Annotated in this window: 55 protein-coding genes (2 of these 55 running past the window's edge); 22 read left to right on the forward strand and 33 right to left on the reverse strand. The window is 63.5% G+C overall.

All coding sequences use genetic code 11. The annotated features are described in order from the left end of the window. The 4 genes from AC3WVQ_RS15970 to AC3WVQ_RS15985 form a co-directional block, all read right to left on the reverse strand. A protein-coding gene (locus AC3WVQ_RS15970; protein ID WP_090298086.1) for a Re/Si-specific NAD(P)(+) transhydrogenase subunit alpha crosses the window boundary here: on the reverse strand, positions 1-562 show its start. It extends 584 nt beyond the left edge of the window; only the first 562 of its 1,146 coding nucleotides appear in the window; its start codon is at positions 560-562; its stop codon lies beyond the left edge, outside the window. A 387-nt stretch (positions 563-949) separates the two neighbouring features. Further along, complete coding sequence (locus tag AC3WVQ_RS15975; protein WP_034786900.1) at positions 950-1,174, reverse strand: aa3-type cytochrome c oxidase subunit IV; 225 nt, start codon at positions 1,172-1,174, stop codon at positions 950-952. Between the two features lie 234 nt (positions 1,175-1,408). Beyond that, complete coding sequence (locus AC3WVQ_RS15980) at positions 1,409-2,182, reverse strand: N-acyl amino acid synthase FeeM domain-containing protein (protein ID WP_090297938.1); 774 nt, start codon at positions 2,180-2,182, stop codon at positions 1,409-1,411. 232 nt (positions 2,183-2,414) lie between these two features. Next, a complete protein-coding gene (locus AC3WVQ_RS15985) occupies positions 2,415-4,724 on the reverse strand; it encodes a putative bifunctional diguanylate cyclase/phosphodiesterase (protein WP_090297941.1) in 2,310 nt (769 codons plus the stop codon). A gap of 429 nt (positions 4,725-5,153) precedes the next feature. Here AC3WVQ_RS15985 and AC3WVQ_RS15990 point away from each other — a divergent pair, with 429 nt between their 5' ends. Beyond that, positions 5,154-5,912 (forward strand): gamma-glutamyl-gamma-aminobutyrate hydrolase family protein, encoded by a 759-nt coding sequence (locus AC3WVQ_RS15990; RefSeq protein WP_090298089.1) that lies wholly within the window; start codon positions 5,154-5,156, stop codon positions 5,910-5,912. A 42-nt stretch (positions 5,913-5,954) separates the two neighbouring features. Here AC3WVQ_RS15990 and AC3WVQ_RS15995 read toward each other — a convergent pair whose 3' ends face one another. From AC3WVQ_RS15995 to AC3WVQ_RS16005, 3 genes are all read right to left on the reverse strand, one after another. After that, positions 5,955-6,920 (reverse strand): 2-hydroxyacid dehydrogenase, encoded by a 966-nt coding sequence (locus AC3WVQ_RS15995; RefSeq protein ID WP_090297945.1) that lies wholly within the window; start codon positions 6,918-6,920, stop codon positions 5,955-5,957. A gap of 27 nt (positions 6,921-6,947) precedes the next feature. Continuing rightward, positions 6,948-7,970 (reverse strand): LacI family DNA-binding transcriptional regulator, encoded by a 1,023-nt coding sequence (locus tag AC3WVQ_RS16000; protein WP_034786913.1) that lies wholly within the window; start codon positions 7,968-7,970, stop codon positions 6,948-6,950. 168 nt (positions 7,971-8,138) lie between these two features. Then, positions 8,139-8,636, reverse strand: coding sequence for a MarR family winged helix-turn-helix transcriptional regulator (locus tag AC3WVQ_RS16005; RefSeq protein ID WP_034786917.1), 498 nt, complete (start codon positions 8,634-8,636; stop codon positions 8,139-8,141). Between the two features lie 113 nt (positions 8,637-8,749). Here AC3WVQ_RS16005 and AC3WVQ_RS16010 point away from each other — a divergent pair, with 113 nt between their 5' ends. From AC3WVQ_RS16010 to AC3WVQ_RS16020, 3 genes are all read left to right on the forward strand, one after another. Continuing rightward, positions 8,750-9,541: a creatininase family protein gene (locus AC3WVQ_RS16010; RefSeq protein WP_090297948.1), complete on the forward strand. Its 792-nt coding sequence runs from the start codon at positions 8,750-8,752 to the stop codon at positions 9,539-9,541. Positions 9,542-9,620: 79 nt separating this feature from the next. Beyond that, positions 9,621-11,015, forward strand: coding sequence for a hypothetical protein (locus AC3WVQ_RS16015; RefSeq protein WP_090297953.1), 1,395 nt, complete (start codon positions 9,621-9,623; stop codon positions 11,013-11,015). A 77-nt stretch (positions 11,016-11,092) separates the two neighbouring features. Continuing rightward, on the forward strand, positions 11,093-11,971 hold the full coding sequence (locus tag AC3WVQ_RS16020) for a glycosyltransferase family 2 protein (RefSeq protein ID WP_060517551.1): 879 nt from the start codon (positions 11,093-11,095) through the stop codon (positions 11,969-11,971). A gap of 15 nt (positions 11,972-11,986) precedes the next feature. Here the strand turns inward: AC3WVQ_RS16020 and AC3WVQ_RS16025 are convergent, their stop codons facing one another. After that, complete coding sequence (locus AC3WVQ_RS16025) at positions 11,987-13,078, reverse strand: glycosyltransferase family 4 protein (protein WP_090297956.1); 1,092 nt, start codon at positions 13,076-13,078, stop codon at positions 11,987-11,989. 187 nt (positions 13,079-13,265) lie between these two features. Here AC3WVQ_RS16025 and AC3WVQ_RS16030 point away from each other — a divergent pair, with 187 nt between their 5' ends. From AC3WVQ_RS16030 to cysE, 3 genes are read left to right on the forward strand one after another with little or no spacing between them, the layout of a single operon-like run. Then, positions 13,266-14,381: a CobW family GTP-binding protein gene (locus AC3WVQ_RS16030; RefSeq protein ID WP_090297959.1), complete on the forward strand. Its 1,116-nt coding sequence runs from the start codon at positions 13,266-13,268 to the stop codon at positions 14,379-14,381. Then, positions 14,381-15,370: a WD40 repeat domain-containing protein gene (locus tag AC3WVQ_RS16035; protein WP_090297962.1), complete on the forward strand. Its 990-nt coding sequence runs from the start codon at positions 14,381-14,383 to the stop codon at positions 15,368-15,370. The genes AC3WVQ_RS16030 and AC3WVQ_RS16035 overlap by 1 nt, the downstream gene beginning before the upstream one ends. A gap of 10 nt (positions 15,371-15,380) precedes the next feature. Further along, complete coding sequence (gene cysE / locus AC3WVQ_RS16040) at positions 15,381-16,208, forward strand: serine O-acetyltransferase (protein ID WP_090297965.1); 828 nt, start codon at positions 15,381-15,383, stop codon at positions 16,206-16,208. 17 nt (positions 16,209-16,225) lie between these two features. Here cysE and AC3WVQ_RS16045 read toward each other — a convergent pair whose 3' ends face one another. The 3 genes from AC3WVQ_RS16045 to AC3WVQ_RS16055 form a co-directional block, all read right to left on the reverse strand. Next, positions 16,226-17,410 (reverse strand): ZIP family metal transporter, encoded by a 1,185-nt coding sequence (locus tag AC3WVQ_RS16045; RefSeq protein ID WP_492382868.1) that lies wholly within the window; start codon positions 17,408-17,410, stop codon positions 16,226-16,228. Continuing rightward, the gene (locus tag AC3WVQ_RS16050) at positions 17,407-18,534 is read right to left on the reverse strand and encodes a multicopper oxidase domain-containing protein (protein WP_090297968.1); all 1,128 of its coding nucleotides are present in this window, start codon (positions 18,532-18,534) and stop codon (positions 17,407-17,409) included. The genes AC3WVQ_RS16045 and AC3WVQ_RS16050 overlap by 4 nt, the downstream gene beginning before the upstream one ends. 310 nt (positions 18,535-18,844) lie before the next feature. Further along, positions 18,845-19,291, reverse strand: a complete 447-nt coding sequence (locus AC3WVQ_RS16055; RefSeq protein WP_060517538.1) for a glyoxalase superfamily protein — start codon at positions 19,289-19,291, stop codon at positions 18,845-18,847. Positions 19,292-19,565: 274 nt separating this feature from the next. Here AC3WVQ_RS16055 and AC3WVQ_RS16060 point away from each other — a divergent pair, with 274 nt between their 5' ends. From AC3WVQ_RS16060 to AC3WVQ_RS16070, 3 genes are all read left to right on the forward strand, one after another. Continuing rightward, the gene (locus tag AC3WVQ_RS16060; protein WP_090297970.1) at positions 19,566-20,198 is read left to right on the forward strand and encodes a LysE family translocator; all 633 of its coding nucleotides are present in this window, start codon (positions 19,566-19,568) and stop codon (positions 20,196-20,198) included. Position 20,199: 1 nt separating this feature from the next. Beyond that, positions 20,200-20,772 (forward strand): ASCH domain-containing protein, encoded by a 573-nt coding sequence (locus AC3WVQ_RS16065; protein ID WP_090297973.1) that lies wholly within the window; start codon positions 20,200-20,202, stop codon positions 20,770-20,772. 144 nt (positions 20,773-20,916) lie between these two features. Further along, on the forward strand, positions 20,917-21,324 hold the full coding sequence (locus tag AC3WVQ_RS16070; RefSeq protein ID WP_110819344.1) for a VOC family protein: 408 nt from the start codon (positions 20,917-20,919) through the stop codon (positions 21,322-21,324). A 6-nt stretch (positions 21,325-21,330) separates the two neighbouring features. Here AC3WVQ_RS16070 and AC3WVQ_RS16075 read toward each other — a convergent pair whose 3' ends face one another. From AC3WVQ_RS16075 to odc2, 3 genes are all read right to left on the reverse strand, one after another. Further along, positions 21,331-21,957, reverse strand: coding sequence for a LysE family translocator (locus AC3WVQ_RS16075; protein WP_034786964.1), 627 nt, complete (start codon positions 21,955-21,957; stop codon positions 21,331-21,333). Between the two features lie 197 nt (positions 21,958-22,154). Continuing rightward, on the reverse strand, positions 22,155-22,745 hold the full coding sequence (locus tag AC3WVQ_RS16080) for a GNAT family N-acetyltransferase (RefSeq protein WP_034786966.1): 591 nt from the start codon (positions 22,743-22,745) through the stop codon (positions 22,155-22,157). Positions 22,746-22,833: 88 nt separating this feature from the next. Continuing rightward, positions 22,834-23,973: an ornithine/lysine decarboxylase gene (odc2, locus tag AC3WVQ_RS16085; protein ID WP_218686560.1), complete on the reverse strand. Its 1,140-nt coding sequence runs from the start codon at positions 23,971-23,973 to the stop codon at positions 22,834-22,836. Between the two features lie 695 nt (positions 23,974-24,668). On the opposite strand from odc2, the gene AC3WVQ_RS16090 reads away from it, so the two are divergent. The 3 genes from AC3WVQ_RS16090 to AC3WVQ_RS16100 all read left to right on the forward strand — a co-directional run bounded on the left by AC3WVQ_RS16090 (position 24,669) and on the right by AC3WVQ_RS16100 (position 27,354). Next, positions 24,669-25,562: a LysR family transcriptional regulator gene (locus AC3WVQ_RS16090; protein ID WP_060517532.1), complete on the forward strand. Its 894-nt coding sequence runs from the start codon at positions 24,669-24,671 to the stop codon at positions 25,560-25,562. A gap of 101 nt (positions 25,563-25,663) precedes the next feature. Next, on the forward strand, positions 25,664-26,308 hold the full coding sequence (locus AC3WVQ_RS16095) for a DUF1007 family protein (RefSeq protein ID WP_034786971.1): 645 nt from the start codon (positions 25,664-25,666) through the stop codon (positions 26,306-26,308). Beyond that, positions 26,302-27,354: a nickel/cobalt transporter gene (locus tag AC3WVQ_RS16100; protein ID WP_090297979.1), complete on the forward strand. Its 1,053-nt coding sequence runs from the start codon at positions 26,302-26,304 to the stop codon at positions 27,352-27,354. The genes AC3WVQ_RS16095 and AC3WVQ_RS16100 overlap by 7 nt, the downstream gene beginning before the upstream one ends. A gap of 22 nt (positions 27,355-27,376) precedes the next feature. On the opposite strand, the gene AC3WVQ_RS16105 is transcribed toward AC3WVQ_RS16100, so the two are convergent. The 4 genes from AC3WVQ_RS16105 to AC3WVQ_RS16120 form a co-directional block, all read right to left on the reverse strand. Next, on the reverse strand, positions 27,377-27,583 hold the full coding sequence (locus tag AC3WVQ_RS16105; protein ID WP_034786975.1) for a hypothetical protein: 207 nt from the start codon (positions 27,581-27,583) through the stop codon (positions 27,377-27,379). Between the two features lie 42 nt (positions 27,584-27,625). Continuing rightward, positions 27,626-28,321 (reverse strand): GNAT family N-acetyltransferase, encoded by a 696-nt coding sequence (locus AC3WVQ_RS16110; RefSeq protein WP_060517647.1) that lies wholly within the window; start codon positions 28,319-28,321, stop codon positions 27,626-27,628. A gap of 120 nt (positions 28,322-28,441) precedes the next feature. Beyond that, positions 28,442-29,155 carry a tellurite resistance TerB family protein gene (locus tag AC3WVQ_RS16115; RefSeq protein WP_034786977.1) on the reverse strand — a complete coding sequence of 238 codons (714 nt, stop codon included), beginning with the start codon at positions 29,153-29,155 and terminating at the stop codon, positions 28,442-28,444. Positions 29,156-29,361: 206 nt separating this feature from the next. After that, positions 29,362-30,000, reverse strand: coding sequence for a 2-dehydro-3-deoxy-phosphogluconate aldolase (locus AC3WVQ_RS16120; protein WP_034786978.1), 639 nt, complete (start codon positions 29,998-30,000; stop codon positions 29,362-29,364). A gap of 201 nt (positions 30,001-30,201) precedes the next feature. Between AC3WVQ_RS16120 and AC3WVQ_RS16125 the strand changes: the two genes are divergently transcribed. From AC3WVQ_RS16125 to trhO, 3 genes are all read left to right on the forward strand, one after another. Beyond that, positions 30,202-30,675: a CYTH domain-containing protein gene (locus AC3WVQ_RS16125; RefSeq protein ID WP_034786982.1), complete on the forward strand. Its 474-nt coding sequence runs from the start codon at positions 30,202-30,204 to the stop codon at positions 30,673-30,675. Beyond that, positions 30,672-31,580 (forward strand): CHAD domain-containing protein, encoded by a 909-nt coding sequence (locus AC3WVQ_RS16130; RefSeq protein ID WP_034786985.1) that lies wholly within the window; start codon positions 30,672-30,674, stop codon positions 31,578-31,580. The genes AC3WVQ_RS16125 and AC3WVQ_RS16130 overlap by 4 nt, the downstream gene beginning before the upstream one ends. Before the next feature lie 109 nt (positions 31,581-31,689). Continuing rightward, complete coding sequence (gene trhO, locus AC3WVQ_RS16135) at positions 31,690-32,646, forward strand: oxygen-dependent tRNA uridine(34) hydroxylase TrhO (RefSeq protein ID WP_110819343.1); 957 nt, start codon at positions 31,690-31,692, stop codon at positions 32,644-32,646. Between the two features lie 263 nt (positions 32,647-32,909). On the opposite strand, the gene AC3WVQ_RS16140 is transcribed toward trhO, so the two are convergent. The 4 genes from AC3WVQ_RS16140 to AC3WVQ_RS16155 form a co-directional block, all read right to left on the reverse strand. Further along, positions 32,910-33,317, reverse strand: a complete 408-nt coding sequence (locus AC3WVQ_RS16140; protein ID WP_244546796.1) for a GFA family protein — start codon at positions 33,315-33,317, stop codon at positions 32,910-32,912. Positions 33,318-33,430: 113 nt separating this feature from the next. After that, on the reverse strand, positions 33,431-34,207 hold the full coding sequence (locus AC3WVQ_RS16145; protein ID WP_034786995.1) for a MetQ/NlpA family ABC transporter substrate-binding protein: 777 nt from the start codon (positions 34,205-34,207) through the stop codon (positions 33,431-33,433). Positions 34,208-34,244: 37 nt separating this feature from the next. Continuing rightward, positions 34,245-34,910, reverse strand: coding sequence for a methionine ABC transporter permease (locus AC3WVQ_RS16150; RefSeq protein WP_060604648.1), 666 nt, complete (start codon positions 34,908-34,910; stop codon positions 34,245-34,247). Further along, entirely contained in the window at positions 34,900-35,982 is a 1,083-nt protein-coding gene (locus AC3WVQ_RS16155) for a methionine ABC transporter ATP-binding protein (protein WP_089044929.1), read from the reverse strand. The genes AC3WVQ_RS16150 and AC3WVQ_RS16155 overlap by 11 nt, the downstream gene beginning before the upstream one ends. A gap of 414 nt (positions 35,983-36,396) precedes the next feature. Between AC3WVQ_RS16155 and AC3WVQ_RS16160 the strand changes: the two genes are divergently transcribed. Beyond that, the gene (locus tag AC3WVQ_RS16160) at positions 36,397-37,269 is read left to right on the forward strand and encodes an NAD-dependent epimerase/dehydratase family protein (RefSeq protein WP_090297985.1); all 873 of its coding nucleotides are present in this window, start codon (positions 36,397-36,399) and stop codon (positions 37,267-37,269) included. A gap of 54 nt (positions 37,270-37,323) precedes the next feature. Here AC3WVQ_RS16160 and AC3WVQ_RS16165 read toward each other — a convergent pair whose 3' ends face one another. The 4 genes from AC3WVQ_RS16165 to xylA form a co-directional block, all read right to left on the reverse strand. Continuing rightward, a complete protein-coding gene (locus tag AC3WVQ_RS16165; protein WP_034787007.1) occupies positions 37,324-38,691 on the reverse strand; it encodes a GH1 family beta-glucosidase in 1,368 nt (455 codons plus the stop codon). Positions 38,692-38,837: 146 nt separating this feature from the next. After that, positions 38,838-40,019 carry a Gfo/Idh/MocA family protein gene (locus AC3WVQ_RS16170; RefSeq protein ID WP_090297988.1) on the reverse strand — a complete coding sequence of 394 codons (1,182 nt, stop codon included), beginning with the start codon at positions 40,017-40,019 and terminating at the stop codon, positions 38,838-38,840. Positions 40,020-40,279: 260 nt separating this feature from the next. After that, on the reverse strand, positions 40,280-41,332 hold the full coding sequence (locus AC3WVQ_RS16175; protein WP_034787015.1) for a sugar phosphate isomerase/epimerase family protein: 1,053 nt from the start codon (positions 41,330-41,332) through the stop codon (positions 40,280-40,282). 326 nt (positions 41,333-41,658) lie between these two features. After that, positions 41,659-42,969 (reverse strand): xylose isomerase, encoded by a 1,311-nt coding sequence (gene xylA / locus AC3WVQ_RS16180; RefSeq protein WP_110819341.1) that lies wholly within the window; start codon positions 42,967-42,969, stop codon positions 41,659-41,661. Positions 42,970-43,111: 142 nt separating this feature from the next. Between xylA and AC3WVQ_RS16185 the strand changes: the two genes are divergently transcribed. Beyond that, positions 43,112-43,474, forward strand: coding sequence for a nuclear transport factor 2 family protein (locus AC3WVQ_RS16185; protein WP_090298098.1), 363 nt, complete (start codon positions 43,112-43,114; stop codon positions 43,472-43,474). A gap of 35 nt (positions 43,475-43,509) precedes the next feature. On the opposite strand, the gene xylB is transcribed toward AC3WVQ_RS16185, so the two are convergent. The 5 genes from xylB to AC3WVQ_RS16210 all read right to left on the reverse strand — a co-directional run bounded on the left by xylB (position 43,510) and on the right by AC3WVQ_RS16210 (position 50,352). After that, positions 43,510-44,964 carry a xylulokinase gene (xylB, locus tag AC3WVQ_RS16190; protein ID WP_110819340.1) on the reverse strand — a complete coding sequence of 485 codons (1,455 nt, stop codon included), beginning with the start codon at positions 44,962-44,964 and terminating at the stop codon, positions 43,510-43,512. A 50-nt stretch (positions 44,965-45,014) separates the two neighbouring features. Then, a complete protein-coding gene (locus AC3WVQ_RS16195; RefSeq protein WP_090297996.1) occupies positions 45,015-46,052 on the reverse strand; it encodes a LacI family DNA-binding transcriptional regulator in 1,038 nt (345 codons plus the stop codon). A gap of 145 nt (positions 46,053-46,197) precedes the next feature. Then, positions 46,198-47,313 (reverse strand): metallophosphoesterase, encoded by a 1,116-nt coding sequence (locus tag AC3WVQ_RS16200; RefSeq protein WP_060530583.1) that lies wholly within the window; start codon positions 47,311-47,313, stop codon positions 46,198-46,200. 89 nt (positions 47,314-47,402) lie between these two features. Continuing rightward, on the reverse strand, positions 47,403-48,992 hold the full coding sequence (locus AC3WVQ_RS16205; RefSeq protein WP_089044924.1) for a DHA2 family efflux MFS transporter permease subunit: 1,590 nt from the start codon (positions 48,990-48,992) through the stop codon (positions 47,403-47,405). A 148-nt stretch (positions 48,993-49,140) separates the two neighbouring features. Continuing rightward, positions 49,141-50,352 (reverse strand): HlyD family secretion protein, encoded by a 1,212-nt coding sequence (locus tag AC3WVQ_RS16210; RefSeq protein WP_034787034.1) that lies wholly within the window; start codon positions 50,350-50,352, stop codon positions 49,141-49,143. 191 nt (positions 50,353-50,543) lie between these two features. On the opposite strand from AC3WVQ_RS16210, the gene AC3WVQ_RS16215 reads away from it, so the two are divergent. From AC3WVQ_RS16215 to AC3WVQ_RS16225, 3 genes are all read left to right on the forward strand, one after another. Further along, positions 50,544-51,215 (forward strand): TetR/AcrR family transcriptional regulator, encoded by a 672-nt coding sequence (locus AC3WVQ_RS16215; RefSeq protein WP_226020723.1) that lies wholly within the window; start codon positions 50,544-50,546, stop codon positions 51,213-51,215. A gap of 111 nt (positions 51,216-51,326) precedes the next feature. Next, positions 51,327-52,166, forward strand: coding sequence for an AraC family transcriptional regulator (locus AC3WVQ_RS16220; protein ID WP_034787039.1), 840 nt, complete (start codon positions 51,327-51,329; stop codon positions 52,164-52,166). 169 nt (positions 52,167-52,335) lie between these two features. Then, positions 52,336-53,085, forward strand: a complete 750-nt coding sequence (locus AC3WVQ_RS16225) for a TerC family protein (RefSeq protein ID WP_034787044.1) — start codon at positions 52,336-52,338, stop codon at positions 53,083-53,085. A 239-nt stretch (positions 53,086-53,324) separates the two neighbouring features. On the opposite strand, the gene AC3WVQ_RS16230 is transcribed toward AC3WVQ_RS16225, so the two are convergent. Beyond that, positions 53,325-53,705: a VOC family protein gene (locus tag AC3WVQ_RS16230; protein ID WP_060581256.1), complete on the reverse strand. Its 381-nt coding sequence runs from the start codon at positions 53,703-53,705 to the stop codon at positions 53,325-53,327. 226 nt (positions 53,706-53,931) lie between these two features. Beyond that, positions 53,932-54,279 carry an ArsR/SmtB family transcription factor gene (locus tag AC3WVQ_RS16235; protein ID WP_043618487.1) on the reverse strand — a complete coding sequence of 116 codons (348 nt, stop codon included), beginning with the start codon at positions 54,277-54,279 and terminating at the stop codon, positions 53,932-53,934. Between the two features lie 257 nt (positions 54,280-54,536). On the opposite strand from AC3WVQ_RS16235, the gene gltX reads away from it, so the two are divergent. Next, positions 54,537-55,177 carry the start of a glutamate--tRNA ligase gene (gltX, locus tag AC3WVQ_RS16240; protein ID WP_090298001.1) on the forward strand. 817 nt of this gene lie beyond the right edge of the window, so only the first 641 of its 1,458 coding nucleotides appear in the window; the start codon lies at positions 54,537-54,539; its stop codon lies beyond the right edge, outside the window.

A 55,177-nucleotide genomic window follows, 5' to 3' on the forward strand; every position in this document is an offset into this window, starting at 1 on the left:
GGCGGGCCGTCGCGATCGCCTGCAGACCGGCAACGCCGGCGCCCATGACGAAGACCTTGGCGGCAGGAACCGTGCCGGCCGCCGTCATCATCATCGGCAGCGCCCGGTCATATTCGTAGGCCGCGTCGATGACCGCCTGATAGCCGGCGAGGTTGGCCTGGCTGGACAGCACGTCCATCGACTGCGCGCGCGTGATGCGCGGCATCAGCTCCATCGCAAAAGCGGTCAATCCGGCATTCGCCATCTCGGCGATCGCCGCCTCGTTGCCGTAGGGATCCATGATGGCGATGACGATGGCGCCGGACCTGTAGCCGGCAATCTCGACACTCGTCGGCCGACGGACCTTGAGCACGACATCCGCCGCCCTGGCGTCTGCCGTCGTGCCGATCCGGGCGCCGGACTTTTCGAACTCGGCATCCGGAATGCGCGACAGAAACCCGGCGCCCGCCTCGACGACGACGTCGAAGCCGAGACCTTTCAGTTTCTTCACAGTATCCGGTGATGCGGCAACGCGACCCTCGTTCGGATCCGTTTCCTTGGCGACGAAGACGATCTCGCTCACAAGTCCCCCCTCCTGGCCGCAATCGAGCCAGGGCCGGAATGCGGGCATTCTCTCCGACTGCAAAGCGGGTGGCCTACCGGGCCGACACGCCCTCATGTGCGCGGCACACCTGTGCCCGGCGCAATCGTCTGGAGCAAGCCATCGCCTGGATGCGGGACCTTTGGCGATCCACCGGCATCGAGCCGCAACCGGGCTCTGCGGGCCTGCTGTCCACTCCTCCCTCACTCGGGTGAGGATTATCCGCCCCTGCCCTCCGACGGGCATCCGGGCCTCAAGCCATATGCGTCGGCACCTCCAGCCGGCGACATGCAACTTCTTCCGGGCAAACGCCCGGTCGCCGAGGAAGCACGGTCTGCGCTCCCTCAACGGTCGGTTTGGTCGCGCCGATTAGCGAAGGAAGAAGAAACCGGCGACGTTGATCAGAATGAAAAGCACGATCGAGGAGATCAGGCCCATCGTCGTGAAGAAGCCGGCAGCCATCGCGATCAGCAGGGCGACGCAGAAAAGCGTGCCGTACTTCGAGGCACTCAGGAACATGAGGTAGGTCTTCTCGTGTTCCGGATAGTCCATCGGAGCGCCCACATCGACCGGTCCAGAATGATGCTCAGCCATCGTTCAAAATTCTCCCTGAATGCCGCGGCGCCACCTTGGGGTCATCGCCGCCCTATCGAAGCACGGTCTCGCGAAAAGCCGCGAAACCCTTATAGCTGCCCTTACACAATGCGCACGGCTGGCGCAACGAAAACCCGTTCTTTAGCCATACCTGATGGGGCGAAATGTCACGCCACACAGCAAGGTGCGGCGCGCCTCGACGCGCCCCGAATTCGCATTCGCAATCGAGGCCGCTTACCGGAAGACGGACGTCCGGTAGGAGCGGCCGTAGCCGGTCTGCGCCATGCGCGCGGTCGGCAGGATCGTCAGCGGCGCAAACGGCACCTCGCTGCGGTCGGCAAACATCATGCGGCGTTCGAACGGTTCGGAATCGAAGACCGGGTAGCGGTCGAGGATCGACGGCCGCTGCCCCCGCACCTGTGCCACCAGAAGCGCGCCGTCGGCATTGTAGACACCGAGGTTCTCGCGCTTGGCGACAACCGTCTCCGACGCAAAGATGCGTTTGTAGAAAGCCGCGTGTCGCGGACGGCAGGCCGTCAGGCAGCGGTCGGCAGCGAAATACTCGCACGCCATCGCGACCGGTCGCAGCGTCAGATAGGGAAGCGCCCGCATCTCGTCGCCGATCACGTCAGGATCGACCGCCAACCGGCCGGGATCGACCAGCACCATGCCGGCGTCGAGGAACGCGTCGATCTCGGGAGCGAAGATCATGCCCGACGTGCTGGCGCGATGATCCGACGTCACATGATGAACGCGCACGGTGCTGACAAGCACTTCGTCGAGATAGAGACCGAAGACATAGGCGTGACTGTCGAAATCGAGATCGTCGATCAGCGTCGAGCCGGTCAACTCCATCAGATTGACGGACTTGTAGGACTTGTAGCGCAGCCGCGCGATGTCCTCCATGTCCTCGCCGGTTTCGACCCGCCGGTATTCGACGCGATCGAGCAATTGCATCAGTTTTTCAGAAAAGCGCCCAGGCTCAGCCTGGTGAACCTTCTCACCCATACTCAACACCTCATGGTTAACAAATCGTTAACCTATTGACGGGTGATGAGGCGGCAACCGCAAATCGAAACAGTTCACCGTTAACTTTTCGTTAACCATAAAAATTCGTGAACTTATTTGCTCGATTTGAAATCAAGCGCACCAAAGCGGGATCAATTTGGCGCACCTAATCAATGACTTGCTACCGGAAAACCAGCAGCAAAACAGGACAGTTTTAAGAAGATTTCAGGGGTTAGGCGATGCGCTTGCTGGTGGTTTTTGTGCCTCGTTTTGGCACACCATTCTTGCAAAGCGTAGCAATGGCCGAAGCCGGCATGGGCGCGGCAAAGACGAAGCCCTGTATCAGATCGGCACAATTGTGCTCGTTGATAAGTTGTAGCTGGTCCGCCGTCTCGACACCTTCGACGACGATGCGCAGGCCGAGCGCGCGGGCAAGGTTGGCGGTCCCGCGCAGAAGCTTGAAGCGCCGAGAATCCTCGCGGATGTTGCGCACGAAGGAACGGTCGATCTTGATGATGTCGACCGGCAGGGCATCGAGATAGCTGAGGCTCGAGTAGCCGGTGCCGAAATCGTCGATGGCGATGGTGATGCCCAGTCCGCGCAGTTCGCGCAGGATCGCCTGCACCTTCAGCGGCTCGTCCATCAGGCAGCTTTCCGTCACTTCCAGATGCAGCCGCGCGGCATCGAGACCGGTTCCGCGAAGTGCGTCCGTGACCATGACCACGATTTCGCTGCTGCGAAGGTCGAGCACCGACAGGTTGACCGACACCGATACGTCGCCCGGCCAGTTCATGCAGTCCCGGCACGCCTGATCGAGAACAAAGCGGGTGATTTCCGTGACCAGCCCGAGCTCTTCGGCAAGCTGGATGAATACGTTCGGCGGCACCGGCCCGCGTTCCGGATGGGTCCACCGCGCCAACGCCTCGCAGCACTCCACGCGCCCGCCGTTCGGGGCGAACATCGGCTGGTAGGAGAGCGTCAGGCAGCGGGCGTTGATCGCCTCGCGCAGGTCCGCCTTCAGCTTCTGGCGATCGACGTAGCGCGCATCCATCTCGGCCTCGAAGGCCGTGCAGCCGCCGCGGTTGCGCAGCTTTGTTTCCGAAAGCGCAAGATCCGCCTTGATCTGCAAGTCCTCGAGCTTGAGGTCGAGGCTCGAAGCGATGACGATGCCAGCGCTCATCGTCATGCTGAAGGTGAAGCCGCCGGCTTCGTAAGTGTCGCGCAGATCGGCATGAAGTCCGCGCATCCGCTCTTCGAGTGCAATAGCGTCACTGCCATCGGGAATGAACACGACGAACTCGTCGCCCATCAGCCGCGCGACGATCGCATCGTCACCGGCAAGCACCCTTAGCCGGCCGGCAATCGCATGAAGCAGTCTGTCGCCGACGATATGGCCGCGCATGTCATTGACGTGCTTGAATTCCGTTACGTCGAGAACCATCAACCCGACCAACCGTTCGGCCGTGTCGTCCGCGCTCACCGTCGCCTGCACCAGCTCCCCGAAATAGTCGCGGCTCGGCAGCTGCGTCAGCTTGTCGAACCGCACCATATGCAGGATCTGCTTTTCCGCCTGGACGCGCGCGGTCACGTCTTCAAAAATCAGCACCGTGTCGCCGTTATCGCGGCGGCTCGCCGAAAATTCCAGATGCAGCTCTTCGCTGACGGGGATCAGCACCTGCGGCCGCTTGCCCTTGAGCAGAAGGTCGAGCTGGCGCGAAATGGCCTTGGTCTTGTCCGGATCGAGCCGCATGCGCCGGGCGCCGCGCCGGATCACATCATCGAGCAGCCAGCCCTTGAGTTCGGTGCGGTCGCCGAGGGCCAGCAGTTCGCAGGCCCGCTCGTTGGCGACGACCACCCGGCCATCGGCATCAAGCATGAACAGCCCATGCGTCATGTTGTTGAGCGCCGTGTCGAACTGGCCGGCGATCGTGGCGATCTCGCGCGCTGCCATCACGTTTTCATAGAGGAAGGCGCGCACATTGTTGGCCATCATCCAGGTGGACAGGATGAAGGGCAGGATCAGCACGGCAAGCGCCAGCATGAACACGTCCTGCAGCGTGATCAGGCCGATGACGATCGGCAGGCAGGCCGAGGAAGACAAGAGGAGCACGGCCCGCTCGGAGCCGTAATTGCGACCGACGAGCGAAATCATCGACGCAAGCGTCACCGAAATGGTGGCGAGCTCGGAAAAGGAGTCCTGGCTGATGGCGATGGCGTAGCCACAGGCAATACCGCAGGTGAGCGTGACGCTGACGCCGCCGACGATGTAGCGGTTCTCCCACTTGCGGACCATCGCCCGATCAGCATTGGAGAAATCCTGCCGGTCGAACCGCGCCATGTCGAGATTGCGCAGCGCCCAGAGGACGAAGATCACACCGGAGCAGGCGAGATAGAGCGGATCACTGGTTTTCAGATAGACGAGCAGGAACGTCACGACATGCGACAGCATGCCGATCACCAGCGTTTTGCGATGTTCGTAGAGCGAGCTCACGGATGACAGATACACGTCAGTCGGAAGAGCGCTCTGTCCAAGTCGCATCATGAACCAAGCTCCGGTTTACCGGATTGTTAGGGGTGATCACTTAACGAAAGATTTCGTCTAACGCCCCGAAAAATGTACCGAATCCCAGCAAAACCACGGGTCTTCGCCGGCATCGCCCAAGAGTTCAACTCAGTAGTGCGAACCGCACGGGACAATACTCGGTTTCTACAACCAAACATAGGCATTCACACAATGAAACGGCTTGATCGCAACTTCGACAATTCTGCGACGCCCGTAGATGATCCCAAACTTGCGCCTGTGATGGTTACTCGTTCTTGAAGAAATACCTGCGATTTCCTGCCGTTTCGGATCGCTCCTCCTGTCTCGCTGCCCGGGATCGGCGCGACGATCGCGCTCACCACCTTCTCAGTTGACTTTCATCTGCAACTGAAGGCAAGGCTTTTCTCAAGCATCCAACGGAGCCTGATGATGTCGAAACCTGTCGTTGCCATCCCGTGCGATTTCCGCGAATTCGACGGCAATGTCTGGCATGTCGTTGCCCATCAATATGTCCGCGCCGCCGTCGAAGGCGCCGGCGTCATGCCCTTCCTCATCCCGGCACTCGAGACCGGCAACGACATCGACGAGATCCTCGACCGGGTCGACGGCGTGCTGGCAAGTGGCGCCCGCTCGAACGTCCATCCCTCGCTCTATGGAGCCGAGGCCAAGGAGAGCGACGGCCCCTTCGATCCCGGCCGCGACGCGACCAGCCTGCCGCTCATCACCCGCGCGCTGGAGCGCGGCGTGCCGCTTCTCGCCATCTGTCGCGGCATTCAGGAACTCAACGTCGCGCTCGGCGGCACGCTCGCATCCGAAATTCAGGACCTGCCGGGCATCTGGGATCACCGCAAGCCCGACGTGAAGGAACTCGACGTCGCCTACGGCATCCGCCAGGACGTGATCGTCAAGGAAGGAAGCTGCCTCGCGCCGGTGCTCGGCGCCGGCCGCATCCGCGTCAACTCGCTCCATCGCCAGGCGATCGGCGCTGCCGCGCCCCGTCTTGCGGTCGAAGCGGTTGCCGACGACGGCACGATCGAGGCCGTCTCGGTGATCGGCTCCAAGGCCTTTGCCGTCGGCGTGCAATGGCATCCGGAATATTGGGTGCGCACGGACACGCCGTCCGCGAGCCTGTTCAAGGCGTTCGGCGATGCGGTCAGAACCTACGCCGCCGCTCGTCTGGCCGCCTGAGCTATCTGTTTGACCTTGCGCCTGGCGCGTCGACGTCGGGCCTTAGTCCGCGCGTCGCGTGAACGGTGTTTCCGGCACGGGCGTCAGCGCTTTGCCGGTCGAGAACCACGCCACGACGTTGTCGGCGACGAGGTCGGCCATGGCGTTGCGCGTCACCACCGAGGCAGAGGCCACGTGCGGCAGGAGCGAAACATTCGGCAGCGCCACAAGCGCCTCCGGCACCTGCGGCTCGTTCTCGAAGACATCGAGACCGGCACCGGCGATCACGCCCGCCTGAAGCGCCGCGATCAAGGCCTGTTCGTCGACCGTCGAGCCGCGTCCGACATTGATCAGCACCCCATTGCCGCCAAGCGCGGCAAGCACCTCGGCATTGACCGTCCGCCGCGTCGCCTCGGTGCCGGGTACGATGACAACAAGCGTATCGACCGCAGCTGCGAGCCCCGTCAGCGTCGAATGGTAGGCATAGACAAGGCCTTCGCGCGGGCTGCGCGTATGATAGGCGATCGATACGCCGAAGGCTTCGAGCCGCTTGGCAATCGCAAGACCGATGCGCCCGAGACCGTAAAGACCGACGCTTCGACCCCGCAGCGACAGCGGCGATAGCGGGAAGGCGCCCTCGCGGCTCCAGCGACCTTGGCGCAGCCATTGCTCCGCCTGCGGCAATTGACGGAGCGTGTTGAGCAGCAGCCCGACCGCGGTATCGGCCACTTCTTCCGTCAGGACGTCGGGCGTGTTGCTGACGGCAATTCCCTTGGCCGCGGCATGCCCGACCTCCACCCCGTCGTAGCCGACGCCGAAATTGGCGATGATCTCAAGCTGCGGCAGGGCGTCCATCAGTGCAGCCGGCACGCGCCCGGAAACGGCGATCGCCTTGACGTCCTGCATCTGCGGCGTCACCAGCGTCGCATCGGCACCTTCGATCCGCACCACTTCGAACCGTTCCGCCAGACGATCGATCACCCGCGGATTGATTTTTCCGGGCACGAGAACGCGAATGCAGGCAGACATGGCAATTTTCCTTGCGGGTGATGGACCTCAGGCGATGACCCGCAAGGGGCCGGTCGACTGCCGGATGCGCATCTCCGGCTTGATCAGGTGAATTCCATCCGGCTCATGGCTGCCGGAGAGCTTGTCGAGTAGTGCGCGGGCAGCACTGCGGCCGACATCGGCCTGCCCATTCCAGACGGTGGTGAGCGCCGGCGTCGCGATCGACGCCTCTTCCAGGTCGTCGTAGCCGGTCACGGAGATGTCGACGCCTGGCACGAGACCGGCGCGCGCGATGCCGTTCATCATGCCGATCGCCACGAGGTCGTTCCAACAGACGACCGCGGTCGGCTTCTGCGGCAGCGAAAGCAGGTGCACTGCGGCCTCGAAGCCGCCCTGCTTCGTGCGGGGCCCGGGAATGCGCAGTTCCGGATCGACCTCGATGTTGGCCTTGCGCAGCGCGTTGACGTAGCCCTGGTAGCGGTCGCGTCCGGTGGAGGTCTCGTCCGTGCCGCCGACCATGGCGATGCAGCGGTGGCCAAGGCCGATCAGGTGGTTGGCGGCAAGCGAGATGCCGTAGGCGTCGTCGCCGCGGAAGATCGGCACGTCCACGCCCTCGATCGAGCGGGCGATCAGGATCGCCGGCATGCCGTTGTCCTCGGCGAGCTGGATGTCCTCCAGCGGCGTGCCGATCGCCGGCGACATGATGACGCCGTCACCGCCGAGCTGCAGCAGCGTCTCGATAAAATCGCGCTGCTTGTCGACGGAATCGTAGTGATTGGAAAGAATGAAGGTCTGCTTGTCGCGGTCGAGTTCGGCCTCGATCGCCTTCAGGATTTCCCCGTAGAACGGGTTCATGATGTCGTGCACGACGACGCCGATGATGCCCGATCGTGATGTCCTGAGACTGGCGGCGCGGCGGTTGTAGATATAGCCGAGCGCGCGCGCCTGTTCCTTGATCTTGTCGCGGGTGACGGTCGCCACCAGCGGGCTGTCACGCAGGGCCAGGGATACCGTCGCCGTCGAAAGACCGAGTGTTTCCGCGATCGTCGAAAGCTTGACCTTTTGCGCCACGATGCCCCCTGTAAGCCTGTTTCGCCCCATCCGCACGAACCCCAGCCAGGAGCGGTGCGTCAAGCCGTTCGACATCCTTCGCGCGCCTTTGAGACGGCACGCGTGCCATAAATTTAAATCCCTATTTAAACTGTTTAAATCGCCGCGGCAATATGCGGCAAATCAGGTTCAATCGGCCGCGCGCGCAGCCTGGAGATTGCTGTCAACGGCGCGCAGCAGCTTCATCAGCGTGCGAACCTGCTTGTCGGTCAGACCACGGGTCGCGAGCTTTTCAGAATGCTGACCGGCCTCGGCGATCGTCTGCAGCCGGTTGCGGCCGGGCTCAGTGAGATAGACCTTGGTGAGCCGTGCATCATCGTCGTCCGGACGCCGCTCGAGAAAGCCCTGCGCTTCCATGCGGCCGATGGTGCGGGTCATGGTCGGCGCCTTGACGCCGAGCTTGACCGCGAGCCCGCCGGCCGTCAGACCGTCGGTCTCGGCCAGCGCCAGCATGACGCCATCCTGTCCGGCATAGAGGCCGCTTTCGAGCAGATTGCGGGAGAGCACGGTGCGCATCGACCGCGCAGCCTGGACAAGGACGGCGGCAAGATCGTGAGGCTCGATCAGGAGCTCGTCCTTCTTCTTGCCGTTCTTGCCCTTCTTTTCGGCCTTGTTCTTCTTGCCCATTGGACCTCCTGCCGAATCCCGTCTCGAACACTTATAACAATACAGCTTGCGATTACGAACTGTATGACTCAAATAACAATTTTACGACAATTGACGTGGAGGATCGAAGAGAAATGTCGATGCCCGAGCCGCGATGGCAGGACAATCCGGCCGACCTTCCGCCTGACGCCCGCCGCGACTGGATCGCGGTGCTGCCGCTCGGCGCGCATGAGCAGCACGGACCTCACCTGCCCTTCGAAACCGACACGCTGATTGCTGAAGGCATCGTCTCGCGCACCATCGCCGCGCTTCCCGCCGATCTGCCTGTAACCTTCCTGCCGGTCGAGCCGGTCGGCTACTCGATCGAGCACATGGATGTCGCCGGCAGCCGCACGCTTGGCTACAGCGAGGCGGTCGAGCGCTGGCTCGGCATCGCCGGGGATCTCCATGGCCTTGGTATTCGCAAGCTCGTGATGCTGAACGCCCACGGCGGCAATTCGCCGTTGATGACGATCGTCGCGACCGAAGCGCGCGTGCGCTTGAACATGCTGGCGGTCGCGACCAGCTGGACCCGCTTCGGCCAGCCGGACGGCTGGATCGCGCCAGAAGACAAGGCCTTCGACATTCACGGCGGCGATATCGAGACTTCGGTGATGCTGGCGCTGCATCCCGACAAGGTGGACACGACAAAAGCGTCCGATTTCCCCTCGCGTCAGCGCGACTTTGCCGGTCGCTTCAAGCATCTGCGTGCCTACGGCCCGCATGCCTTCGGCTGGAAGATGCGCGACCTCAACGCCGATGGCGTTGCCGGCAACGCGTCAGCCGCAACGGCTGCGCGCGGCGAGGCGCTGCTTGCCTATGCCGTCAAAGGCCTTGTCGAACTGCTCGAAGACGTCAGGGATTTCGACCCGTCTGAACTCGCCTGACGCGTGAACCGACGCCCGGCAAACACTTTCTTTGCGGTTTTGCGCTATCAAGGACGTCCGTTGGAAGAGCAGAGAACCCATGGCGAAGATCATAGCGCTCGGCGCCTATTTTTATCAGGCCGTCATCGCCTTCGGCCTGCTGATCATCGTCGCCCATTGGCTGGCGCCTGCGGACTACGCCAGCTATTCGTTGTTCATCTCGATCTGCCAATTCGCAGCGATCGCCGCTTTCGAATGGGTGCGCTTCGCCTGCACCCGCTTCTATCCGGGGCCGGACGCTGACAGCGAGGCGGCTGAGCGGCGCACGATCCTCGTTGAAGCGACGGTCTGCGCAGCACTCTGCCTGGCCGCAGCCTCGATAGCCGTGTTCTTCGGCGTGCCGGCGGTCGTCGCCCTTGTCGGCGGTCTGGTGTCGATCGCGCAAGGGGGCAGCGACCTGCATCTGACGATGCTGCGGTTTCGTCAGGACTTTCGCGCCTTTTCCGTGTTGCAGGGATCACGCGCCACAATTCTGGCAGTCGGCACGCTCGCCGGGGCATTGGCCTCGCCCACCTTCCTCTCAACGGTCACGGGGCTTCTGGCCGGCTACGCTGCCTACGGCCTGCTCGCCTCGGTTCTTTCCCGCAGCCCGGCAGCGCGACCGACCGTTGCACTGGAGACTGCGCGCTTCCGCAAGCACCTCGTCTATGGCAGCGTTTCGGCCGGCGCTGCAACGGCCGCCATGTTCGCGCCGCTCGCCCTCAAGACGCTGCTGACGTCCGTTCTCGGAGCGACGGGTGCCGCCGGCGCGCTGTTGGCGCTCGACCTTTTGCAGCGGCCCTTCGTGCTCATCGTTTCGGCGCTTCAGGCGATCCAGTACCCCGAAATCGTCGCCGCCCACGACCGGACCGACAACCGCGCGGACCTCGCCCGGACGCTCGGGCAATACTATGCCCTGCTTGCCAGCTTCGCGCTGATGATGGCGGCCGGCATCTTTGCAGTGCTCCTGCCGGTCACGTGGGTCGTCATCAGCCCGGACCTGCAGCAGGGGTTCCTCGCCACGGCGCCCGCGATCATCCTCATTTCGCTTGCCCGCACGCTGACGCAGATCATGTTGCCGACGCCGCTGCACCTGAAGCAGCGTCTTGCGCTGATCCTTCTGCTCGCCGTCATCGACTGCCTGCTGCTGAACCTCGGGGCGCTCGCGGCACTGGTTGTCGCAGGCCCGAGCGATACGGCGCTTGCGACCGGTGGTGCGATCGGCGCGGTCCTTGCGACCGCCTTCGGTCTGCGCCTGATGGCGGTGCTTCCCTTCGACCTCCCCTGGTCGCCGGTGCTTCTTGCCGCCGCAGGGCTCGCCACGGCTGGTTTCGCCTTCGCGCTCGCCGGCGAAACCAGCTATCTCGCGATCGGCGCCGGCATCCTCGGGGGCGGCGTCCTGTGCCTGCTCGCACTCAACCAATTGCGGCTGATGATGCGGGCTCCGGCCCCATAGGGCTGGAAACAATTGCGCTAAGAAAAACTGCACGAATTTCCGGTTAGATCGCCGCCGAAACGTTCGGAGAGTCCGCCATGAACATCGTCGTCGGCATAGCGACCGCAGGCCGCCGCGAAGTCCTTTCGGAGACCCTGCTGCATCTGACGCGGCAGACCCGCTTGCCGGACTCCATCCTGGTCTGCCCGAGCGCGCCCGAGGACATCGACGAAAACCGCCTCAGTGCCCTCGCAGTCGACGTCCGCGTCGTTAAGGGCAGCAAAGGCTCGAGCGCGCAGCGCAATGCGATCCTCGACCACGCGACGACCGCCGACCTAATCGTCTTCTTCGACGACGACTTCCTGCCACACCACGACTTTCTCGCAGAGTCCGAGCGATTGTTTGCGCGCGAGGCGGATATCGTCGTTGCAACCGGCCTGGTTCTGGCAGACGGCATTCACGGACCCGGCATTTCGGTGGCCGATGCGAAGGCGATCCTCGATGGCGACGCCGGTCCCGCGCCCGAGGATCAAATCACACCCGCCTTCAATGCCTACGGCTGCAACATGGCCTTCCGTGTTGCGGCGATCGCCGTCGAGCACACCCGCTTCGACGAGCGCCTGCCGCTCTACGGCTGGCAGGAGGACGTCGATTTCTGCCGGCGACTTGCGTCACGCGGGCGCATCGTCAAGTCGCCGAGATTGCGCGGCGTCCATCTCGGCAACAAGCGCGGCCGCACCTCGGGTTTGCGTTTCGGCTACTCGCAGGTCGCCAATCCGCTCTATCTGCGCAACAAGGGCACGGTCGGCCTCAAATGGGCGCTGCGTCTGATGGGGGGCAACGTCGCTGCCAACATCCTCGGCAGCGTCAGGTCGCAAGGCCTCGTCGACCGCCGCGGTCGGCTGAAGGGCAACGTCATCGCCGTCTTGGATATGCTGCGCGGACGGTTGGACCCGATGCGCGTGCTCGACCTCTAACGCCCTCCGCAGCCATCAAGCCCGGCTGGCAGCCAGCATGTTGAGCAGCACCACCGCGCTTCCATCCCAGGAAAAGCGCTTGGCATTGTCGTAACCGGCATGCGTCAACTCACGACGCAAAGTCGCGTCGGCCGAAATCATCCGCATTGCCTCGACCAGCGTTTCCGCCTTCAACGGATCGAAATAGCGAACCGCGTCGCCGCAGGCCTCGCGCACCGGCGGGATGTCGGCGGCCAGCACCGGGCAGCCTTGCGTCATCGCCTCCAGCGGCGGGATGCCGAAACCTTCGTAGAGGCTCGGAAAGACGAAGGCGACGGCGTGGCGCTGCAGCCCGGCGATCTCCGCGTCGGTCAGGCGCCCCGGAAAGATCAGGTTGCCCTTCGACGTCGGCGCGATATCGCGAAAAACCGACGGATCGGTGCCGCCCACCACGACCAGCTTGTGGTCACCGGCACCCAAGGCCTCGAAGGCGCGCACGGCAAACTCGACATTCTTGTTGGGTTTCAGCGTGCCGACCAGAAGGAAGAAGGGCGTATCGGTCAGCCCGAGCCGCGCGATGACACCGTCGTCCGGCTGAAGGCCGGCGAAGTGATCGGTCGCATTGTAGATCACATCGATACCGGCCGAAGGCACGCGGAAGACGTCGGCTAGTTCCTTGCGCGAGAAGTTCGAGACCGTGCCGATCTTGGCCCTCCGCGTGAGAAGATAGCCGAGCGTTCCGTGGAACAGCCGGTATCCGCGCCCGAACGAGGCGGGATGGCGAAAGAGCGTGACATCGTGGATCACTACCGCCTGGTCGCCATGCAGCACCGGACCGCTGCCGCCGAAGCCGATGAGCGTGTCGCGGCGTGACCGCCAGAAGAGTGGCCCCTGCTCCCATAGATGGCCCGGGCCGGAGCCGAAGCGCTCCACCGAAATCGCCTTGAGGCCGAGATCGTCGACAGCCTTGCCGGGAGCAAGGAGCCGCCAGCGCACGCCCTTCAGCGCATGCGGCACCGCACCCGAAGCGATGCGCTGATCGAGCGCCCGGGTCATCTCGCGGGCGAAGCGCTGCACGCCCGTAAGCGGCTGGGTCAGGAACCGGCCGTTGATGGAAATCGTCTTCACGTGCGCACCCCTTCGATGTGCCCCGCACTCTCGCCGATCTTGATGAAAGGAGGGTTATCGGGATCGCAGCGATCAACGCCGCCCGACCGGCAAAATCGCCTGCGCCATTTGCGCATCGCCGCCGCATCTCCTATATGAGACGCGACTAGGATGCCTGCTCCCGCATCCGGAAATCCCAGAGGTTCCCATGACCGAAACATCCCCGCAGAAGCCGATCCCCGTCACCGTGCTCACCGGCTATCTCGGCGCCGGCAAGACGACGCTTTTGAACCGCATCCTCAGCGAGAACCATGGCCGCAAATACGCGGTCATCGTCAACGAGTTCGGCGAGATCGGCATCGACAACGACCTGATCGTGGAATCCGACGAGGAAATCTACGAGATGAACAACGGCTGCGTCTGCTGCACCGTGCGCGGCGACCTGATCCGCGTGGTGGAAGGCCTGATGCGCCGCCCCGGCCGCTTCGATGCGATCATCGTCGAGACCACGGGCCTTGCCGACCCGGTCCCGGTCGCCCAGACCTTCTTCATGGACGACGACGTGCGCGCCAAGACCGAGCTTGACGCCGTCGTCGCGCTGGTCGACGCCAAGCACCTGCCGCTCCGGCTGAAGGACAGCCGCGAGGCCGAAGACCAGATCGCCTTCGCCGATGTCGTGCTGCTCAACAAGACCGACCTCGTCACGCCCGAGGAACTGGAGCGCATCGAGGCGACCGTGCGCGTCATCAATCCGTCGGCCCGCATCTATCGCACCCAGCGCTCCGAGATCGATCTCGCCAAGGTCCTCGACCAGGGCGCCTTCAATCTCGAAAAGGCGCTGGAAAACGATCCGCACTTCCTCGACCAGGACGATCACGAACACGATCACACCTGCGGTCCGGATTGCGGCCACGATCATCACCATCACCACCATGATCATGATCACGACCACCATCATCATGATCATGACCACGATCACGACCATCATCACCACCACGATGCCCCCTCGCCGATCCACGACGTGACGGTGCAGTCGATCTCGCTGCGCGGCGGCGAGATGAACCCGGATCGCTTCTTCCCCTGGATCCAGAAGATCACCCAGACGGACGGCCCGAACATCCTGCGCCTGAAGGGCATCATCGCCTTTGCTGGCGACGCCGAGCGTTACGTCGTTCAGGGCGTGCACATGATCATCGAGGGCGATCACCAGCGTGCGTGGAAGGAAGGCGAAAAGCGCGAAAGCCGCCTCGTCTTCATCGGCCGTGACCTCGACCGCGAAAAGCTCGAGCGCACCTTCAAGGCCTGCGAGGCGCAGCCGAACTGATGCCGACTGTCGCTCCCCTCGATCTCGAAGGTCACGTCGTCGGCGTGTCCTTTCTCAAAGGCGTCCCCTTCTTCGCCGAAGCCACCGGCGCCATCCACCGCCTCGACCTCGGCCACAAGACGACGGAGGTCCACGAAGGCCTGCTATCGCTCGTGGTCGACGAAGCCAACGATACGCTGCTGACCGGCGGCGAAGATGGCAAGGTCATGCGCACGGCCGCCGACGGTACCACGGCGCTGGTCGCCGAAGCGCCGCGCAAGTGGATCGCCCAGGTTGCCGCCGGCCCGCAAGGTGCCGTTGGCTATGCCTATGGCAAGACCACGCACGTGAAGCTTGCCGACGGCACGACGAAGGAATTCGCCGAGCAACGCACCGTCGAAGGCCTCGCCTTCGCGCCGAAAGGCCTTCGCGTCGCCGCAGCGCGCTACAACGGCGTGTCGTTGCATTGGGTCGGCACATCGGGCCAGCCGATCGACCTCGAATGGAAGGGCGCCCACACCGGCGTCACCTTCTCGCCCGACGGCCGCTTCCTCGTCACCACGATGCAGGAAAACGCGCTGCACGGCTGGAAGCTCGACGCCAAGCCCGGCGCCGAAGCGCGCCACATGCGCATGACCGGCTATCCGGCCAAGGTGAAGTCCTTTTCCTGGTCGGCCAAGGGCAAGTGGCTCGCATCCTCGGGCGCGCCGGCTGCCATCGTATGGCCCTTCCAGGGCAAGGACGGCCCGATGGGCAAGGCGCCGCTCGAACTCGGCACCCGCGCCGACATCATGGTGACCTCCGTCTGCTGCCATCCGGCCGAAGATATCGTCGCCATCGGCTATCAGGACGGCATGATCCTCGGCGCACGCTTTGCCGACAGCAAGGAAGTGCTGCTGCGCCGTCCCGGCAAGGGCGCAATCACCGCCATGGCGTGGAACAAGGATGGCCGGCAGCTGGCCTTCGGCTCGGCCGAGGGCGACTGCGGCGTCGTCGATATCGCGGGATAAACGGTGGCGCATGACCGCATTGATTGAGACGCTACGGTACGAAGGCTCGCTTGCGGCACCGCTCGCTGATGGCGCGGTCTGGAGCCTGATCCGGGCGGAAGCGCGCGCGCTTGCCGCACGTGAACCGGTCATGGCGCCCACCCTGATGCCGATCATCGATGCCGGATCGGATGCCGAATTGCTGGCCGGCGTGCTCGCAGCCGGCTTGGCCGTCGCGCGCGTCGACGAACGCTCGCTTGCGCAGCTGCTCACCGACGTCTTCAAGGCAAACCCTCAGATCCTGCTGGCGACCGAAGCCGATCTTCAGGCGGTGAAAGAGCGTGACCCGGCCTGCCCGGGCCTCAAGCATGTGCTGGTGAACCTCAAGGGCTTTCAGGCACTGCAGACCTACCGCGCTGCTCACCAGCTCTGGGTCGATGGCCGACGTGAAGTCGCGAGCTGGCTTTCGAACCTCGCCTCGCTCGTCTTCGGACCTGACATTCATCCGGCCGCCTGCATCGGCAAGGCTGTCATGCTCGACCATGGCTCCGGCATCGTCATCGGAGAAACCTCGGTCATCGAAGATCAGGTCTCGATCCTCCAGAACGTCACGCTCGGCGGTACCGGCAAGGAGACCGGAGACCGCCACCCGAAGATCGGCCGCGGCGTGATGCTCGGCGCCGGCGCCAAGATCCTCGGCAATATCGAGGTCGGCGCCTATAGCAAGGTCGCCGCCGGCAGTGTCGTCCTCAAGACCGTTCCGCCGCGCACCACCGTCGCGGGCGTGCCGGCAACCGTCGTGCGCATCCATCGCGTCGATGAAATTCCGGCAGCGGAGATGGACCAGACGATCGTCTGATCCCATCCTGTTGCCTGTCAGATCTTCACCAGCGCCGCGGTGGCATACATGAATGCCGCACCGGCTGCGAGGCCGGCCAAAACCGGCGGCGTCAGGAACACGTCGCTCCGGCGCTCGCTCTGGCGCATCAGATAGGCGCCCACTTCGACGATCACCTGCAGGATCGCGCCCGCCCCGATCGCCAGCGCCAAGGCGGACCATTGCGCCGAGGCGGCAAGGCTCCCGAGCCACATGCCGATGACGGCCGGGCTGCCCGCCAGCAGCGTCAAACTGACGAAGACCGAGAACGGCGGCCTCTTCTTCAGGATCGGCGCGGCGATGCCAATGCCTTCTGTGACATTGTGGAGCGCAAAGCCGAGCACGAGGAAGGTGCCGAGCCCGGCCGAGCCGGCCGCAAAGGCGGCCCCGATCGCCAGCCCCTCGCCAAGATTGTGCAGGCCGATGCCGAGCGCGATGTAGGTGGAGAGCGCCAGCCCGGTCGGCGCACCACTTCGCCGGCCGATTGCCATCAGCAGAAGGAAGCTGCTTAAAGCCGCCAGCACCACCATGACTGGCCCCTGGAAGATCGCCGCGGCTTCGCCGGCAACCTCGAGCGCCTCGCCACTCGCATCGACCAGCAGGAAGCCGAGCAGGCCGATCGTCAGCGACAGCAGAAAGGCCATGCCCTCGCGCCCAACACCACGCAGCACCGGATAGAACATCAGCCCGACGGCCACGGGCACGATGCCGACGATGATGCCGACCAGGGCTTGCAGCCGCAATTGGCCCGTCGTCGCCTGGGGCGTCGGCACGGCAACCGCAATGTCATGCGCAAAGGTGGCGCCGGTGTTGGTCACCACCTTCACTGCATGCGCCTCACCGAGCATCCAGGGAAATGGCAGTTTCAGCCATGCGGCCCCACCGCGTGCGATCGGCCCTGGCGGGTCCTGGGCGAATTGCCAATAGGCGTCGTCCACCTGGACCTGCGCCACCGTCATCGGTTCCGATCCGCCGGCGCGAACAAGCAGACTGAGACCACTATCGTCGAGAACGGTTCTTTCGAAGGTGAGGTTTTCGACCGGCGGCGCACCGTTGCGAAAGCCCGACAACGGATCGGTTGATACGAGCCAGGCAACGGAGATGCCAAAGACGATAAGAGGCAACGCCAGCCACACCAGGTTGGTCTTTGCCGCGCGAATGGCAGCTCTTGGCATCTCGTTCATGCGAGCGCCTCCACCACGTCGAACATGCCGACCCAACCGAGCTCAGTGAACTCGGTCTGGTGCGGGTGGAACATGTAGAGGCCGGGTTCGTGCTCAGCGAAGGTGAATTCGAGGATGCCGCGCTGCGCCTGGCACTGGGTAATGAGATCGACGGTTTTCAAGGTCGGCGTCAACGTCGTGCCCTGGTCGTAATAGTCGAAGAAATTGGCGTGCAGGTGGAAGGAGTTGATCGGGTCGAACTCGATGACGTTGATGAGATAGATGCGCACCGGCTTGCCCTTCACGATCCGGATCGGCCGTTTCATGAAGGCGTGCGCGACGGTGTTGACCGCATAGAATTCATTCTCGGCATCGAAGTTGGTGTCGAAGGCGTTCATCACCATCACCAGTTCCTGCCAGCCGGCGTTCTCTGGTGTGCCGAGCAGCCGGGAGCGGGCGACCTCCACATGCTCCGGCCGGCGCTCCGGGTCGGGATCGATCACGAAGGCGCCGTACATGCCCTTGTGGATGTGCCGGCGCAACGGCATCGCATGGCAGTGGTAGAGATGGCAGCCGAAGGGCTTGGCATCGAACTCATAGATAAATTCGTCACCCGGATCGACCATGCCGGCCCCAGGAACGCCGTCCATGCGCGCCGCGTGAATACCGTGGAAATGGATCGAGTGCGGATGCGAAGCATAGTTGCGAAAGACGATCCGCAGCCGCTCGCCTTCTTTGGCCCGCAGCGCCGGCCCCGGCACGCGGCCGTTATAGGTCCAGGCGGGAAATTTGATGCCGGGTGCGATTTCGATCTCGCGGTCCTCCGCCGTCATCTCGAAGGTGCGCAGCGTCCGTCCGTCCGGCAGCGTCGAAACCGTACCCGTGTCCCAATCTGTGAGCATCTCCGTCGGGTCGAAGCCGTTGACGGCGCTATCGACCTCGCCGACCGTCATCATCGCGCCATGCCCCATGGCGGGCATCGGCTCCTGTCCCGCCGCTCCCGATGGCGCGGCATGACCGACATGGCTCGCCTGTTGTTGACCCAAGGCGGCGCTGGTGCAGATCGCCGTTCCGCCCGCTGCCGCCAGCCCGCCCATCAGCAGACTGCGCCTTCGCAGCAGGTCCGGTCTTGTCGGCTTGTCCATATTCGCCCCTCTCCCTCATTGGGTAACACGCACCGCACCGCGCCTGACTGGGGCCAGCAACGATCCACCTGCTTCTGCAAATCATTTGCAACAACATCAATAGTGCAAATGCATCCCATTCGCAACTGACTTGGGAAGCGTGATGTCCGAAGGGGCCGGCAGGACCGCGCGCTCAGCACGGCGCGCCCGTCATCATCCCGGAAACCAAAACGTCCCCGGAAGGCGCCGGCCTCGGGGACGTTGGGTTGAACTTCGGCGCCGGACCGGAAACGAACATGTCCGCAGGGCCTCGGCAGGCGGTGCTCGCGCCTCACCATTCAAGTTCGAGTTGCGGGATCCCGTTGGAGGTTTTTTCGATCGTGCGGCCGCTCTCGTCCACCGTCGCGGTAACCCGCTGGCGCAAGGCCGAGAAGCTCTCGAAGGTGACGACGTCGACCGGCTGGTCGAATTTCATCGTCAGACGATAGCGTCCCGGCTGCGCCGCGATCGCCTGGACGCCCAGGATCTCGCCTTCGAAGGCCTGGCCGAGATAGCGCCCCTTCACGCGGGACCCGAGCATCCAGGGATTGAAGGGCGGCCGGTTGCCGGCGGCGGCATGCAGCGTGTTCCAGTCGCGATAGCCGTACTGGGCGGCGATCAGTTCGAGCGAGCGGGAATGGCCGATGGTTTCGCCTTCGGATGCGAGGCGGATGCGCAGACGCTTGGCCTGGTCTTTCAGGGCGTCGAGCGAGGGAAGCGGGATTGATCCGCGCGTCATGAGAAGGTCTCCTGCAGCGGCATGCATTCCTTGAAGATGGGAGCCCGCATTGCCACCGGTTCGCATGCCGTTTCGGCTGACCGTGTCTCAAAAGAAGGACTTCACCAAAGCATGACGCTCGCGGACGGCAGGGACCTTCACCCTGCCGCTTCCATAGGGGATGCCGCCTCGACTGTCAAACCAGGCCCGGAAATGCGGCTGCGACCCCGCGAAAGACGATTGCGCACGCGCAAAAGCTGTGGGACGACTGAAGGAGACGACGAGGGAGGAACTCATGACCGAAATGACGATACTCGCATTCGCGCTGGTTGCCTTCATCGGCATCGCGACACCGGGCCCGACGGTCCTCCTCGCACTCACCAACGGATCGCGCTACGGGGTGCGGCGCGCAATCGCCGGCATGGTCGGCGCCGTCCTCTCCGATTTCGTGCTGATCGGCGCGGTCGCGCTTGGCCTCGGCGCGCTGCTGGCGGCCTCCGAATTCTGGTTTACCGTCGTCAAATGGCTGGGCGCGGGCTATCTGGCCTTTCTCGGCATCATGCTGCTGCGGTCGAAAGGGACGATCCAGGTGGCAAACGAAGCCGGCGGCGCGGCTCCCGTTTCCTCTGCCGCGATTTTCCTCAAAAGCTTCCTGGTCGCTGTCACCAATCCCAAGGGTTATCTGTTCTTCACCGCCTTCTTGCCGCAGTTCATCGATCCGGCGGCACCACAGGCGTCGCAATACGCCATGCTTGCGCTCGTCTTCGCAGCCGTCGATTTCACCGTGATGTTCGGCTATGCGCTGCTCGGCGCGAAGGCTGCAGCTTTCCTCAAGCGTTCCGGCGCCGTCTGGCTCGACCGCCTCTGCGGCGGCGCCTTGCTGGCGCTCGCCGGCTCGCTCGCCCTCTATCGCCGCGCCACCGCCTGAAATGCTGTTTCGCCAAAACGTGCTCGCTGGCATCGCCAGCCGCGACGTGACCTTGGCCTTCCGGCGTTGGACCAAGCCGACGGTCAAGGCCGGCGGTAGTTTGCGCACCTCAGTCGGTGTTCTCGCCATCGATGCCGTCGACGAGATCGACGAAGGCGCGATTACCGACAGCGATGCCCGCAAAGCTGGCTTTGTCGATCTCGGCGCTCTCTTGAAGGAGCTGGCCGCTCGCCCGGAAGGGCGCTGCTATCGCATCGCCTTCCACCGTGCCGGCGACGATCCACGCATCGCCCTGCGGGAAGCGGCTGACCTCGACGGTGAAGGACGGGCAGAAATCGACCGCAAGCTCGCGCGCTTCGACGACAGCGCCGGCATGGGCTGGACGCGTCCGGTACTGCAGCTGATCGCCGTCCGTGACGGGACGACCGCGGCGGAGCTGAGCGCCGCCATCGGCATGGAGAAACTGAAGCTCAAGGCGCGCATCCGCAAATTGAAGGAGCTCGGCCTCACCGAAAGCCTCGATGTCGGCTATCGCCTGTCCGGCCGCGGGCGCGCCTATCTCGACGGCGAATAGCCCGCGTGAAAAAGCGGGCGGTGACGCGGACACGATCGGTCATTCCTTCCAATCCCGATCGCCGCTGTTGCGTGCCTAAAGCAGGTGTGAGACGACTTGCCACCGAAACGGACCACCCCCATCAGGCAAGGCGAGGAGACAGGCATGATCGGCTACACCATGGTCGGAACGGCGGACCTGAGGCGCGCAGAGCGCTTCTACGATCCGGTGATGGCGCTGATCGGCCAGGAGCGCTGCTACTGCGACGAGCAGGTTTCCTCCTGGGGTCGAAAGGATGATGACAAGGCGCCGCGTTTCTTTGCCTGCCACCCCTTCGACGGGAAAGCCGCCTCGATCGGCAACGGTGCGATGACCGCCTTCCTGGTGGAAAGCGCGGAGGTCATCGACCGGCTGTTCGAGACCGCCATGGCGCGCGGCGGCAGCGAAGAGGGAAAACCAGGCTTCCGTCCGCAATATGGCGATGGCTTCTACGCTGCCTATGTGCGTGATCCCGACGGCAACAAGCTGGCCTTCGTCTGCTACGACGCCCGCGAGGTCGAGAGCTCGTCCTGACCCGCCTTAACGGCGCGTCGACCAGCCGAACCAGATCGCCACGGCCGCAAGCATCAGCGCGAGCACACGCCGCACCAACCGTTCGCGTGCCGGCGAGTTGAGGACCGGTTCCAACGCCCCGGCCAGAAGCACGATCGCGGCATGAACCGCGGTCGCGACCCCCACATAGAGCGCGGCAAGCGTCAGGTTCTGGGGCAAGAGCGGGCGTGTATCGTCGACGAAGGTCGGAAGCACGGTGACGAAGAACAGCGCCGCCTTCGGATTGAGCAGATTTGTGATCAGGCCGCGCCGGAAATAGAAGGATGCGGGCTTGCCGCTCGGCCCCGCCTCCTCACCGTCACCGTTCCAGGCCTCGAAGGCGAGATAGAGCAGGAAGCCGACGCCTGCCCAGCGAAGCGCCCCATAGAGCATGTCCGACTGGCCGACGAACTCGGCGACCCCGAAGGATGCGGCAAGGCCGACGATGGCCAGGCCGAGCGCCACGCCGGCGACGGTCGCCATGCCGGGCCTGCGCCCCTCCGAGGCCGCGACCATGGCGAGGTAGGCCATGTTCGGTCCCGGCGTCAGTTCGATGATGAAGGATGTCAGTAGAAAGGGTAGCAGGGTCGCTGCCCCGAAAATGAACGGATCCATGCGCGAGACTTCCATCCGCCTGCAACGAGGCCTTGCCGCAAGGACAGGTCAGCGGTGCCGCATTGTCAAGGAAGATCACGAACCCATCAGCAGGGAGCGCCCGGCATGTCATGCGTCTGCCCCCTCGCCGATCACATCGGACCAGCGAGGGAGCAGCGAAAAATCCGCCACCGCAGGGTTGGCGGCGGAAAGAGATCTCAGGCGGCGCGGCGAACCGGCGGCATGGCGAGCTTGCGGCCGCTGGCGACGATCAGGCCGGCGGTGCCCTCGAGCCAGTTGTCCCGAAGCTCGAGCGCCAGGAACCGGTCGCGTTCGAACGGCCCTGGCATCACCAGATGCTGGGTGCGGCTGGCAAAGAAGCCGAAGCGCTCGTAATAGGCAGCATCACCGACGAGCAGGATCGCGCCATGGCCGCGGTTCTTGGCCTCTTCGATCGCGGCCCGCATCAGCATGCCGCCGATGCCCTTGCCCTCATGGGCGGGGTCGACTGCGAGCGGACCGAGCAGCAGCGCCGGCACGGCATGGCCCTCACGGCTGACGCCGGCCTCGACGTTCCAGAGCCGGACCGTGCCGATCACGTGACCATCGACATCGCGGGCGACGAAGGCAAGGCCTTCGGCTGGCAGCCGGCCGCTGCGCAGCTTCTCCGACGACTTGCGGCGGCGCTCCGGCCCCATGGCACGGTCGAGCAGGTTCTCGCGCGCGACGACGTCGCCCGGATTCTCCGCATCGATTACAAATGTAGTGGGCGCGAAAAACGCGCGCAGGGCGTCAACAACAGCGGCCATCGGGGCCTCCCGTCATCAAAACCGCTTCAGGCGGACCGAACGAAAATTGTGAAGTGGCGCTCCCGCCCGAGGACGGGAGCAGGCCGGATCAGATCACATAGGCCTTCAGCGGCTCGAAGCCGTTGAAGGCGACGGCCGAGTAGGTCGTCGTATAGGCGCCGGTACCTTCGATCAGAACCTCGTCGCCGATCGAAAGGGTGATCGGCAGCGGATACATGTTCTTCTCATAGAGCACGTCGGCCGAATCGCAGGTCGGGCCGGCGAGCACGCAAGGCTCCATTTCGTCGCCATCGCGCGCCGTACGGATCGGGTAGCGGATCGCTTCGTCCATGGTTTCGGCGAGTCCGCCGAACTTGCCGATGTCGAGGAACACCCAGCGATGGGCGTCGTTGTCCGACTTCTTCGAGACGAGAACGACTTCCGCCTTGATCACGCCGGCGTTGCCGACCATGCCGCGACCGGGCTCGATGATCGTTTCCGGGATGTGGTTGCCGAAGTGCTTCTTCAGCGCGCCGAAGATCGCCTGGCCGTAGGCTTCCGCCGTCGGCACGTCCTTCAGGTACTTCGTCGGGAAGCCACCGCCCATATTGACCATCTTGAGCTCGATGCCCTGCTTGGCCAGTTGCACGAAGACGCGCTTGGCATCGGCAAGGGCCTGATCCCAGGCATCCAGCTTCGTCATCTGCGAACCGACATGGAACGAGACGCCGTAGGAAACGAGGCCATGCTGGTGGGCGTAGACGAGCACGTCGACGGCCATCTGCGGGACGCAGCCGAACTTGCGCGACAGCGGCCATTCGGCGCCTTCACCATCAGTCAGGACGCGGCAGAACACGCGGGCGCCGGGGGCTGCGCGGGCAACCTTCTCCACTTCTTCGTGGCTGTCGACCGCGAACAGGTTGACCCCAAGCGCGTGGGCGCGGGCAATGTCGCGCTCCTTCTTGATGGTGTTGCCATAGGAGACGCGGCTCGCGGTCGCACCGGCGTCGAGCGCCATTTCGATTTCGGCGACGGACGCGCAATCGAAGGAGGAGCCCATACCGGCGAGCAGGCGCAGGATTTCCGGCGCCGGGTTTGCCTTGACCGCATAATAGATCGAGCTGTCCGGCATTGCATGGCGGAAAGCCTTGAAATTGTTGCGCACGACGTCGAGGTCGACAACAAGGCACGGGCCTTCCGGTCGTCGGGTGTTGATGAAGTCGATGATGCGAGCCGTGGTCATGGCCATATTCCCCTGATCCAAGATGCCCCGCTTTCGCGGAGGACAAAGGGCATACGCGCACATGCTCTGGAACCAGCCGGTGGAGACCCCGGAACCATGCATGCGCTCGATGCGCGAACGGTGAATCAAAGCCCGCCTAGGCTTCAATTCGGCTTTGTCTGCCATGGATTGGAGGGAATAACCCAACCGCACTTCCGGCAATGAAGGTGTGCCTCTTCAGTAACCCCGGCTGTTGGAAAGCCGGCAGACACCAGAAAGGCCCGCACCGTCGTTGCTTCAAGATGTCCTCGCATTTCCCGGTTGGCCGGAATAGCGACTGGAGGGGTTAGTTCCAGGTACCTTACCGATACCCTCACCTAATCGAGGGTCGGCGGACACCCACAGGCACGTGCGACTTTGGGCAAGGGCGTAGGTAAGAAAAAAGCCCGTCGTAATCAAGAGTTTTTTCACAACCGCGGTTGAATTTTTTTCCAGCCGGGCAAAACTGTCGATGTTCACAAATTTTGAACGCTTGGCGCCAGATCGTCCACAACGCTAAAGCATTGAAAGAAGACTGTTATTTATAAGAACAGGCACTGAAGGCAGAACCCGGCGCAATGACGCAAGCGACGGACAATCTGCCGTCTGCATTATCGACGCGGAAAGAGGCCTTCGCCGGCGAATCGGCGAAGCACGATTGAGAGCACGAAAGAAAGATCGTCATGGACACACTCACCCGCATCCGCGCCTTTATCGATGTCGTGGACGCCGAGGGGTTCTCGGCCGCCGCAAGGCGTGTCGGCAAGTCGAAGGCGCTGCTTTCGAAATATGTGCGCGAGCTCGAGGATGAACTCGGTGCGCTGCTCCTCAACCGCACGACACGGCAGTTCTCGCTGACCGAGGCTGGCCACACCTACTATCGCACCGCGTCGGAAATCCTGAAGGAGATCGACAATCTCGCCGATCTCGTGCGCGCCAACAACTCCGACCTGAAGGGACGGCTGCGCATCACCGCGCCGCGCACCTTCGTCGATGCCGACATCGGCCAGTCGCTGGTCGATTTCGGCAAGCAGCATCCCGAACTCTCGCTCGAAATTATCTCCGACGACCGTTTCGTCGATCTGGTCGAGGAAGGCTTCGACGTCGCCATCCGCATCACCCGGCTCGAAGATTCGACGCTGATCGCCCGCAAGCTCGACGATTTCCAGGTGCTGATCTGCGCTGCCCCGGAATTCCTGGAAAAATCTGGCCCCATCGCTCACCCGACGGACCTTTCCAAGCTGCCCTGCATTCTCGATACCAATGGCCGCTCCTATTCCAACTGGCGCTTCGTCGAGCCCGATGGTTCGGCCTTCACCGTGCCCGTCAGCGGCCCGATCGAGGTCAACAGCCCGCTTGCAGCCCTCAGAGCCACCGTCTCCGGCCTCGGCGTATCGATCATCCCGGACTTCATCGCCCGCCCGAAAATCGCTACCGGCGAACTCGTGACGCTGTTCGACGATTTCCTCCCCCGCGACCGCGGCATCTATGCGATCTATCCGCATCGCCGCTACCTCCCGGCCAAGGTCAGAACCCTCGTCGACTTCCTGCACGCCTGGTTTCGCAAGCCACGGTGATCGGGCGCCGGCACCTCAAAGTCCCAATTCCGTCCCATTTCCGGTACATTCCCGGAAACGAATCGCGGAGCGATTGCTCCAGCCGAAAGGATTGCCGCCACATGAGAACCAAACGCCTCGTCATGGCCGGCCTTGCCACCCTGGCTGCCCCGTCGCTGGCCTTTGCCCACCCGCACATTTTTGCGGAAGCGCGCCTCGAGGTCGTCTCCGACGACAAGGACGAGATCAGCGAACTCAGGAACGTCTGGCGCTTCGACGAACTGTTCTCCTCCAGCGTGGTGCTCGATTTCGACAAGAACTCGAACGCGACGCTCGATCCGGATGAATTGGCCGAAGTCGGGCAGACGGTGATGGAGTCCCTGTCCGAGTACAATTATTACACGACGATCCTCGACAACGGCAAAACCATCAAGGTCAACAAGCCGGATCACATCACCGTCGACTACAAGGACGGGCAATTGCTGATGATGTTCGCGGTCAAGCCGGCCGAGCCGATGCCGCTCAAGGGCAAGCTCTCCTTCGGCGTCTACGATCCAACGATGTATACGGCCATGGACTTCGCCACCGACGATGACCTGACCGTCGTCGGCGACAAGATCAATGCCTGTGAGCACAAGGTCGTCCGCCCTGATCCCGACGAAGTTCTCGCCGAGAACAAGGACACCTTGACCGACGCCTTCTGGAGCGACCCGACGGGCACCGACATGTCGAAGCTGTTTGCAACCAGGATCGAGATCACATGCTGAACACCCGCGGGATCGCACGTCTGGTCACGGCCGCGCTCGTCGTCACGGCGCTTTCTGCAACAATCGCCGCGGCGCAGTCGCCCCTCGGCATCGGCACGGCCGAGCCCGCGTTCAAGACGACCGGTTTTCTCGGCGGCTTCTTCGCCTGGATCAACATGGAGCAGCAGGGCTTCTACCGGCTGATGACCAATGCGCTGAAGGGGATGCGTGAGAACCCCTGGCAGCTCTGGTCGCTGGTCGGCCTGTCCTTCACCTATGGCGTGTTGCATGCCGCCGGCCCCGGTCACGGCAAGGCGGTGATCTCGTCCTACATGATCGCCAACGAGACGGAACTGAAGCGCGGCGTGCTGCTCTCCTTCCTGTCCTCGCTGCTGCAGGGCGTGGTCGCGATCCTCCTGATCGGCGCCGTTTACCTCATCCTGCGCGGTACCTCGATCAGCATGACCAGCGCCACGCGCTGGCTGGAGATCGCAAGTTACGCGCTGATCGCCGCCTTCGGCGGCTGGCTTCTCCTGCGCAAGCTACGGTCGATGCTGCGTCCGGTTGCCTTGGCTTCCGTTGCCGGCGGCGGGCACGTCCAGCTCGCGGACGATCACCATCATGATCATCACGATCATCATCATAGCCACCATCATGATCACCACGGGCACAGCCATGGCCCGGGCGAGGTCTGCTCGAGCTGTGGCCATGCGCATGCGCCCGACCCGTCGATGCTGAAAGGGGATCGTTTTGCGCTCCGCGAAGCTTGGTCGGCAGTCATCGCCGTCGGCCTGCGCCCGTGCTCCGGCGCACTCATCGTGCTGTCCTTCGCACTCCTGAACGGGCTTTACCTCGGCGGCGTGCTTTCGGTCTTCGCCATGTCGATCGGTACGGCGATCACCGTCTCAATCCTTGCGACCATGGCCGTCACCGCAAAGGGCGTTGCGCTGCGCTATGCGGCAAACGGCGCGGCGGCTGCCCGGATCTCGAACGGCATCGAGATCGCCGGCGCTGCCCTGGTTCTGTTGCTGGGATTGGCGCTGCTCGGCGCGGCTTTGCAGAGCTGACGCACGCGGCCTGATCGGGCCGTCAGAGCCCGCGCTTGCGCTGGTAGCGGGCTCGCAGCCAGAAGAGCAGGAAGAAGCCGAGCACGAAGATCACGCCGAAGGCGGCAGCAAGCCAGGGCGAGATATCGCCGAGCTTGAGCATGATCGACGGCAGAACGAAGAAGCCGAGACCGGCGACGACGAGAATGATCGCAGCGGCGATCGCCGGTGACTTTTCCTTGTTCTGCATGACTTCCCTGTTGTTGTCTGCTGCGGCTTAAGCAGCCTGCGCCTATTTCGACGCCTGCCGCTCCAGATCCGAACGTATATCTTCAAGCCGCCGCTTCTGGCGACCGTCTTCATCGAAATTATCAGCTGCAAGCCAGGTTTCGAATGCGGCATTGAGCAGCGGCCATTCGCTGTCGATCATCGAAAACCAGGCCGTATCACGGTTGCCGCCCTTGGATATCATGTGCTGGCGGAAGATGCCCTCGAAGGTAAAACCGAGCCGGGCGGCGGTCTTGCGGCTCGCCATGTTCTCGCTATGGCATTTCCACTCGTAGCGGCGATAGCCGAGATCCTCGAAGGCGTGCTTCGCCATCAGGTAATGCACTTCGGTCGAGAGCGGCGAGCGGGCCATGGCGGCGCCGTGTGCCACGGAGCCGACTTCGACGACGCCGTTGGCGGGATCGGCACGCATGTAATTGGCCATGCCGACGACAATGCCGGTCGCCTTGTCGCGGAAGACCTCTGTAACCCAGCCGGATTTCTCCTGCGCCGCCGTCAGCCAGGCATCGAAAGCGTCGATATCCCTAAAATCCGGCTGCGTGAAGTATTTGAGCAGCGGGTTGATCGCCATACCGCCGAGGCCGTCCCAGAGGTCCTGCAGATGCCGGTCGCGCTCATAGGCCTCGAGCTTGACGAAACGCCCTTCGAGCGCGACGCCCTTCGGCGCCGGGCACCCTTTCCAGTTCTTCAGATCCTGCATCGGCCGCTCCTCCTTCATCCCTGCCCTTCGGCATAGGCCAGAGTGGCGGCCGACACAAATTCAAACTGGTGATGAACCCTGTTCGAACCGGTGATGAAACCATGCCCCCCGAACGGTATCCTACGCGGTGGCCGGCACCTTGGCGGCCGAGACCGTCGCCTCGATGTGATCGACCAGCGCGTCGGGAAGTCCGAGGCGTCCGGCGAGCAGGTCGAGATAGCCGCGCTCCGCACGGGTTTCCGGCTCGATCGTCAGGCGCGACGCGGTGTAGATCTCCACGCGCTCCTCTTCGGTCTTTGCCGCGCCGACGATCGCGTCGATATCGACCGGGTTGGCAAGCTCGCCTTCGAGGAAGGCCGCGGCATCGGCCGAAAGGCCCGAGACCGACAGCTTGTCCATGATGTGCTGGCGCTCGGCCTCGTCGATATGGCCGTCGGCACGCGAAGCGGCGATCATTGCGCGCACGAGGGTCAGCGCAAAATCATGGCTGACGGCTTCGGGAGCAGAGGCGAAGCCGGAATCGGCCGGCGGCGGCAGAAGTTCCGGCTCGCCCTTGGCAACCGTTGCACCGCCCGGCGTATTGCCGGCCTGATAATTCTTGTAGGCTTGGTAGCCGAGACCGGCGATCGCCGCGAGACCGCCAAGCACGGCGGCGTTGCCGGCCAGCTGGCGACCCGACTTGGTGCCGAGCAGAACAGCGGCAATGGCGCCGCTCGCCAGTGGATTGTCCTTGGCAAGCTGCGTCGCCTGGGTCGCGCGATCGCGCACCGTGCCGCCGGCACCGGGCACCTGCGATCCCAGAAACTGATCCAGCAATTTCTTCGCGTCGAACATCGGGTTTCGCTCCTTGTCGGTTCCGGGCGGTTGAAGGCGAGCTCAAGGGTGCGCCGCCCGCGCGCCCGTCGCTGAATGGATTGAGACATAGGAACGTTGCAGGGAAAATACAAATTCGCGCCAGAGGCGAGCGACGCCGTACAGCCAAAGAAAAAGGCCGGGCTCTCCACCCGGCCTTTCAAAAAACGGAAGGCGTTGCTTGCCGCTCAGCCCTTGAGCACGAAGGCTTCTGCCGCAAGCTTGGTGATGCCGGCCCAGTCGCCCTTGGCAACCAGTTCCTTCGGCGCAACCCAGGAGCCGCCGACACAAACGACGTTGGGCAGCGTCAGATAGTCGCGCGCATTGGCAAGGGAAATGCCGCCCGTCGGGCAGAAGAGCGTGCCGGCAAGCGGCGAGGACAGCGACTTGAGGTAGGCGGCGCCGCCGGCCTGCTCGGCCGGGAAGAACTTCATGACGTCGTAGCCTTCTTCACGCAGACCCATGACTTCGCTCGCCGTCGCCGCACCTGGCAGCAGCGGCACCTCGTGGTCGTTGGCCACATCGATCAGTTCCTGCGTCGTGCCGGGGCTGACGATGAACTTCGAGCCGGCTTCGACCGCGGCTTCGAACTGGGCGGCGTTGAGGATCGTACCGGCGCCAGCAACAGCGCCTTCGACTTCGTTGGCAACGGCGCGGATCGCTTCGAGTGCGGCCGGCGTGCGCAACGTGATCTCGATCGCCTTCAACCCGCCGGCAACGAGCGCGCGCGCCAGGGGAACGGCGGTCGCCACGTCGTCGATCACCAGCACCGGAACAACCGGCGCCAGTTTGAGGGTTGAAAGAAGCCTGTCGGATTTCGCGCTCATGCCGATCGTCCTTTTTAAAACGATTGAATATGCCCTCCGCATACTCCCCCTGCCACCGGTTGTCGAGACCCAAGGCGGCGGGAGCGCGGCTTTCGCATGTAAGGCAACGGTAATATGCAACTTGCGACAAAGAGATGACTTGAGCCTTTGCGTGAAAGCGATAGGTTGAAGGCCGCGGGCCCTCGAAATGGCGGATTTTCCATGGCGAAGGAAATAGAGCGCAAGTTTCTCGTCGCTTCCGATGGGTGGCGAGAGCGTGCGGACAAGGGCATTGACCTCAGGCAGGCCTATGTCGTGACCATGGACGACCGCTCGCTGCGCGTGCGCATCCACGGCGACAAATGGGCGCGGCTGACCATCAAGATCGGCAAGTCGGCACTGGTCAGAAACGAATACGAGTACGACCTGCCGATGGACGATGCCCGCGAGATGCTGACCCAGGCGGTCGGGATCGTCATCGAGAAGAGGCGCTACCGGGTGCCGCACAAGGGGTTCACCTGGGAAGTCGACGTCTATGGAGGCGCGCTCAAAGGCCTCGTCGTTGCGGAAGTCGAGATGAAGCGCGAGACCGACATGCCGGCGCTGCCCGATTGGGTCGGGCAGGAAATCACGGGCGATCGCCGCTACTCCAACCAGTCCCTCGCCACGGAAGGACTGACGGAACCGCAACCATGACTTACGCCTTCGAACCTGGACGGCCTTTTTCCGAAGACTTCCGCACGATCGCCGCCGAACAGCTCACACAGGCGGTGATGAAGCTCGAGGATCGGCCTGACGGGGTGCACGAGGCGATCCACGACGCCCGCAAGAACTTCAAGCGCCTGCGCTCGCTGTACCGTCTCGTCGCAGCGGACGTGCCGCTTTTTCAGAAGCACGAAAATGCGCGCATCCGCGACATGGCCCGCAACCTCTCAACCGTTCGGGACGCGGCCGCACTGGTCGAGAACGCCCATTACCTCAAGGCAGCCGCTTGCAACGAGGAGGAAGAACGGGCGCTCGCCCATGTCTGCGAGCGGCTGACGACACGCCGGGACCGCATCACGGCAAGCGCGACCGATATCGAGGACCGCGTGGCAGCCACCATCGTGCGCTGCGAGCAGGCACTGCAGGCCCTCAGCCAAGTGACATTCGACGATCGACGCCGCAAGACCGCAGACCGGCTGACGAAGGGATGGCGGCGCACTCTGAGGCGGGCCAAGCGCGCCCGGCAGGCATGCAGCGAGACTTCGGAAGCCCCGGCGTTCCACGAGCTGCGAAAGCGGGCGCAGGACTACCGCATGCATCTCGGCCTGATGCACGCGGTCTGGCCTTCCGCCCTGCAGGCCAAGCGCGCCGAGGCTAAAGCGCTGGTCGACACGCTCGGGCACCTCAACGATCTCGCGGTCATGACCCAGTTGATCAACGAGGATCCGGGGCTTGCCGGTAACAGTCAGGATCAGGCCCACCTCATCGCGGCCGTCATCGACCGACAGGGAAGCTTGCGCAAGCACGCTCTTGATCTCGCCGCCGAGGTCTTCCAGGAGGAACCGGACGACGAAAGCCGAACGATCCGGTTGCTCTGGCTCGACGCCGCGCGCTGATGTTTCGGCGAAATTTCGGCGGGCGGACCGACTGTCCGCGCCGCGACAGAGTGCCCCTGGGCCCCGCCGCGATTGCGCTTGCGGCGCGAAAGCTGTATTTGCACGGGCCATGACCGACATTTTCACGATCCCGCGCCCTGAGCCCCATGGTGAGACGCATGGCCAGTTTCTGGTGGCCGCGCTCTATCATTTCGCACGCTTCCCGCGTTTCGCCGATTTTCGCGAACCGCTGCAGGCCGTCTGCGACGAAAACGGCGTCAAGGGAACGCTGCTTCTGGCGCATGAAGGCATCAACGGCACGATCGCCGGCACGGATGCCGGCATCGCCGCGGTGCTCTCGTTCCTGCGCGCGCAGCCCGAATTCGGCGCACTGGAGCACAAGGAAAGCCGTGCATCGTCCATGCCGTTCCTGCGCATGAAGGTGCGGTTGAAGAAGGAAATCGTCACCATGGGCGTCGAGGATATCGACCCCAACAAGATCGTCGGCACCTATGTCGATCCGAAGGATTGGAATGCACTGATCTCCGATCCCGAGACGATCGTCATCGATACGCGCAACGACTACGAAACCGCAATCGGCATCTTCAAGGGCGCGGTCGATCCGAACACCAAAACTTTCCGCGAATTTCCCGATTGGGTGCGCAACAACACCGGCCTGCACAACAAGCCGAAGATCGCCATGTACTGCACCGGCGGCATCCGTTGCGAGAAGGCGACCGCCTTCATGAAAGAGCAGGGCTTTGATGAGGTGTACCACCTCAAGGGCGGCATCCTGAAATATCTCGAGGAAGTGCCCCAGGAAGAAAGCCTCTGGGAAGGCGCCTGCTTCGTCTTCGACGATCGCGTCTCCGTCACCCATGGCCTCGAGGAAGGCGAGCACACGCTCTGCCACGCCTGCCGCCAGCCGCTGACCAAGGCGGACTTGGCTTCACCGCACCACGAGGACGGCGTCTCCTGCATCCATTGCCACGAGGTCCGCACCGACGAGGACCGCGAACGCTACCGCCAGCGCCAGCGGCAGATCGAACTTGCCAAGAAGCGCGGCGAGCGCCACCTCGGTAGCTGACATACGCTTGGGCATCCGCCCGTCGCTCGTGCGAGCGGGAAGCACCCCTCATCCGCCTGCCGGCACCTTCTCCCCGCAGCGGGGCGAAGGGACTTGTGGCACCGCCCCAGCCGACATCGCTAACTCCAGCTTGCGGCTGCGACTTGCACGCAGTTCCCCGGGTACCGAGAGCTGCGTTCCGCGGCGCCCCAGCGTGGCACGTCCCCTCGCCCCGCTTGCGGGGAGAGGGTTGGGGTGAGCGGCGGTTTCACTCGCGAACGCAGTCAGCCCGGCAACGCCTCGCATTCCTCAAGTGCCAATGCACTGCGGTCCCATTCATGGCGGCTGCGGGTGAAAATGGCGTTTGTCGGTCGAAATACCGACGGGTCGTCGAGCGTGCCGGCATAGATCGACACACGCGGATCGTCCGGCGGGCCGGAGCCATAAACCTGGCTGCCGCAGGTTTCGCAAAAATAGCGGATCGAAGGATTGCCGTTTTCAGCGCGCGTCTCGTAACCGCGGCCGGTTCCCGACATCGTCACATCGGCCCGCTCGAAGATCATGTAACAGCAATGACCGGTGCCTGTCGTGCGCTGGCAATCGCGGCAATGGCAGAAACCGGAAAAAAGCGGCTCACGGTTCAGCTCATACCGGATTGCACCGCAGAGACATCCGCCTTTCAAGACGCTCATGGTTCGTCCTCCTCGAAGTGCCAGGAGGATAGCCAAGCAAGCCATGCGGTCGAAGAAAAACCGCGCGCCGCAAGTTGCAGCGCGCGGTCCATGTTTCTCTTTACCAGAGACGCTTACCAGCTCGGGATCAGCGCGCCTTTGAAGGTGTCGTTGATGAAGGCCTTCACCTTTTCGTCGTGGTAGGATTCGACCAGGGTCTTCACCCACGGAGCATCCTTGTCGGCCTTGCGCACGGCAATCACGTTGGCGTAGGGCGACTTCTCGCCTTCGATCGCGATCGCGTCCTTTTTCGGGTGCAGGCCGGCTTCCATCGCGTAGTTGGTGTTGATGACGGCGGCATCGACGTCCTGCAGCGAGCGCGGCAACTGGGCAGCGTCAAGCTCGGCAAACGTGATGTTCTTCGGGTTCTCGGTGATGTCGGCCGGCGTGACCTTGAGGCCCACTTCTTCCTTGACCTTGATCAGGCCCTTCGACGCCAGAACCAGCAGCGCGCGGCCGCCATTGGTCGGGTCGTTCGGGATGGCGATCGTGGCGCCGTCCTTGAGCTCGTCGAGGCTCTTCACCTTCTGCGAATAGACGCCCATCGGGGTGGTGATGGTGGTGCCGACGCTGACGATGTCGAAACCACGATCGGCGATCTGGTTGTCGAGATAGGGCTGGTGTTGGAACGAGTTGGCGTTGAGGTCGCCGTCAGCCAGAGCCTGGTTCGGGACGACATAGTCGGAGAATTCGAGGATCTCGATATCGAGGCCCTTGGGAGCTGCGATTTCCTTCACCTTCTCCATGATCTGGGCGTGTTCGCCCGGCGTGACGCCGACCTTGATGGTTTCGGCGAGTGCCGTGCCGGCGGAAAGAGCGGCAATCGCTGCCGCGATGATAAGCTTCTTCATGGTCGTCTCCTTGTTCACGTTCAGTCTTGGGAGGAAATCAGGTCTTGCGGTTTTTCTTGTCGAAACGCCGCGCCAGCCCGTCGCCGGCGCTCTGGACGAGCTGCACCAGCACGATCAGCACGATGACGACGACGAGCATCACGTCGGGCATGAAGCGCTGGTAGCCGTAGCGGATGCCAAGGTCGCCGAGCCCGCCGCCGCCGACGGCACCGACCATCGCCGAATAGCCGATGAGGCTGACGGCGGTCATGGTGAGCGCCAGGGTCAGCGCGGGCCGCGCTTCGGCGAGCAGCACCTTGAAGACGATCTGCATCGGGGTCGCGCCCATGGCGCGCGCCGCCTCGATCAGCCCCTTGTCGATTTCGCGGATCGCCGCTTCCACCAGCCGTGCGACAAAGGGAATGGTGGCAATCGTCAAGGGCACAATCGCAGCCTTCGTACCGATGGAGGTGCCGGTGAGCAGTCGGGTAAACGGAATGATGGCGACGACGAGGATGATGAACGGCGTCGAGCGCGTGGCGTTCACGATCAGCCCGATGAAGCGGTTGAGCGTCGGCGCCGGGAAGAGTTCACCCTTGCCGCTGGTGGCGAGGAAGATGCCGATTGGCCCGCCGATCAGCGAGCCGATCAGGCCGGCGATGGCGACCATATAGATCGTGTCGACGGTGGCCCCGCCGATGCGCAGGAGAATATCAGGCGACATAACCGAGCACCTCCGTGACCAGACCGTTTTCGACAAAGAAGCGTTCGGCGCGGCCGGACGTCTCGGCATCCGCGCCATAGGCGACGACCAGCGAGCCATAGGGCGCGCCGCCGATCTCGTCGATCGTGCCGGCGATGATGTTGACCTCGGCGCCGACAGACTTGATCAGCTGCGAGATCAGCGGCTTCTCGGCCGCAGCCCCGAAGAAGGTGAGCCGCACGACGGCGCGATCGCCGGCCGCGGGTGCAGACTTCAGGGCGCGGGCGACCGCGTCTGGAAGCTTCGACCCCGGCAGCCCCGAGAGCAGCGCCCGCGTCGTCTCGTGCTTCGGATGGGTGAAGACGTCGAAGGTGTGGCCACGCTCGACGATGCGGCCATGATCGATGACGGCGACGTCTGAGGTCACCGCCTTCACCACTTCCATCTCGTGGGTGATGAGCAGCACCGTCAGGCCGAGATCGGCATTGATGCGCTTCAAAAGCTCCAGGATCGACTGGGTCGTTTCCGGATCGAGCGCCGAGGTCGCCTCGTCGGAGAGAAGGAGCTTCGGCTCGGTCGCAAGCGCGCGGGCGATGCCGATGCGCTGCTTCTGGCCGCCCGAAAGTTCGGCCGGATAGCGCCCGTGCTTGTCGGCGAGACCGACGAGATCGAGCAGCGGTCGAACGCGCTGTTCGATCGCGCGCTTGTCCATGCCGGATATTTCGAGCGGCAGCGCGACGTTTCCGAACACAGTGCGCGAGGACAGCAGGTTGAAGTGCTGGAAGATCATGCCGACGGAGCGGCGAAGGCTGCGCAGCGCCGCCTCGTCGAGCCCGCCGACATCGACGCCGTCAACCAGCACCTTGCCGCCCGTCGGCTTTTCGAGCCCGTTGACCAGTCGGATCAGCGTCGACTTGCCAGCGCCGGAGCGGCCGATGATGCCGGTGATCGAACCACGGTCGACGGTCAGCGAGACCTTGTCGAGCGCAGTGAAGGCGCCGCTGGTGCCGGACGCGGGGAAATGCTTGGAAACGCCGTCGAAGACGACGGCCGCGTCAGCCGATGGCGCGGCGTTTTGGGCGGAAACGCTCATCGTTCGGAATTCCCCGAATGAGGCGCAGTCGGAATGTGCGGGTACATAAGTGCTCTCGGATGTTCAAAACTCATGATCCCGGGCCTGGCCGGGATGGAACGCGCGTCTGGTCAGGCCGACATTCGACAACGCATTCGGAACAGGGAGCACTTCTCTAACATCAAGCAACCAGTCAGTTCAACTTTGCTGCCGCATGGCCCGCATGCGACATAATCTACGGCTCTTATGGAGAATTGCCATGCCCTTTCACAGGCATGATTTTTCCGAATTTGCCAAGCAACGGCAAAACCATGCTCTTTTGCTTCGCAACGCGCCGTCATCCCGCAAATCGCCATCTTGGAAATCCTTGTTCGGGCGGACTGTGTCCGACCGCATTTCATGCTAACGGGCAGGAACAGGAATATGAGGTGAGAAATGCGCATCGTCTTGACCGGAAGTTCCGGCCGCATCGGCAGAGCGATCTACAACGCGCTCGCCGCCGCCGACCATGACGTCATCGGCATCGATCGCGCGCCCTTCGGCACGACGGCCATCGTCGGCGATCTCGTCGATGGCGAACTGCTGGAGCGCGCGATGGAAGGGGCGGACGCCGTCATCCATACGGCGGCCCTGCACGCGCCACATGTAGACGCCGTCGCCGACCAGGAGTTCGAGCGCGTCAATGTGATGGGCACCCATCTGGTGATTGCCGCAGCCCAGGCCGCCGGCGTCGGCCGCATCGTCTTTACCAGCACGACGGCACTTTATGGTCATGCGGTCACGGAAGGCGGCTGCGCCTGGATCACCGAGGAGACGCCGCCGAAGCCGCACACCATCTACCACCACACCAAGCTTGCGGCCGAAGCTCTGCTCGAAAACGCGGCGGATCGTGCTTTGCATGTGCGGGTGCTGCGCATGTCGCGCTGTTTCCCGGAGGTCGCCGATCGTATCGCAAGCTACCGCCTGCACCGCGGCATCGATGCGCGCGACGTGGCTGCCGCGCATGTGGCAGCACTCGACAATGGCGGCCCGGCTTTTCAGCGCTACATCATCTCGGGCGAAACGCCGTTCCTTCCAACGGATTGCCGCCGGCTGGCGGAGGATGCCGCAGGGCTCCTGCGTGAGCGTGCGCCAAAACTGTCGCAGGCCTTTGCCGATCGCGACTGGCCGCTGCCCGCGACCATCGACCGGGTGTATGACCCGAGTGCTGCGATCGAAAAGCTCGACTGGAAGCCGCGCTACGGTTTCAAGGAAGTGCTGGCCCAGCTCGACCGGCAGAGCCTGGAAGTCCTGCCGGTCCGGCGGTGAATTGACCGAGCCGCACGGAAGCGTTGCGGGCGGGTGAGCCCGCCCGCTTGAGCGTCAGATGTGGTTGCCCTTCGGGAACTGTTCGGCCAGAGCCTGGTACCACTCACCGCTCTTCTTGATGGTGCGGACCTGGGTGTCGTAGTCGACATGGACGATGCCGAAACGCATCTTGTAACCTTCGGCCCATTCGAAATTGTCCATCAGGCTCCAGGCGAAATAGCCGCGCATCGGATAACCCTCGGCGATTAGATCCGCCGTCACCGACAAGTGGTCGGCGATATAGTCGAGCCGCGGCTGGTCGTCGACAATGCCGTTCTCGACACCCATGTTGTAGCAGGCGCCGTTCTCGGTGATGTAGCAGTCGGGCAGCTGGTAGGTCGCGTTCAGCGTCTTGACCAGACTGCCGAGCGCCGGAGCGTAAACCTCCCAACCGATATCCGTCTTTGTCTGGCTCACCGGCTTGGCATTGATGGTTGCCGGATATTCTGCGCCCTTGGCCGGATCGGCACTGACCCGCATCGGCGTGTAGTAGTTGAGCCCCCACCAGTCGAGCGGCCGGGAGATCGTCTCCATGTCGCCGTCTTCGATCGCGGGCATGCGATGGCCGAGCGCACTCATGAAGCTTTCGGGGTACTCCCCCTTGAAGATCGGGCCGAAGAAGACGCCATTGTGGAAGTCGAAGGCGCGATCGGCGGCTTTCCTGTCGGCCGCGCTGTCGCTGCCCGGGTAGACCGAATGCGCATTGATGACGATGCCCGTAGGCAAGTTCGGCCGCTCGGAGCGGATGGCGTCGACGCCGAGCCCGTGCGCCAGATTGGTAAAGTGCAGCGCATGCAGGGCTGCGTCCATGTTGCGCTCGCCCGGCGCATGGATGCCATAGAGGTGGCTAAGCCACACCGAGCACCAGGGCTCGTTGAAGGTCGCGACCGCGTCGAGCCGGTCGCCGAGGCGGGCGATCACGGTCTTGGCGTAGCGCTGGAAGGCATAGGCCGTCGTGCGGGCCGTCCAGCCGCCATCGCCCATCAGCGCCAGCGGCAGGTCCCAATGGTAAAGCGTGGCGAAGGCCTTGATGTTACGCGCCTTCAGGCCGTCGACGAGGCGGTCGTAGAAATCGAGACCTTTTTCGTTGATCGGGCCGGTGCCTTCAGGAATGATCCGCGGCCAGGCAACGGAAAACCGATAGGCATCGACGCCGAGGCTTTTGATCAGGTCCAGATCCTCGTCGAGCCTATTGTAGTGATCGCAGGCGACATCGCCGTTGTGACGCCCGAAGACACGGCCCGGCATGTTCGAAAAGGCATCCCAGATCGACGGCTTGCGCCCGTCAGCTTTGGTCGCGCCTTCGATCTGGAAGGAGGCGGTCGCCACCCCGAATACGAAATCGCCCGGGAAGCGCTCTGCCAGGATCTTGGGATCGGTCATCTCTTTGTCTCGTCTCGTTCCGGCCCCGCTGCCAGCGGGACCTTGGTTTTCGGTTTGTAGCGGGCCGACCTAAATCCATGCCGGCAAATGTCAACTCGCGAAAAAGGGCGGGAAAGCCCCGCCCTTCCGCCGGTATTGGCCTGCGGCTATACCTTTACCCACGCCCCATTTCGTTTGGATGACTGTACGCAGGCGTCGACGAAGACCATGCCCTTCATGCCATCGTCGATGGTCGGGTAAGTGACGGCCGGATCGATCTTCTCGCCCTTGCGCTTGGCAAAGATGGCGCGCGCCGCCTCCGCGTAGATGTTGGCGAAGCCTTCCAGGTAACCTTCCGGATGGCCCGACGGAATACGGCTGACGCGGTTTGCGGCCGCACCCGCCCCGGCGCCGGCGCGAGTGAGCAGGCGCTTCGGCTCACCGAACGGCGTGTACCAGAGATAGTTCGGGTCCTTCTGCGTCCATTCAAGCCCGCCCTTGGTGCCGTAGACGCGCACCATCAGGCCGTTCTCGTGGCCGGGCGCCACCTGGCTGCACCAGAGCAGCCCCTTGGCGCGCTCGCCGTCCTTCGCCTTGAAGCGCATCATCACATGGGCATTGTCGTCGAGCTGGCGGCCGCCAACGAAGCTGTCGAGATCGGCAGCGAGTTCTTCGAGTTCGAGGCCGGAGACGAAGGCGCCGAGATTATAGGCGTGCGTGCCGATATCACCCGTCGAGCCGCCGGCACCCGAGCGCGCCGGATCGGTGCGCCAGGCCGCCTGCTTCTGGCCCGACTGCTCGATGTTTTCGGTGAGCCAGTCCTGCGGGTACTCCATCTGCACCAGCCGCACCGCACCGATCTCGCCATTGGCGACCATCTCGCGCGCCTGCCGTACCATCGGATAGCCGGTGTAATTGTGCGTCAGCACGAACAGCGCATCGCTCTCGTCCGCCGCTTTCTTCAGCTTCTTCGCGTCGCCAAGCGTCGAAGTCAGCGGCTTGTCGCAGATCACGTGGATGCCGCGCTTCAGGAATTCCTTGGCCGCAGCGTAGTGCACATGGTTTGGCGTGACGATCGCCACCGCCTCGATGCCATCCTTCAGCTTCGCCTCGCGGATCGCCATCTGCTTGAAGTCGGAATAGACCCGCGACGGATCGAGCCCGAGCTCTCGGCCTGAGCTTTCCGCCTTTTCCGGCGTCGACGACAGCGCGCCGGCCACCAGCTCATAGTGATCGTCGAGACGGGCTGCGATGCGATGCACCGCGCCGATGAATGCGCCGGAGCCGCCGCCCACCATGCCGAGCCGGATGCGACGCTCGCGCTTCTCGCTCGTTCCTTCGATTGCCATGATCTTCTCCCCTGTTCGTTCCGTGTTGTTTGCTCGTTTCCTGGCGCAACGGATGCCCCTCATCCGCCCGCCGGCGCCTTCTCCCCGCACGCGGGGAGAAGGGCTCATGCCGCACCCGCTTGCGAAACCGCAGCAACAGCAGCCACGATAGCCCGTGGTCAGCGGCAATCCACGTCCCCTCTCCCCGCCTGCGGGAAGAGGGCTAATCCTCGGGTTAACCCGAGGAGAGCGGGCAGTCGCACCCTCAGGTCCTACCTGCCTCAGATACCGAGCATGCGCCGGTTGGCCGCCTCGTCCGTGCCAGCCCCGGCAAAGTCGTCGAACGCCTTCTCGGTCACGCGGATGATGTGATGCTTGACGAAATCGGCACCCTCGCGTGCCCCATCCTCCGGATGTTTCAGCGCGCATTCCCACTCGACCACCGCCCAGCCGGCGAAATCGTTGGCGGCCATCTTCGAGAACACCGCACCGAAATCCACCTGGCCGTCGCCGGGCGAGCGGAAGCGGCCGGCGCGGTTGACCCAACCCTGGTAGCCGCCGTAGACGCCCTGGCGCCCGGTCGGGTTGAACTCCGCGTCCTTGACGTGGAACATGCGGATGCGGTCCTTGTAGATGTCGATATTGTCGAGATAGTCGAGGCACTGCAGCACGTAGTGCGAAGGGTCGTAGAGCATGCAGGCGCGGGCATGGTTGCCGGTGCGCTCCAGGAACATCTCGTAGGTGATGCCGTCGTGCAGATCCTCGCCCGGATGGATCTCGTAGCAGACGTCGACGCCACAATCCTCGGCATGGTCGAGGATCGGCTTCCAGCGCTTCGCCAGTTCATCGAAGGCGGTCTCGACGAGACCGGCCGGCCGCTGCGGCCAGGGATAGACGAAAGGCCAGGCGAGCGCGCCGGAGAAGCTTGCCATGGCGTTGAGGCCGAGGTTCTTCGAGGCCGTCAGCGCCAGCTTCACCTGTTCCACCGCCCAGGCCTGGCGTGCTTTGGGATTGCCGCGCACCTCGGGTGCTGCAAACCCCTCGAAGGCTTCATCATAGGCCGGATGCACGGCGACGAGCTGACCCTGCAGATGGGTCGAAAGCTCGGTTACCTCGACGCCATTGTCGCGCGCCGTGCCGGCGAACTCGTCGCAATAGGCTTTCGAGGTCGCCGCCTTTTTCAGATCGATCAGCCGCGCGTCCCAGCTCGGCACCTGCACGCCCTTGTAGCCGCAATCGGCCGCCCATTTGGTGATCGCATCCCAGGAATTGAACGGCGCGGCATCGCCGGCGAATTGCGCAAGAAAGAGCCCTGGCCCCTTGATGGTCTTCATGCTGATTTTCCTCCCGATGGAACGGCCGAAATTGGTGTTGGCCTTGTCCTGACAGCCGGCATGAAAGGCGATTGCACGCCTTTGTTTTCTCCCAGAACTGCCGGATCTGAAACGTTGCAGGCGCCGAAGCTAGCAGATTTTCAGCGAGGGGCAACAGCGCACGACCGGATTCCGAAAAGTTTTGTAATCGATTTCATTGCACACGGCATTAGACCAGCCACGGCACGCCCTCGCTGCAGAAATCCGCGACATCAACGATCGCCTCCCGTGCGCGTCGACGAAGAGAAAGGGCGCTTTCGAGGCGCCCTTTCGATATCCATCTCCGCTCAGACGTAGCGGTTGACGACGTTTTCGAGCAGCTCCTGCTTGCCGGACTTCGGCTGCGGGTTGAGGTCCGACTTCAGCACCCAGGCCTCGATCTCTTCCAGCGCGAAGCCGCCGTCGAGCATCTTCTTGGCTTCCGGCACCTGCCAGCCGGCATAGCGGCCTTCGAGCGGTGCGGAGAGCGCCTTGTCCTCGATCATTTTTGCCGCTGCCTTCAGGCCACGCGCGCAACAATCCATGCCGCCGATATGGCCGATCAGCAGGTCCTCCGGATCGATCGACTGGCGACGCAGCTTGGCGTCGAAGTTCGTGCCGCCGGTCGCAAAGCCGCCACCTGAAAGAACCTGGTAATAGGCGAGCGCCATTTCCGGCACGTTGTTCGGGAACTGGTCGGTATCCCAGCCGGACTGGTAGTCGTTGCGGTTCATGTCGATCGAGCCGAAGATGCCGAGCGCGTTGGCAAGCGCCAGCTCGTGCTCGAAGGAGTGGCCGGCGAGGATCGCATGGCCCTGCTCGATATTGACCTTCACCTCGTTTTCCAGGCCGTAGTTCTTCAGGAAGCCGTAGACCGTCGCGACGTCGTAGTCGTACTGGTGCTTGGTCGGTTCCTGTGGCTTCGGCTCGATCAGGATCGCGCCCTTGAAGCCGATCTTGTGCTTGTATTCGACGACGAGGTTGACGAAACGGCCGAGCTGGTCGAGCTCGCGCTTCATGTCGGTGTTGAGCAGCGTCTCGTAGCCTTCACGACCGCCCCAGAGCACGTAGTTCTGGCCACCGAGGCGCTTGGTGGCGTCAAGGCAGGTTTTCACCGTCGCGGCTGCGAACGCGAAGACATCCGGATCCGGATTGGTCGCCGCACCCGACATGTAGCGCCGGTTGGAGAAGAGGTTCGCCGTGCCCCAGAGCAGGTTGACGCCGGTCTCGGCCTGCTTCTTTTCGAAGTAGTCGACAATCTCGTTGAGGTTCTTCGTGTTCTCGACGAAGCTTTTGCCTTCCGGGCGCACGTCGGCATCGTGGAAGCAATAGAACGGGACGCCGAGCAGGTCGAAGAATTCGAAGGCGACGTCGGCCTTCAGCTTGGCCGCAGCCATGTCATCCTTGAACCAGGGACGTTCGAAGGTCTGTCCGCCGAAGGGGTCGCCGCCCGGCCAGACGAAGGTGTGCCAGTAGGCAACCGCGAAGCGCAGGTGATCTTCCATGCGCTTGCCGAGCACGACCTCGTCCTTGTTGTAATGGCGGAAGGCGAGCGGGTTGGCGCTATCCGGTCCTTCATATTTTATCTTGGCGATATCGCCGAAAAAGCCAGTGCTCACGGGTCTTGCTCCTCTTTCAAGAGTGGTGTCGGCCGGCGTCGCGCATGCGATAGGCGCGGCCATTACGTGGAAGGTAATTGGTTTCATTCCCTCGTCCGGCGATACCGGAAGCATCGAAACGCCAAACGAAAGGAACACTTCGATGCACGACTTCAACGCCATCGCCAGAGCCTACATCGCCGCCTGGAACACGACCGACGCCGCAAGCCGCGCCGGCCAGATCGAGAAGGCCTTCACCGCCGACGTCGCCTATCGCGACCCGATCATGCAGGGCGACGGCCATGCCGGCGTGGATGCGCTCATTGCCGGCGTGCACGGACAGTTTCCCGGCTTCCGCTTCACGCTGAAGGGTGCCGCCGACGGTTACGCCGACACGATCCGCTTTTCCTGGGCACTCGGTCCGGACGGCGTTCCCTCTGTCATCGAAGGCACCGATGTCTGCCAGATCGAAGATGGTCGCCTGAAGACGGTCACCGGTTTCCTCGACAAGGTTCCGGCCCGCTGAGCACGCGGCGGCGGATCGAGACAGGGGGCGCCGTATCACGACACGGCGCCCTTGATCGCCGGATAGAGCCGACGGTAGCGCTGGTAGCTCGCCTCATAGGCCGAAACCAGCGACGCCTCCGGCGCAATGTTCTCGGCCGTCTGTGGGGCGTAGCAGCTGACAACGGGATCGGCACCGGTCGCGGCGATGAGGCCGAGGCGGGCCGCCCCGAAGGCAGCGCCGAAATCGCCGTCGGCGGGCAGGTCGACCGGCAGGTTGAGCGCCGTGGCGATCGATTTGAGCCAGTAGCGCGAGCGCGAACCACCACCGATCGCCGTCACCCGAGAAAGCGTCGTGCCGGCGGCGCGCAAGGCTTCCAGGCTGTCGCGAATGGCGAAGGACACGCCCTCCATCACCGCCTGGGTCAGCACCACCCGGCCGCTCTCATGGCCAAGCCCGACAAAGGCGCCACGGATCGCCGCGTCATTGTGCGGCGTGCGCTCGCCCGACAGATAGGGAAGGAACGTGACGCCCGAAGGCGCCTTCAGATGATCGCCGAGTTCGGCGCTCAGGTCGGCAGCACTGCGGCCGGCGATGCCGGAGTACCAGTTCAACGCATCGGTCGCAGACAGGATCACGCCCATCTGGTGCCAGGTATTCGGCAGCGCGTGGCAGAAGGCATGCACGGCGCTTTCCGGGTTGGGTAAGTAGCTTGCATTCGCCGCGAAGAGAACACCCGAGGTACCGAGCGAGACGAAGGCATTGCCCTCGCCGACCGTGCCCATGCCACAGGCAGAAGCCGCATTGTCGCCTGCACCGCCGGCAACCACGACGTCACCGGAAATGCCCCAGCGCGCGGCCAGTTCCGAACGCAGCTTCCCGGCCGCATCGGTTCCCTCGACCAGGCTCGGCATCTGCTTTTCGTCCATGTCGGTGGCGGCAAGCAGGCTTTCCGACCACTGCCGCTTGCCGGTATCGAGCCAGGCAGTGCCGGCGCTGTCGGACATTTCCGACATGTGCTCGCCGGTCAGCCACAGGCGCAGATAATCCTTCGGCAGCAGCACCCAGCGCACCTTGGCGAAGATGTCGGGCTCGTTGGCCCGCACCCAGGCAAGCTTCGGTGCGGTGAAGCCGGGGAAGACGATGTTGCCGGTGATGGCGCGGAACTGCGGGTCCGCATCGAGCGCTGCCGCCTCTCGGAAGCTGCGGGTGTCGTTCCAGAGGATGCAGGGCCGAAGCACCCGGTCGTCGGCATCAAGCAGCGTCGCACCGTGCATCTGGCCGGAAAGGCCGATACCGCGCACCGCCGAAAGCTCCGCCGGGTGTGCCGCCTTCAGCCCGGCAATTGCCTCTTCGGTGGCGCGCACCCAATCGGCCGGGTCCTGTTCCGACCAGCCGGGATGCGGCCGCGAGACGTCGAGCGCGCCGGAGGCGGAACCGACGATGCGCTGGCCGCCATCGATCAACATTGCCTTGACGCCCGAAGTCCCGAGATCCAGTCCGAGATACATGCTTGCCTCCATTGAGCAATCCTTCGAAAGAACTGCGTAAATTCAAAGCGCTACGCCGGATCGACCGGCAGGTTGTCCTTCAGGAAAATTTCGATGCGGATGCGCTCCTGCGCCCCGATCACCGAAAGGCCGTCGGCGCGGGCCTTCAGCACCCGGATGGCGCTGCGCACCTCATGGCCGCCGTCCTGATTGAGGAGAGCGTCGAGCGTGCCGGAAAGAAGTGCCGCGCGGCTGTGCGGCGTCAGTTCATGGGCGATGGCGCAGACAGCCTTTTCGCGACCTGCCTTTTCCAGTGCCGCGATCAGGCCGCGATTGCCGGCGCCGAGACTGTAGATGCCGGCAAGCTCCGGTTGATCGGCGAGAAGGTTGGAGACGAGGCGATCGACCTCGGCCGGATCGTCATGGCCTTCGACGACGGGCAGCAGCCGGCGGCCAGGCGCACTTTCTGCCATGGCCGCGCCAAAACCTTCGAGACGGTCGCGATGGTCGCGCACCAGCATCGAGCCGGCTACGATCGCCACCGGGCCGTTTCGGCCACCGAGGAAACGCCCCATCAGGGTGCCGGCGGTCCGGCCGGCGGCAACGTTGTCGACACCGGCGAAATGATCGCGCGACGACCCCGGCAGGTCGGAAACCAACGTCACGACGGCGACGCCGTCTTCACGCAGCGCATCTACCGCACTGACGACCTCGGGCGCATCGATCGCAACGACCGCGACGCCGGCCGGGTCAAGCGCCCGCGCTTTATGAAGCGCTGCAGCTAACGCTTCCGGGTCGAAGGCCGGCACGGACAAGACCGTGATCGCCGTGCGCTCGACTGCCGAGCGCGCCTTCGCCGCCTCCACCTCGGCCGCAAGACCGCGCATGAAGGTGTTGTCGCCCTCCGGCAGGATGAAGACCAGCGGGTAGATCCGGCTCTTGGCGAGGTTGGCGGCGGCGACGTCGCGCACATAGCCGAGCGCTTCGATGGCGCGCTCGACCTTGTCGCGGGTGACACCACGCACGCCCGGCCGGTTGTTCAGAACCCGGTCGACGGTCGCGAGGCTGACCCCGGCTCTAGCAGCGATATCGTGAACTGTCGGGCGCATGTTTTCCTCCGGGTTCTGCCTTTAGAGGAATTTCTGATGTACGTAAATCAAAAATCCGCAAGACGTGGAAAACGGAGCGCCGCGCGGCTGTCCGGAGACAGGGGATTAGACACCTTAAATATTTGATTCAGATAGAGTTTTCGACCTAGGAAAGGCGCTTGCTGAAGGTATCGGTAAAGACAACCTCGCCATGGCTCTGTCCAGCCTCCGCCAGCGCCACGTCCATGAAGCCATCGGTAACGCGCACGACGCCAAAGCCGCCCATGTAAGCGGCCTTCGGCTTGATGAGATCGAGCCCGCCCTGGCGGTAGATCATTGCGGTTTCGTGCTGATGCCCGTGGAACAGGCCTATGACGTTGCTGCCTTTGACGGTGTCGAGCAGCGCCTGGCGCTGAGGGATGCTCCACCAATGCGGAGCGCCGTCGCCTTCGTCGTCGAAAGTCCTGGCCTTCGCATCCCAGACCTCCGTCGAAAAGGCGTCCCAGCCATAGTGCTGGAAGAGGATCACCGGCCGGCCGTCGGCGGCATAGGACGCCAGATCCTGTTTCAGCCAGGGCAGCGCATTGACCGCACCCTTGGTCTCGTCGCCGCCGAAGCGCTGCAACTGCACCAGATGCAGCCCGCCCCAGTCCCAGGAGTAGCAATCCGACAGCGGATCGTAGTTGGTGACCGGCACCGGAGGCTTGTAGAACACCGACTGGCGGTGGTTGAGCTCGACATAGTCGCGCAGTTCGCGGCGATACCAGTCGACATGCGGCGGGGGCCCATCCTGGTCGAGGTCGTGGTTGCCGAGGCCGACATAGACGGGCATGTGGACGTGGTCGGGTCCCGCCCCTTCCTGGTAGCGACTTGAGAATTGCTGCAACTGCCGCCCCTCGCGCGGCTGGCGCACCTGGCCGCCGCCGTCATCGGTGAGATCGCCGCCGAGCACCAGGCCGAGCGGCTTGCCGATCTCTCGCCCGGCGCTTGCAAGCCCGCTCGGCTTGCCGGCAACCGTCTCCGGCCAGCGCATGGCGTGCACGGCATTCAGCGCCGCGACGTGGCGCAGCAGATTTGCGTCCGTCTTGCCTTCGGCCGCGCAGTTGGGAGCAAGCCCTTCGATTGAAACGAGGCAGGCATGGATATCGTTGGAAAACAGGAATGTCGCGTCGATGGCCGGGACTGCGGCGCGGCTTCGGGAGGCAGCAAGCGCTGCCCCGAGACCGGCAAGGCCCGCAACGAATGATCGCCTGGATATGCCGTCAGAACCCGATCGCCGCATGCCGCTCCCCCTCTCACACTTGGGACAGAAGTGTGCCGCAAGGCGCGGCTCGCGTAAATCGAGAGTCGCGTCCTGCTTAAGAGGGGGAGCTAGTGACCGCCGCCGCTAGGGCCGACGCCCTCGGGCTTCTTGATCATCATGACGCCAAGGATCAGCGACAGGAACAGCACCGTCAGCAGCATGAAAATGTCGCCGAAGGACAGGATGATCGCCTGCTTCTGCGCCATGCCCGCAAGCTGCTTGATCGCGATCGTCGTGCCGTCGAGACCATGGGCGTTGAAGTTGGCGGCCATGTTGTTGAAGCGTTCCATGGCTTCGGGGTTACCCCACTGGATATGCTCGGCAAGGCGGGCATAGTGGAAGTCCTGGCGCTGGGTCAGGATCGTGTTGATAACCGCAAGCCCCACCGCGCCGCCGAGGTTACGGGTCAGGTTGAACAGGCCCGAGGCGCCGCGCATGCGCGCCGGCGGCATGGTGCCGAGCGCGATGTTGTTGATCGGCACCATGCACAGCATCAGCCCGACGCCGCGCAGGATCTGCGGGATGAACAGCTCGTAGAAGTCCCAGTCGGCCGTCAGGTGCCCCATGATCCAGGTGCCGCTGGCAAAGCTGGTGAAGCCGATCGTCATCAGCACGCGCGGATCGAGCTTGCCCGAGAGAATACCCGCGACCGGCGCCGTGAAGAACATGGCAAGGCCCGAGACGAACATGGTCTCGCCGATCATCAGCGAATCGTAGCCGCGGATACGGCCGAGATAGAGCGGATAGAGATAGGTGAGACCATAAAGGCCGATGCCCATGACGAAGGAGAACATCGAGCCGAAGGCGAAGTTTCGGTTGGCAAAGGCCCTGAGGTCGACGACCGGGAACTCCACCTTGAAGGCGCGGTAGAAGAACACGATGGCGGCAATCGCCGAAGCGACGGCACCGATGACAATGTGCTCGTCGTTGAACCAGTCGTTGGTGTTACCCTCTTCCAGCACGTATTCGAGCGCGCCGAGGAAGATCGCCATCGAGGCGAGACCCCACCAGTCGAACTTCTTGAACAGGCCAAGCTCCGGCTTGTCGAAGTCGATGAAGGTCCAGGTGAGCGTCGCAACGATGATGCCGGGAATGACGTTGACGAGGAACAGCCAGTGCCAGGAGAAGGCGTGGCTGAGATAGCCGCCGACCGTCGGACCGATGGTCGGGGCAAGCGTGGCGATCAGGCCGATGATCGGCGAGACGATGTTGCGCTTCGACGGCGGGAAGATGGTGAAGGCGGCCGCAAAGACCGACGGGATCATGCCGCCGCCGATGAAGCCCTGGATCGCGCGATAGACGATCATCTGGTCGATGTTCGTCGCGGTCGCCGCAAGCGCGCTTGCCGCGGTGAAGCCCGCCGCCGAAACCGAGAACAGCACACGCGTCGAGACGATGCGCGCCAGCGTGCCCGAGAGCGGGATCATGATGACTTCGGCAATGAGATAGGAGGTCTGCACCCAGCCGATCTCGTCGGAACCGGCCGAAAGGCCGGCCTGGATTTCGGCAAGCGAGGCCGAGACGATCTGGATGTCGAGGATGGCCATGAACATGCCGACGACCATGGCGAAGAAGGCGATCAGCCTCTTCGGGTCCATATGTTCCTCGACCTTCGGTGCGGCGGCCGCCACCGAGCCTGCTGTTGCCGTTGCGGCCATCTCAGCCACTCCTTGCATGGGCGCGCTTGGGCGCCAGCGTTCTGGACATGCGCGTTTCGCCGCGCCGGCGTTCCGGACTTCACCGCGCTCCGTAGCGCCGGGGTCTCGACAAAAGGCGCGCCCAAGGGCGCGCCGGCATTTCGTCCGCTTACTTGGTCGCGGCAACCTTGGTCTGATCCGGCGCTGTGCGCGTGTCGACGTCGACGACAACGCTCAAGCCCGCGCGCAGGTGACCTTCAGCCAGCACGTCGGCCGGCAGGGTGATGCGCACCGGCACGCGCTGGATCACCTTGGTGAAGTTGCCGGTGGCGTTTTCCGCCGGCAGCAGCGAGAAGACCGAACCGGAGGCCGGCGAGATCGAGGCGACCGTGCCTTCGATCGCATGATCCTCATAGGCGTCGACATGCACCTTCACCTTGGAGCCCGGCACCAGATGGGCGATCTGGGTCTCCTTAAAGTTGGCGTCGATATAGAGCTGGTCGACCGGAACCAGGGCGGCAAGCCGCTGGCCGGCCGACACGAGGTCGCCGACCTGCACCGCGACGTTGCCGACGATGCCGTCATAGGGCGCCTTCAGCACGGTGAAGCCGAGGTCGCGGTTGGCCTTGTCGCGCGCAAGCTCCAGCGAACGGATCTCGCTTTCGGCTTCCGTGCGCTGCGCTTCGAGAACGGTGATGCTGGCGTTGGCAGCGGCGATGTTGGCGTCTGCCCCGGCAAGATTTGCCCGTGCCTGGTCGAGCGCCACATCGGCGTTATCGAGCGAAGCGACGGTGCCAACGGCCTTGGACTGGAGGTCGCTCGCGCGCTTCTGCGCGAGCTCGGCGCCGCGCACCGTCGCTTCGAGAGCCTTCTTCTGCGCTTCGGTCTGGGCAAGGCTCGCCTTGGCGCCGGCGATCTGCGCATCGAAGCGGCTGAGCGCAAGCTTCTGGGTGGCAATCTTCGCCTCGGCCTGCTCGGCGGCGATGCGGTAGTCGCCGTCATCGAGCGTGACCAGCGGGTCGCCGGCCTTCACCTTCTGGTTGGCGACGGCGTCGACCTTGGCGACATAACCGGAAACCTTCGGCGAAATCGTCGCGATGTCGCCTTCGATATAGGCGTCATCGGTCGAGATCATGAAGCGGCCATTGGTCCACCAGTCGTAGCCATACCAGGCACCAGCAGCCAGAAGCGCCAGGCCGAGTACGGGAAGGATGGGCTTGCGCGCCTTCTTCTGCGGCGCGGCGGCTTCCTTTGCCGGAGCCGGCGCGACCGCCTGCTCCGCAGCGGGCGCCTTCGCCTCAAGCGCGGTTTCCTGCTGCACTTCGAAAGTCTCGTCGACGGGACGGACGCGGGCAGCGCTGGACGTGTTGGATGCGGACATTGGGCACCGGCCTGGTTAAGGATTGCTGAACGAACTGAACCGTTCGGTTCGATTGGAACTTGACATAGGCCCTTTCTGGTCGCATATCAAGAGGAAATCGAACCGCGTGGTTCGATGACTTAAATTTAATATGAGCAGGGCGGAAACAAGCGACCATCATGAGCGAGGCAAAGAACGGAACCCAGGACGTCATGCAGCCGGCAGCCGGCATGGATGAGGATCTCTGTTCGGGTGGCGGCCGTCACGCCGCCGGCGAGGATCCAGCCAAGCGTGAACAGATCCTCGAAGGCGCGCGACGCGCGTTCCTGAGCCAGGGTTTCGATGCCGCCAGCATGAACGACATCACCCGCGAGGCGGGCGTCTCCAAGGGCACGCTCTACGTCTATTTCGAGAACAAGGAAGACTTGTTCAAGGCACTGATCATAAAGGGCAAGACCCGGGTGGTCCAGACCGCCAAGCACGCGCTCAACGATCACGACGACGTCGAAGAATCACTCTACGATTTCGGCGTGACGCTGACGACGAGCATGACGGCGGAAGAGACGATCCGCTCCATGCGCATGGTGATCGGGGTGATCGACCGCATGCCGCATCTGGCCGAGCGCTTCTTCAGCGAAGCACCGGAGAACGGCTACACTGTGCTCAAGGCCTATCTCGACCGCCAGGTCCCGACCGGCGTGCTCGACATCGACAACACAGAAATGGCCGCCCGCCAGTTTATCGAGATGGCCCAAGCCGGCCTCTTCAAGCACCGGCTTTTCGGCGGCATGTGTTCGGCACCGCCGAAAGAACAGATCGAGGCGACGGTGACCGCCGCCGTCCGCGTCTTCATGTCCGCCTACGGTCCGAAGAAGAAGAAATAGGCGGACTGACGCCGAACCTCCTTCAGCCCTCCTGCGTTTCAATCGAGCAATTTCGATCAAGCGCGCCTTCAGCCGAGCCCCTATCAAAAGGGCGTTGCCAGGGGAGTGAAGATGAGTGCCATCGGACGGGCGGTCTGGTTCATCGAGAGCCATTTCGCAAAAGAGATATCGCTGGATGAAATCGCCGGGGCCGCGGGCCTTTCGCGCTTCCATCTTTCGCGCGTTTTCGGGCTGGTCACCGGCCGCTCGATCACCGCTTATATCCGCGGACGGCGTCTCAGCGATGCCGCCAGCGCGCTTGCCGATGGCTCCATCAGCATCCTCTCGGTGGCACTCGATGCGGGCTACAGCTCGCACGAGGCTTTCACCCGTGCCTTTCGCGACCAGTTCGGCGTGACACCCGAAACGGTTCGCAAGCAAAGGCACATTCGAAACATCGAGCTGATGGAGCCTTTAAGAATGGACGATACCCGCCTTCTCAAGATCGACCCGCCCCGCTTCGAAGACAGCCCGCCATTGCTTCTGGCGGGCCTTTCGGAAACCTACACCTACGGCCGCACCGAAGGCATCCCGTCGCTCTGGCAACGGTTCAATCGCCATTTCGGCGCGATACCCGGACAGAGAGGCGACATCGCCTACGGTGTGTGCACCGACAGCAACGGCGAGGCTGGCACCTTCCGCTACATGGCGGCGGCCGAAATCAGCGACGCCGACGACCTGGCGGAAGGCTTTTCGACGCTACGGCTGCCGAAGCAGCGCTACGCCGTCTTTCTGCATCGCGGGCACATCTCCGCGATCGCCAAAACCGCCGACTACGTCTTCGGCACATGGCTGCCCGAATCCGGACTGCAGCATGGAGAAACGCCCGACCTCATCGAACGCTATGATGCGCGCTTTGACCCGCATTCGGGCATGGGCGTGGTCGAAATGTGGATTCCTGTCAAATCGTAAACGGTAAAGCGCCGCTGCAATCGGGCAGCGGCGCTTGTCTCTTCCGCAATGTTTCTTAAATACTTTCGGCGATTCTTGCGCGTCGACGCGCCATCCCCCACAGCGCCGCGCGTCCATCGGACGCGCGGCGCTGTGGAACTTTTGAAGTGCTGAAAGAGAAAGATCGCCGATGCAGGATATCCTGTTGCTTGCTCAAGACCCCGCCGCCTGGGTCGCCCTCGTCACCCTGGTCGTCATGGAGGTGGTTCTCGGCATCGACAACCTGATCTTCATCTCGATCCTCACCAACAAGCTGCCTGTCGAGCATCGCGAAAAGGCCCGGCGCATCGGTATCGCCCTTGCCCTCGTCATGCGCCTTGCGCTGCTCGGCACGGTTGCCTGGATCGTCAAGCTGACGACGCCGGTGTTCGAGGCCTTCGGCCACGGCTTCTCCTGGAAGGACATGATCCTGATCGCCGGCGGCCTGTTCCTCGTCTGGAAGGCGACCAAGGAAATCCACCACAATGTCGATCCGGCCGATCACGGCGAGGACTTTATCGCCTCCTCGGCGATCAACAGCTTCGGCGCCGCGATCGCCCAGATCCTTTTGCTCGACCTCGTCTTCTCCGTCGACAGCATCATCACCGCCGTCGGCATGACACCGCACCTGCCGATCATGGTCATCGCCGTCATCGCCGCCGTCACGGTCATGCTCGTTGCCGCCAACCCGCTCGCCAACTTCATCGAGAAGAACCCGACGATCGTCATGCTGGCGCTCGCCTTCCTGCTGATGATCGGCACGACACTGATCGCCGAAGGCATGGGCCTGCATGTGCCGAAGGGTTACATCTACGCCGCCATGGCCTTCTCGGCGCTCGTCGAAATCCTCAACATGGTCGCGCGCAATGCGCGCCTGAGGAAGGCCGGAAAGCTCGACTGACGCGCCGGGCCGAAAACAATCCCGTCATGAGAAAGGCCCGCATCCAAGATGCGGGCCTTCTGCTTGCGGGAGTTCTGGAAGACGCGGAGCCCGGCTGACCGGCCGTCAACCGCGAGCCATCAGCGGCAAGACAAACGGGGTCGTTTCCTCTTTCCGCCAAGCTTGCCGGGGCCAGTCCCCACGCCTTCTGGTTGGACAACGCATCTCCTCAGGAAACGTTCCGATCCGGTTTCAGCCGCTCAAACATCCGGGCGATGGCCGACCTCGACCAGAATGTTGCCGGGTATCACTACGTAGAAAACATAGGCGCCGTGCCGATCGGCAGGCGGGATCACCTGGGCGCCGGATCCAAGCACCCGCTGATAGGCATCGTCGACGTCGGCCCGCACCGGCAGCAAAAAGCCTATGTGGTAGGTCTGGGTCCCGAGGCTGACCTGGTCGCCGCCGCCGAGCGCAGTGATCGGCGGGCTGACGACGAGCACCAGGCCGGAACCGTCCGTCAGGCGGAAAAAGGCATCGTTGCCGCGCTTTTCGACCAGCGTCAGGCCGAAATGATCGATGAGGAAGGACGCCGTTTCGGCAACGACAGGGCTATAGAGGTCGATATGGTTCAGTCGCATGTTTACAGTCTCCGTGTTCGAGAAACGCGGCGGACTGCGTCGATTGCATACACCCCGCCGCGGACCGATGCGATTGCATCGGAACCACGTCGCGGGTTCGAACGAGACGTTCGAGCAGAGCTTCGTTTAGAAAACCGAAGGGACCGGGCTTACCATATCCGGTCCTGCCTTTTTCGACGTCCCCTGCTTAGCGCAGAACGGCCAAGGACGGAAGACGGGGCGGCGATCAGTTCTTGCCGGCACCGGGGTCGATATGCTGGAGTTCCTGCAGATAGGCGTCGAGACGGTCGAACTTCTGCTCCCAGAAGCGACGATAGCCGTCGAGCCAGCTGTTGACGTCCTTCAGCGGAGCGGCTTCGAGCTTGCATGGTCGCCACTGCGCTTCGCGGCCACGGCTGATCAGCCCGGCGCGCTCGAGAACCTTGAGATGCTTGGAGACTGCCGGCAGGCTCATTTCGAAGGGCTCCGCCAGCTCGCCGACCGAGGCCTCTCCAAGTGCGAGGCGGGCGAGAATGGCCCTTCGCGTTGGATCGGCCAGGGCTGAGAGCGTCGTCGACAAGCGATCTTCCGGCATTTTCTAAAAAACCTTTCAGTTAAATAACCTTTTGGTTCATTAACGCCCGCTGGCGGCAGTGTCAACAAAAACCGGCGTGATCGGGTTTCCGTTGACATGATCGGCGTTCTATGGTCTCACGCGAGCCTATTGGAATAGCCTGCCGATACCGTTGTTGCGGCACCCTTGCGGGCCTTTCCTTCCCATAAAATGCGCGCCCCCGGCGGCCGGTTTCTTCTCCGGCAAGGGGCGAAAAGCACGTCAGACGGGCAAAGACCATGGCAAATTCAGCAGTCCGGGTACGCATCGCACCCTCCCCCACCGGCGAGCCGCATGTCGGCACCGCCTACATCGCTCTGTTCAACTACCTCTTCGCAAAGAAGCACGGTGGCGAGTTCATCCTGCGCATCGAAGACACCGATGCCACCCGCTCGACGCCCGAGTTCGAACAGAAGGTGCTGGACGCGCTGAAATGGTGCGGGCTCGAATGGTCGGAAGGTCCTGATGTCGGTGGTCCCTATGGTCCCTACCGCCAGAGCGACCGCAAGGACATGTACCGCCCCTACGTCGAGAAGATCGTCGAGAATGGTCACGGCTTCCGCTGCTTCTGCACGCCCGAGCGGCTCGAGCAGATGCGCGAGAGCCAGCGCGCCGCCGGCAAGCCGTCGAAGTATGACGGCCTGTGTCTCCACCTGTCCGCCGAAGAAGTGACCTCGCGCGTTGCCGCCGGCGAGCCGCATGTCGTGCGCATGAAGATCCCGACCGAGGGCTCGTGCAAGTTTACCGACGGCGTCTATGGCGACGTGGAAATTCCGTGGGATGCCGTCGACATGCAGGTCCTCTTGAAGGCCGACGGCATGCCGACCTACCACATGGCCAACGTCGTCGACGACCACCTGATGAAGATCACCCACGTCGC

The sequence above is a fragment of the Ensifer sp. EB106-05-01-XG146 genome, from assembly GCF_058791875.1.

Excerpts from the sequence above, each read along its gene's own strand:
- AC3WVQ_RS16195 (WP_090297996.1), bottom strand. The coding sequence starts at position 46,052 with ATGCGCCCGACAGTTCACGATATCGCTGCTAGAGCCGGGGTCAGCCTC.
- AC3WVQ_RS16235 (WP_043618487.1), bottom strand. The coding sequence starts at position 54,279 with ATGCCGGAAGATCGCTTGTCGACGACGCTCTCAGCCCTGGCCGATCCA.
- AC3WVQ_RS16115 (WP_034786977.1), bottom strand. The coding sequence starts at position 29,155 with ATGTTCGACGCGAAGAAATTGCTGGATCAGTTTCTGGGATCGCAGGTG.
- AC3WVQ_RS16120 (WP_034786978.1), bottom strand. The coding sequence starts at position 30,000 with ATGAGCGCGAAATCCGACAGGCTTCTTTCAACCCTCAAACTGGCGCCG.
- AC3WVQ_RS16070 (WP_110819344.1), top strand. The coding sequence starts at position 20,917 with ATGATCGGCTACACCATGGTCGGAACGGCGGACCTGAGGCGCGCAGAG.
- cysE (WP_090297965.1), top strand. The coding sequence starts at position 15,381 with ATGACCGCATTGATTGAGACGCTACGGTACGAAGGCTCGCTTGCGGCA.
- AC3WVQ_RS16220 (WP_034787039.1), top strand. The coding sequence starts at position 51,327 with ATGAGTGCCATCGGACGGGCGGTCTGGTTCATCGAGAGCCATTTCGCA.
- AC3WVQ_RS16055 (WP_060517538.1), bottom strand. The coding sequence starts at position 19,291 with ATGACGCGCGGATCAATCCCGCTTCCCTCGCTCGACGCCCTGAAAGAC.
- AC3WVQ_RS16215 (WP_226020723.1), top strand. The coding sequence starts at position 50,544 with ATGCAGCCGGCAGCCGGCATGGATGAGGATCTCTGTTCGGGTGGCGGC.
- AC3WVQ_RS15985 (WP_090297941.1), bottom strand. The coding sequence starts at position 4,724 with ATGATGCGACTTGGACAGAGCGCTCTTCCGACTGACGTGTATCTGTCA.
- AC3WVQ_RS16230 (WP_060581256.1), bottom strand. The coding sequence starts at position 53,705 with ATGCGACTGAACCATATCGACCTCTATAGCCCTGTCGTTGCCGAAACG.
- AC3WVQ_RS16005 (WP_034786917.1), bottom strand. The coding sequence starts at position 8,636 with ATGGGCAAGAAGAACAAGGCCGAAAAGAAGGGCAAGAACGGCAAGAAG.
- AC3WVQ_RS16110 (WP_060517647.1), bottom strand. The coding sequence starts at position 28,321 with ATGCAGGATCTGAAGAACTGGAAAGGGTGCCCGGCGCCGAAGGGCGTC.
- AC3WVQ_RS16175 (WP_034787015.1), bottom strand. The coding sequence starts at position 41,332 with ATGAAGACCATCAAGGGGCCAGGGCTCTTTCTTGCGCAATTCGCCGGC.
- AC3WVQ_RS16020 (WP_060517551.1), top strand. The coding sequence starts at position 11,093 with ATGAACATCGTCGTCGGCATAGCGACCGCAGGCCGCCGCGAAGTCCTT.
- AC3WVQ_RS16060 (WP_090297970.1), top strand. The coding sequence starts at position 19,566 with ATGACCGAAATGACGATACTCGCATTCGCGCTGGTTGCCTTCATCGGC.
- trhO (WP_110819343.1), top strand. The coding sequence starts at position 31,690 with ATGACCGACATTTTCACGATCCCGCGCCCTGAGCCCCATGGTGAGACG.
- AC3WVQ_RS16095 (WP_034786971.1), top strand. The coding sequence starts at position 25,664 with ATGAGAACCAAACGCCTCGTCATGGCCGGCCTTGCCACCCTGGCTGCC.
- AC3WVQ_RS16165 (WP_034787007.1), bottom strand. The coding sequence starts at position 38,691 with ATGACCGATCCCAAGATCCTGGCAGAGCGCTTCCCGGGCGATTTCGTA.
- AC3WVQ_RS16100 (WP_090297979.1), top strand. The coding sequence starts at position 26,302 with ATGCTGAACACCCGCGGGATCGCACGTCTGGTCACGGCCGCGCTCGTC.
- AC3WVQ_RS16140 (WP_244546796.1), bottom strand. The coding sequence starts at position 33,317 with ATGAGCGTCTTGAAAGGCGGATGTCTCTGCGGTGCAATCCGGTATGAG.
- AC3WVQ_RS16075 (WP_034786964.1), bottom strand. The coding sequence starts at position 21,957 with ATGGATCCGTTCATTTTCGGGGCAGCGACCCTGCTACCCTTTCTACTG.
- AC3WVQ_RS16030 (WP_090297959.1), top strand. The coding sequence starts at position 13,266 with ATGACCGAAACATCCCCGCAGAAGCCGATCCCCGTCACCGTGCTCACC.
- AC3WVQ_RS16065 (WP_090297973.1), top strand. The coding sequence starts at position 20,200 with ATGCTGTTTCGCCAAAACGTGCTCGCTGGCATCGCCAGCCGCGACGTG.
- AC3WVQ_RS16170 (WP_090297988.1), bottom strand. The coding sequence starts at position 40,019 with ATGGCAATCGAAGGAACGAGCGAGAAGCGCGAGCGTCGCATCCGGCTC.
- AC3WVQ_RS15990 (WP_090298089.1), top strand. The coding sequence starts at position 5,154 with ATGTCGAAACCTGTCGTTGCCATCCCGTGCGATTTCCGCGAATTCGAC.
- AC3WVQ_RS16185 (WP_090298098.1), top strand. The coding sequence starts at position 43,112 with ATGCACGACTTCAACGCCATCGCCAGAGCCTACATCGCCGCCTGGAAC.
- AC3WVQ_RS16225 (WP_034787044.1), top strand. The coding sequence starts at position 52,336 with ATGCAGGATATCCTGTTGCTTGCTCAAGACCCCGCCGCCTGGGTCGCC.
- AC3WVQ_RS15975 (WP_034786900.1), bottom strand. The coding sequence starts at position 1,174 with ATGGCTGAGCATCATTCTGGACCGGTCGATGTGGGCGCTCCGATGGAC.
- odc2 (WP_218686560.1), bottom strand. The coding sequence starts at position 23,973 with ATGGCCATGACCACGGCTCGCATCATCGACTTCATCAACACCCGACGA.
- AC3WVQ_RS16205 (WP_089044924.1), bottom strand. The coding sequence starts at position 48,992 with ATGGCCGCAACGGCAACAGCAGGCTCGGTGGCGGCCGCCGCACCGAAG.
- AC3WVQ_RS16130 (WP_034786985.1), top strand. The coding sequence starts at position 30,672 with ATGACTTACGCCTTCGAACCTGGACGGCCTTTTTCCGAAGACTTCCGC.
- AC3WVQ_RS16035 (WP_090297962.1), top strand. The coding sequence starts at position 14,381 with ATGCCGACTGTCGCTCCCCTCGATCTCGAAGGTCACGTCGTCGGCGTG.
- AC3WVQ_RS16155 (WP_089044929.1), bottom strand. The coding sequence starts at position 35,982 with ATGAGCGTTTCCGCCCAAAACGCCGCGCCATCGGCTGACGCGGCCGTC.
- AC3WVQ_RS15980 (WP_090297938.1), bottom strand. The coding sequence starts at position 2,182 with ATGGGTGAGAAGGTTCACCAGGCTGAGCCTGGGCGCTTTTCTGAAAAA.
- xylB (WP_110819340.1), bottom strand. The coding sequence starts at position 44,964 with ATGTATCTCGGACTGGATCTCGGGACTTCGGGCGTCAAGGCAATGTTG.
- AC3WVQ_RS16125 (WP_034786982.1), top strand. The coding sequence starts at position 30,202 with ATGGCGAAGGAAATAGAGCGCAAGTTTCTCGTCGCTTCCGATGGGTGG.
- AC3WVQ_RS16015 (WP_090297953.1), top strand. The coding sequence starts at position 9,621 with ATGGCGAAGATCATAGCGCTCGGCGCCTATTTTTATCAGGCCGTCATC.
- AC3WVQ_RS16210 (WP_034787034.1), bottom strand. The coding sequence starts at position 50,352 with ATGTCCGCATCCAACACGTCCAGCGCTGCCCGCGTCCGTCCCGTCGAC.
- AC3WVQ_RS16010 (WP_090297948.1), top strand. The coding sequence starts at position 8,750 with ATGTCGATGCCCGAGCCGCGATGGCAGGACAATCCGGCCGACCTTCCG.
- AC3WVQ_RS15995 (WP_090297945.1), bottom strand. The coding sequence starts at position 6,920 with ATGTCTGCCTGCATTCGCGTTCTCGTGCCCGGAAAAATCAATCCGCGG.
- AC3WVQ_RS16105 (WP_034786975.1), bottom strand. The coding sequence starts at position 27,583 with ATGCAGAACAAGGAAAAGTCACCGGCGATCGCCGCTGCGATCATTCTC.
- AC3WVQ_RS16045 (WP_492382868.1), bottom strand. The coding sequence starts at position 17,410 with ATGAACGAGATGCCAAGAGCTGCCATTCGCGCGGCAAAGACCAACCTG.
- AC3WVQ_RS16080 (WP_034786966.1), bottom strand. The coding sequence starts at position 22,745 with ATGGCCGCTGTTGTTGACGCCCTGCGCGCGTTTTTCGCGCCCACTACA.
- AC3WVQ_RS16200 (WP_060530583.1), bottom strand. The coding sequence starts at position 47,313 with ATGCGGCGATCGGGTTCTGACGGCATATCCAGGCGATCATTCGTTGCG.
- AC3WVQ_RS16150 (WP_060604648.1), bottom strand. The coding sequence starts at position 34,910 with ATGTCGCCTGATATTCTCCTGCGCATCGGCGGGGCCACCGTCGACACG.
- AC3WVQ_RS16145 (WP_034786995.1), bottom strand. The coding sequence starts at position 34,207 with ATGAAGAAGCTTATCATCGCGGCAGCGATTGCCGCTCTTTCCGCCGGC.
- AC3WVQ_RS16160 (WP_090297985.1), top strand. The coding sequence starts at position 36,397 with ATGCGCATCGTCTTGACCGGAAGTTCCGGCCGCATCGGCAGAGCGATC.
- AC3WVQ_RS16050 (WP_090297968.1), bottom strand. The coding sequence starts at position 18,534 with ATGGACAAGCCGACAAGACCGGACCTGCTGCGAAGGCGCAGTCTGCTG.
- AC3WVQ_RS16090 (WP_060517532.1), top strand. The coding sequence starts at position 24,669 with ATGGACACACTCACCCGCATCCGCGCCTTTATCGATGTCGTGGACGCC.